A 55,809-nucleotide genomic window follows, 5' to 3' on the forward strand; every position below is an offset into this window, starting at 1 on the left:
ACGGGTCTACTTGGCGCGGCTGTACTGGATGACCATCGAGTTCGGCCTGGTGGACACGCCGGCTGGTCGGCGCATCTACGGCGGCGGGATTCTGTCGTCGCCCAAGGAGACGGTGTACAGCCTGTCCTCCGAGCCCGAGCATCAAGCCTTCGACCCGCTGGAAGCGATGCGCACGCCGTACCGCATCGACATCCTGCAACCGCTGTACTTCGTGCTGCCCGACCTCAAGCGTCTGTTCGAGGTGGCGCAGGAAGACATCATGGGCATGGTCGAGCGTGGCATGCAGCTGGGTCTGCACGCGCCGAAATTCCCGCCCAAACCAAAGGCTGCTTGAACCGTGCCTTTTAAGGCCAGGTGAGTCTGTTCCCTGGCGCCGCGTTGCTTTAGGGTGACGCCACTGACCTTCACTTATTCGAATTCAGGACATTTCCACATGACCACCTTGAACCAAGCCCACTGCGAAGCCTGCCGCGCCGATGCCCCGCAAGTCAGCGATGAAGAACTGCCGGTACTGATAAAGCAGATCCCTGACTGGAACATCGAAGTGCGCGACGGCGTGATGCAGCTGGAAAAGGTTTTCCTGTTCAAGAATTTCAAATTCGCCCTGGCCTTCACCAATGCCGTGGGTGAGATTTCCGAAGCCGAAGGCCATCACCCGGGCCTGCTCACCGAATGGGGCAAAGTCACCGTGACCTGGTGGAGCCACTCCATCAAGGGCCTGCACCGCAACGACTTCATCATGGCCGCGCGCACCGACGAAGTGGCCAAGACCGCCGAGGGCCGCAAGTAATGCATTTCGATGCCATTGGCCGCGTGCCCGGCGACCCGATCCTCGGGTTGATGGACCTGTACGCCCAGGATGCCAACCCGCACAAGTTCGACCTGGGCGTAGGCGTCTACAAGGACGACCAGGGCCTGACGCCAATTCCGCCGTCGGTGAAGCTCGCCGAACAGCGCCTGGTAGACCAGCAAACCACCAAGACTTACATCGGCGGTCATGGCGACGCCGCGTTCGGCCAGCTGATCAGCGAACTGGTGCTGGGCGCCGACTCCGCGCTGTTGCACGGGCGTCGTGCCGGCGCCACCCAGACCCCGGGCGGGACCGGCGCGCTGCGCTTGAGCGCCGATTTTATCGCCGCCAACCTGCCAGGCCGTGGTGTCTGGCTGAGCAACCCGACCTGGCCGATCCACGAAACCATCTTCGCCAAGGCCGGGCTCAAGGTCAGCCATTATCCCTACGTGGGCGACGATAACCGCCTGGATGTGGCGGCGATGCTGGCTACCCTCGCCACCGTGCCGGAAGGCGATGTGGTGTTGCTGCATGCCTGCTGTCATAACCCGACCGGCTTCGATCTGTCCCACGACGATTGGCGCCAGGTGCTGCAGATCGTGCGCGAACGCCACCTGCTGCCGCTGATCGACTTCGCCTACCAGGGCTTCGGCGATGGCCTGGAACAGGACGCCTGGGCCGCACGCCTGTTTGCCGCCGAATTGCCGGAAGTACTGATCACCAGTTCGTGCTCGAAGAACTTCGGCTTGTACCGCGACCGCGTCGGCGCATTGATCGTGTGTGCGGCGGATGCCGAGAAGCTGACGGATGTGCGCAGCCAATTGGCGAATATCGCCCGCAACCTGTGGTCGACCCCGCCGGATCACGGCGCGGCCGTGGTGGCGACCATCCTCGGCGATGCCCAGCTCAAACAGCAGTGGAGCGCAGAAGTCGAAGCCATGCGTGGGCGCATCGCGCAGTTGCGTTCCGGGCTGGTGGAGGCCCTGGCGCCCCATGGCTTATCCGAGCGATTCGCACACATTGGCGTGCAACGTGGGATGTTCTCCTACACCGGCCTGAGTGCCGAGCAGGTCAAGCAACTGCGCGAGAAGCACAGTGTGTATATGGTCAGTTCGGGGCGGGCGAATGTGGCGGGGATTGATGCGACACGCTTGGCGTTGCTGGCCGAGGCTATTGCCGACGTCTGCAACTGAACACTGCGCATCTAAGTCAGTCACCGGTTGACTGATACACCGCTATCGGGGGCAAGCCCCCTCCCACATTTGGTCGCATTCCAATGTGGGAGAGGGCTTGCCCCCGATGGCGATCTGAAGTTACAGAAGGTGCGCCTGAGCCACCTCAGCCTTCAGTTGCGCTTCTTTGGCCTGGGCATCCGCCAGCCGATACAACTCGATACTGCCATCCCAGTGCTCGATCAGCGCCGTGCAAGACTCCACCCAGTCCCCGCAGTTGAGGTAATCCACCTCGCCCACTTTGCGAATCTCCGCATGGTGAATATGCCCGCACACCACCCCATGCAATTCACGCCGGGTCACTTCGTGGGCGATCGCTTCTTCGAAATCGCTGATAAAACTGACCGCCGTCTTGACCTTGTGCTTGAGGTACGCCGACAGCGACCAGTAACCATAGCCATAGCGCGCACGCCAGTGGTTCAACCAGCGGTTCAAGGTCAGAGTGAATTCGTAGGCCGAGTCGCCGAGAAACGCCAGCCAGCGATGATAACGGGTAATCACGTCAAACTGATCACCGTGGATCACCAGCAGGTGGCGACCATCGGCGGTCACATGCACGGCTTCGTCGACCAACTGGATATTGCCCAAGATCAGCTTGGAATAACGGCGCAGGAATTCATCGTGGTTGCCGGTGACATAGATCACCTCGGTGCCGCGCTTGGCCATGGTCAACAGGCGGCGGATCACGTTGGTGTGCGCCTGGGGCCAGTACATGCCGCCGCGCATTTTCCAGCCGTCGATAATGTCGCCCACCAGGTAGACCTTATCGGCGTGATAGCCCTTGAGGAACTGCGAAAGATGGTCGGCCTGGCAATCCCGGGTGCCCAGGTGCACGTCGGAAATCCACAGGGTACGCACCCGTTGTTTACGGCTGGGCTTGGCGAACTCGGCACTGGTCATGGGCATCCCTCGACGGTGTTTTCGCGAGCTTGCGCCATGGCGGTTAATGGCCCATGACAAGTGTGGGTCAGTCTGATGACAGCGACCGGCGCCCACGATGCGTTGTAGACTGGCGCCTCGCCGCCCAGGAGACCGTGATGAGACCGTCCCTTACCCTACGCCACTACCTCGAAGCGCCCATCGCCCACAGCCATGCGCATGCGCAGTTGGTGTTCGGCCTGTCCGGGCATCTGGATCTGGAGGTCGATGGCCGTGGCAGCCAAGTGCGCGAAAGCAGCGTGATGGTACTGCCCTTCTCTGCCCATCACGCCTGCGGCAGTCGCGATGGCAGCCGCTGCCTGGTGCTGGACGTACCCACCGAACATTGGCTGCTGCAGTCCCTGGGCGAACATGCGGACGCGAGCCGACGCCTGCTCGACCAACCCGCGCGCCTGGCCCTGGATGCACGTCAGCACCAGTTGGTGCAGTGGCTGGCCCACAGCCCAGTGGACGACCCGCTGATCGTGCAGCAAGGTTCGGTGTTGCTGCTGGCCAGCCTCAATTCTGCGCAACCCCAGCCCGTGCCAGGTCGACGCTTGCCCTATCCGGCCTTCAATGCCCATATCGAACGGCACGTGGCGCACCCCCTGCAAGTGGCCGATCTGGCGCGCATCGCCGGGCTGTCGGTGGCGCGCCTGCACGTGCGGTTCGTCGCCGAGTGCGGGCAGACGCCGATGGACTACATCCGCAGCCGACGCCTGCATAAAGCCCTGAGTCTGCTGCGCGATACCGCGCTGCCCATCGGTGAAGTCGCCGAGCGGGTCGGCTATAGCTCCCAGAGCGCGTTTGCCGCCGCTATGTCCCGTGAGTTCGGCGCGTCTCCCGGCGCGTTGCGGCGCTCGCCTTAGGGCGAGTCCTGCGCTAAAACGCGCGAGCCTCACGACAGACGCCAGCCATCCCAAGCCACTAGACTGCGAGCCTGTCACTCTCGTGGTTTGAAGGAACGCAATGACTCCCCGCACAGCCCTCGGCGCCCTGCATATCGGCGCACTGATGTTTGGCCTTACCGGCGTATTCGGCAAACTGGCGGCCGCTTCGCCGGCCATCATCGTGTTTGGTCGCGCCGTGTTTGCCGTGCTCGCCCTGGCGGTGTTCGCCCGGTTCGCCAGCCGCGCTCCGTGGAAGCACCTGGAGCGGCGCGACTGGCGTCGGCTGCTGGTCAGCGGCGTGTTGCTGGCGGCGCACTGGGTGACATTTTTTCTTGCGGTCAAGGTGGCCGGTGTGGCGGTCGCGACTCTGGGGTTCACAGCGTTCCCGGCGTTTACGGTCATTCTGGAAGGGCTGATATTCCGCGAGCGTATTCGCGCCAACGAAGTACTGCTGGTGGTACTGGTCACGATCGGCCTGGTGCTGGTGACCCCCGACTTCAACCTGGCCAGTGAAGCCACCGGCGGCCTGCTCTGGGGCATCCTTTCCGGCTTGTTGTTTTCCCTGTTGTCGCTGAACAACCGCGCCGGCTCCGGGCGCATTCCGGCGGTGCAGGCGGCGCTGTGCCAGAACTTGGTAGTCGCGGCGTGCCTGTTGCCGGTGGCCGCACCGGGCCTGGCGCATGTGCGAGCGCTGGACTGGTTGTGGATCGGCCTGCTCGGCGTGTTCTGCACCGGCCTGGCCCACAGCCTGTTTGTCGCCAGCCTGGCGGTGATCAAGGCGCGTACGGCGTCGGTGGTGTTTGCCATGGAGCCGGTCTACGGCATCACCATGGCGTGGCTGCTGTTTGCCGAAACGCCGACCCTGCGCATGCTGCTGGGGGGCGCCTTGATCATCGTCGCCATCGTGATTTCCGGCCTGATGAGCAGCGCCGGCCCGGCCAAACAACCGACCGCAACGGCCTGATCTATACTCCGGGCATCCGCAACAGTCTGTCGTCGTTCAACGGATAACGGCTCCTCGACGACAGCCAGGGCATTTTCCGCAGTTGCTGCAAGCGAGTGGTCACTCCCTTAACGCTATGCAGGACTTGATCATGGAAATGCTCATTAACGTGTTGGTTCAAATCGTCAGCGGCGCTGTTGGCGGAAACATCGCCGGCATGACCAAACAAAGCCTGGGTACCGGGCTTAACACGATGTTGGGCGGTGTCGGCGGGCTGGTTCTGGGTCAGCTTGTCTCGGCATTGACCGGTACTCCAGGCGGCGAAGCGCTGGATGTGGCGGCCGTTGGCGGCAATATCCTCGGCGGCGGCGTGGGCGGTGCGGTGTTGACCTGGGTTGTCGGATTCATCAAACAGAAGTTGGACGCCAGATAGCGCTCAGTTCACCGCCCCTTGCACGGGGCGGTGACGTCATTGGGGGCGGTCGTTGTGGCCCAGATCGCGCGCCGGGTCGATCTGGTCGCGCACCCGCTGCTTGAGCACCTTGGCCTCGGGGAAACCGCCGTCGGCCTTGCGCTCCCAAATCTGCACACCGTCACAGGTGATATGGAACGTGCCACCGGTAGCCGGCACCAGTGAGACCTTACCCAGGTCATCGGCAAATGTACTCAGCAGTTCCTGGGCCAGCCACGCGGCACGCAGCAGCCACTGGCATTGGGTGCAATAGGTGATGACGACCTCGGGTTTAATCGACGACATAATTTGACAGGTTCCTGGCATAACGGGCGCGGAGGATCGGGTGGCTATAATAGCGGCCTTTATCGTCCAGCTCCGAGATTCAAGATGCGCCGCCTGCTGTCCTGCCTGTTTTTGTGCCTGCTCCCCCTCCTTGCCCATGCCGTGGACGCTCCGCGCCCGAAGGTCGGCCTGGTGCTGTCTGGCGGCGCCGCCCGAGGCCTGGCCCATATCGGGGTGCTCAAGGCGCTGGAAGAGCAAGGCATCCAGATCGATGCGATCGCCGGCACCAGCATGGGCGCGGTGATTGGTGGGCTGTATGCCTCCGGATACAAGATCGACGAGTTGGAAAAACTCGCATTGAACATCGATTGGCAACAGGCGCTCTCCGACGCACCGCCGCGCGAAGACGTGCCGTTTCGCCGCAAGCAGGATGACCGGGACTTCCTGGTCAAGCAGAAGCTCAGTTTCCGCGATGACGGCAGCCTCGGCCTGCCGCTGGGGGTAATCCAGGGCCAGAACCTGGCGCTGCTGCTGGAAAGCATGTTCGCCCACAGCAGCAACACCCGCGATTTCGACAAACTGCCGATCCCTTTCCGCGCGGTGGCCACCGATATCACCACCGGTGAAAAAGTCGTCTTCGGCAAGGGCCACTTGCCCAAGGTGATCCGCGCGAGTATGTCGATCCCAGCCGTGTTCGCCCCGGTGGAGCTAGACGGCCGGCTGCTAGTGGACGGCGGCATGACCGATAACATCCCGCTGGATGTCGCGCGGGAGATGGGCGTGGATATCGCCATCGTGGTGGACATCGGCACCCCGCTACGCTCGCGCAAGCAACTGGCCACGGTGGTGGACGTACTCAACCAGTCCATCACCCTGATGACCCGGCGCAATTCCGAAGAGCAACTCAAAGCCCTGCAACCCAGGGATGTGCTGATCCAGCCGCCGCTGGCAGCCTATGGCGTGACCGATTTCGGCCGCGCCAAGGACATGATCGACGCCGGCTACCGCGCCACCCGCGCCCTCGACGTGCGCCTGGCGCACCTGCGTCCGGCTGCGCCGATCGACCCGCAGCTGGTGGCCGCGCGCACGCCGGGCGAGCGCACCCCGGTCATCACCGCCATCACCGTGGAGAACGACTCGAAAGTCAGCGACGACGTGATCCGCTACTACATCCGCCAACCCTTGGGCGAACCGCTCAATCTGGGTCGCCTGCAAACCGACATGGGCACCTTGTATGGCCTGGATTACTTCGATCAGGTGCAATACCGCGTGATCAAGAAAGGCCAGGACAACACCCTTGTAATCAGCGCCCACGGCAAACGCAGCGGCACCGACTACCTGCGCCTGGGGCTGAACCTGTCGGATGACATGCGCGGCGACAGTGCCTTCAACCTGGGCGCCAGCTACCGCATCAACGGCATCAACCGCCTTGGCGCGGAATGGCTGACGCGCGTGCAGATCGGCGACCGCCAAGAGCTGTACAGCGAGTTCTACCAACCGATGGACGCCGGTTCGCGTTACTTCGTCGCGCCCTATATCAGCGCCCAGGCACAGAACGTCGAGCTGATCCTGGATAACGACCCCATCTCCGAATATCGCCTGGAACGTTACGGCTTCGGCCTGAATGTGGGGCGGCAGATCGGTAACAGCGGTGAGATTCGCTTCGGTGTCGGCGAAGCCTGGGGCCAGGCGGACGTACGCATCGGCGACCGCGACCTGCCGAGCGTGAGCTTCAGCGAAGGCTTCTATGAGCTGAAATACTCCTTCGACTCTCTGGACAACGTGTACTTCCCCCACTCCGGTGAAGACATCGGCCTGGCTTATCGCGAATTCGAACCGGGGTTAGGCTCGGATCAACGCTACCGTCAATGGGAGTTCAAACTCGACAAAGCCATGAGCCACGGCCCGGACACTTTGGTGCTGGGCGGACGTTACGGGCGCACCCTGGACGATTCGGACGTGGTGATTTCCAGCTTCCTGCTCGGCGGTGCCAGACAGCTGTCAGGCTTTCGCCAGGACGCGATCTCGGGGCAAAACATCAGCCTGATGCGCGCCGTGTACTACCGCCGGCTGACGCCGCGTTCGTACTTGCCGCTGGATTTCCCGCTGTACCTGGGCGCGTCTCTGGAACGTGGGCGGGCGTGGAACAACGACAATGAATTCGACAGCGGCTATATCAACGCCGCGAGTGTTTTCCTCGGGTTCGACACGCCACTGGGGCCACTGAATTTCAGTTATGGCTTCAACGATGATAACCAGAAGGCGGTGTACCTGAACCTGGGGCAGACTTTCTAGGGAGCCTGCGCGCATAGGGTCAATGCGGCAGGTTTTTAAGATGGGGTGAGCCTGCTCATCACAACAGGCTCAGCCATCTGCGCAGCTCAGGACTTTTCCAGATTCGCCAGAATATGCGCATGCACCCGCATGCACACACGCAGGTCCGCCTCGTTTACGCCGGCAAACAGCTCGTGACGCAACTCGGTGGCAATGGTTTCAATTTGATCGATCAGAGGACGGGCGCTGTCGCACAGCAGGATGCGCTTTGCGCGACGGTCTTCGAGCACCGCCTGGCGTTGCACCAGGCCCTGGCCTTCAAGGCTGTCGAGCAGCCTTGCAAGGGTCGGCCCCTCTACCCCGACGCTCTGGGCCAGCTCACGCTGAGTAGGAGCTTCTTCGAAACGGGCCAGGTGCAACAGCACCAGCCAACGCGCCTGGGACAGGCCCAGCCCCGCCAAACGGCGGTCCAGCTCGGCGCGCCAACCTCGGGACATTTGCGCCAGCTGCATGCCAAAACGGTGTTGATCGGTTAACGGCATAAAAAACTCATGTTTTAGACTGAAAATAAAATGTGGCTAATTATTAGTCAGCTAAGCATGAGCCTTGCCCTTAGGCAAGCGCCGCTCAGTACTGATCTGTGACATTGTCGTAATTGACACATTAAATTTCGAATTCTGACTGCAAAGCGGCTCGCACGCAGTACAGAACCCCCTCCGGCACACGCCCGGTAAACAACGGTGCGATCTCCGCGACAGCTGGCAATTCGCCTTCGCCGTCAAGGAAAGCGTCCTGGATCTCACCCAGCAAATCTTCCGGTAAATCCAGTGCTTGCTCCAACGACAACTGTTGCTTGCCGATGGATTCGGCGAGCAAGGTGTAGACGTTTTTTTCCGAGCATTGCAGTTGGCCGGCGATCTGGATCGGGGTCATTCCGGCGCGGGCCAGGCTGATCAATTCGTGGCGAATGTCGGCCACTTCCTTGGGCGCCTCGGCCTGACCACCGAGCACTTCGAGAAAGGCCTGGCCATAGCGCTCCAGCTTGCGCGCGCCCACGCCGCTGACGCGGGCCATTTCCGCCAGGGAGGCGGGTTGCTCGCGCAACATTTCCAGCAAGGTGGAGTCCGGAAAGATAACGTACGGCGGCACACTGTGTTCCTGTGCGAGTTTGCGCCGCAGGGCGCGCAAGGCTTCCCACTGCTCGCGCTCTTCCCCGCGCACCAGTTGGCTGGCCTGGCTGGTGCTGCTTTTGGCGGTGGTCTGCGGCTTGAGATCGCGGCGCAGTTCCAGGCTCACTTCACCCTTGAGCAGTGGCCGGCAACTGTCGTTAAGGCGCAGCCCGCCGTACCCTTCAAGGTCGATGTCCACCAGGCCGCGGGCCACCATTTGCCGGAACAACGAGCGCCACTCGCCTTCGGCGCGGGCCTTGCCGACGCCGTAAACCGAGAGTTTTTCGTGGCCAAAGCTGCGAACTTTTTCGTTGTCCTTGCCCAGCAACACATCCACCAGATGGCCCACGCCGTAACGCTGACCGGTTCGGTAGATCGCCGACAACCCCTGGCGCGCCGGTTCGGTGGCGTCCCAGGTCTGCACGCCGTCCACGCAGTTGTCGCAATGCCCGCAGGGCTCGGGCATGTCTTCGTCGAAATAAGCCAGCAGCGTCTGACGGCGGCAACGGGTCTCTTCGCACAGCGAGAGCATGGCATCGAGCTTGTGCTGTTCCAGGCGCTTGTGGCGCTCATCGCCTTCGGAGTTCTGCAGCATTTGCTTGAGCATCACCACGTCTTGCAGGCCGTAGACCATCCACGCATCCGCCGGCAGACCATCACGGCCGGCACGTCCGGTTTCCTGGTAATAAGCTTCCAACGACTTGGGCAGGTCCATGTGGGCGACAAAGCGCACGTTGGATTTGTCGATGCCCATACCAAACGCAATGGTCGCCACCATGATCAAGCCTTCCTCGTTGAGGAAACGCTTCTGATGATAGGCGCGCAGGTCGTTCGGCAGGCCGGCGTGGTAAGGCAAGGCTGGGTAACCCTGTTCACACAGAAACGCGGCCACTTCGTCGACTTTCTTGCGCGACAGGCAATAGACAATACCCGCATCGCTGCGCCGCTCGGACAGGAACGCCAACAGCTGCTTGCGCGGCTGCTCCTTGGGCACGATGCGGTAGAAAATGTTCGGCCGGTCGAAGCTCGACAGGAAGCGCTCGGCGTTCTGCAAATGCAGGCGTTCGACGATTTCTTCGCGGGTACGTTTGTCGGCCGTGGCGGTCAGCGCAATGCGCGGCACGTCGGGGAACAGTTCCGCCAGTTGGCCCAGTTGCAGGTATTCGCGCCGGAAATCGTGGCCCCATTGCGAGACGCAGTGCGCCTCATCAATCGCGAACAGGGCAATTTCCAGCCCCTGCAGGAACGCCAGCATGCGCGGCTGCACCAGCCGCTCCGGGGCGAGGTAGAGCATTTTGACTTCACCGCGTTTGATCCGCGCGGCCAGGTCGCGTTGTTGCTCGGCGCTGAGGGTAGAGTTCAGGGAAGCAGCGGCCACGCCGAGTTCCTCAAGGGTTGCCACTTGGTCGTCCATCAAAGCGATCAACGGCGATACCACCACCGCCAACCCGTTGCGCAACAGCGCCGGCACCTGGAAGCACAACGACTTGCCGCCGCCGGTAGGCATCAGCACCAGGGCATCGCCGCCACTGGCCACGCGCTCAATGATCGCACCCTGACGGCCACGAAAACTGTCGTAGCCGAAGATGTCCTTGAGGACGCGTTGAGCCTGCTCGAGCATGTAGAACTCCAAAAAAGTGCCGAAACCCTCCGTATAGGCTGGCCGAAAAAAAACGCGGCCTCGGAAAATAATCCGTAAGCGAAGTTTTCTCGGGCGGGCTCCTGGCCGGTAGGGGCATCACAAAACGCGGCAGTATACCCGAGCGTCATCCGGCAAAGGGCGCCACTGACGAATTGCAGCCCGTCTTTAAAACCGGGCAAATGTGCATGGCGGCTGGCCTGTGGGCGCAAGAACGCCTAGAATTCAGCATCGTTTATCCCCAAGGTAGTCCTTCATGTCCTTCGCTGAGCAACTAACCCGCCTGCAAGCCTTCCTCGACGCCGATGAGCTGCATGAGGAGGCGCTGGACTATGTGGCCGCCCACGGCTACCTGACCGCCCTGTCCATCTGCTCCGAGGTCGTGCCCGACCGCGAATGGATCGACGCGCTGTTCGCCGAAGAACCCCACTACGCCGACGCCGCCCAGCGCGAAGAAATCGAGTCCACCCTGGTGGCCCTGAAGGCCCATATCGGTCGCCAACTGGCATCCGACGAGGAATTCGAGCTGCCGTGCGAGCTGGACTTGGGCGATGACCCGGACGACTCCGACCTGCGCGGCTGGTGCATCGGTTTCATGGAAGGCGTGTTCCTGCGTGAAGCGGCCTGGTTCGAAACCGCCGAGGAAGAGGTCAGCGAGATGCTGCTGCCGATCATGGTCGGTTCGGGCCTGTTCGAAGAAGAGGCGGAATTTTCCGACATCGCTTCCGACGCCAACCTGATGGACGACATGATCGTACAGATCCCGGAAGCCCTGACCGCCCTGTACCTGCTGTGCAACGCCCCTGATGAAAAACCGGCGATCCTCAAGCCACGTCACCACTGAGTCGCTCGCCCGTGACACCCATGGGCAAGCGTTCGCCGCTGCTGCGCTACGCACTGCTGGCCATCGGCTGGCTGAGCGTGGCCCTGGGCGTGATCGGTATTTTCCTACCGGTCCTGCCCACTACCCCCTTCCTCTTGCTCGCCGCCGCCTGCTTCGCGCGAAGCTCCCCGCGGTTCTACCAGTGGCTGGTGGAACACCCGCGCCTGGGCCCGTGGATTCGTGACTATCTGGATGGCAATGGCATCCCGCTCAAGGGCAAGGTCTACGCCATCGGCCTGATGTGGCTGAGCATCGGTATTTCCTGCTATCTGGTGCCACTACCTTGGGCACGCGGGTTCATGCTGACCAGCGCCGTGCTGGTGACTGTCTATATCCTGCGCCAGAAAACCCTGCCGCCGCGCTGAACGCCGTGTGCGACATAAGATCCCACACGACCTTGGTCGACACTGACTAACCCCGAGCATCATGCGAGACTGTCCCACCGGGCCTGGAATGCCTGGGTGTTCTTTTGTTCGGAGTTCCCATGACGCTGTCCAGTGGGCTGATCGCCACCGTCGCCCTGGCCTATATGGCCATTATGTTTGCCATCGCTTTCTACGGCGACCGTCGCCATGCGCCACTGCCGCCGCGCATGCGTGCCTGGGTGTACAGCCTTTCGCTGGCAGTTTACTGCACCAGTTGGACCTTCTTCGGCGCTGTCGGCCAGGCTGCCGAACAGTTGTGGGCATTTATACCGATCTACCTGGGACCGGTGCTGTTGCTGGTATTGGCACCTTGGGTCCTGCAAAAAATGGTGCTGATCAGCAAGCAGGAAAACATCACTTCCATCGCCGACTTTATCGCGGCGCGGTATGGCAAATCCCAATCCCTGGCGGTGGTGGTGGCGTTGATCTGCCTGGTGGGCGTGCTGCCGTATATCGCCCTGCAGCTCAAAGGCATTGTGCTGGGGGTCAACCTGTTGATCGGCGCCGGGGCCGACACCACCGGCACGCGCGCTCAGGACACCGCGCTGATCGTGTCGCTGGTACTGGCGTTGTTCACCATCGTGTTTGGTACGCGCAACCTCGATGCCACCGAACACCATCGCGGCATGGTGTTGGCCATTGCGTTTGAGTCCCTGGTCAAGCTGTTCGCTTTTCTCGCGGTGGGTGCGTTCGTGACCTACGGCCTGTACGACGGCTTCGGCGACCTGCTCGACCAGGCGATGCTCACCCCTCGCCTGGAGGAATACTGGCAAGAGACCGTTAACTGGCCATCCATGGTGGTGCAGACCGGGGTGGCCATGATGGCGATCATCTGCCTGCCCCGGCAGTTTCATGTGACCGTGGTGGAAAATATCGAGCCTCAGGACCTGCGCCTGGCCAAGTGGGTGTTTCCGGCCTATCTGGTGCTGGCCGCGCTGTTTGTGATCCCCATTGCCCTCGGCGGCAAGATGCTGCTGCCGGCCTCGGTACTGCCGGACTCTTACGTGATCAGCCTGCCCATGGCCGAAGCCCACCCGGCGCTGGCAGTACTGGCGTTTATCGGTGGCGCGTCGGCGGCTACCGGCATGGTGATCGTGGCGAGCATCGCGTTATCCACCATGGTGTCCAACGACATGTTGCTGCCCTGGCTGTTGCGCCGCTCCAGCGCCGAGCGGCCGTTCGAGGTGTTCCGCCACTGGATGCTGTCGGTGCGTCGGGTGAGCATCGTCATCATCCTGTTGCTGGCGTACGTCAGTTACCGCCTGCTGGGCTCCACGGCGAGCCTGGCGACCATCGGCCAGATCGCCTTCGCCGCCGTGACCCAATTGGCGCCGGCGATGCTCGGCGCGCTGTATTGGAAGCAAGCAAACCGGCGCGGAGTGTTTGCCGGTCTCGCCGCAGGCACGTTCCTGTGGTTCTACACCTTGGTCCTACCGGTTACCGCGAAAAGTCTGGGATGGTCGCTAAGCCTGTTCCCAGGGCTGACGTGGATGCATTCCCACCCGCTGGGGCTGTCCGTGACTTCGCTGACCCTGGGCACGGTGTTCTCCCTGGCGGGCAACTTCACGCTGTTCGTGTGGGTGTCGATGCTGTCGCGCACGCGGGTGTCCGAGCACTGGCAGGCCGGGCGCTTTATCGGCCAGGAAATCAGCCAGCGTGCCAGCGCCCGTTCGATGCTGTCGGTGCAGATCAGCGACCTGCTCAGCCTGGCCGCGCGTTTCGTGGGTGAAGAGCGCGCGCAGCAAAGCTTTATCCGTTTTGCCTATCGCCAAGGCAAAGGCTTCAACCCCAACCAGAATGCCGACAACGACTGGATCGCCCACACCGAACGCCTGCTGGCCGGTGTGCTCGGCGCTTCTTCGACGCGCGCGGTGGTAAAAGCCGCGATTGAAGGTCGGGACATGCAACTGGAGGACGTAGTACGCATCGCCGACGAAGCCTCGGAAGTGCTGCAGTTCAACCGTGCCCTGCTGCAAGGCGCCATCGAGAACATCACCCAGGGCATCAGCGTGGTGGACCAGTCTCTCAAACTGGTGGCCTGGAACCGGCGTTATCTGGAGTTGTTCAATTACCCGGAGGGGCTGATCAGCGTAGGCAGGCCGATTGCCGACATCATCCGGTACAACGCCGAGCGTGGCCTGTGCGGGCCGGGCGAAGCCGAGGTGCATGTGGCGCGGCGTCTGCACTGGATGCGCCAGGGCCGTGCGCACACGTCCGAGCGCTTGTTTCCCAATGGCCGCGTGATCGAACTGATCGGCAACCCGATGCCTGGCGGTGGCTTTGTCATGAGCTTCACTGATATCACCGCGTTCCGTGAAGCCGAACAGGCCCTGACCGAGGCCAACGAGGGCCTGGAACAACGGGTTACCGAACGCACCCATGAACTGTCGCAGCTTAACCTGGCCCTCACCGACGCCAAGAGCGTGGCCGAAACCGCCAGCCAGTCGAAAACCCGCTTTCTGGCGGCGGTCAGCCATGACTTGATGCAGCCGTTGAACGCCGCGCGCCTGTTCTCCGCCGCCCTCTCCCACCAAAGCGACGGACTCTCCGACGAGGCACGGCAATTGGTGCAGCATCTGGACAGTTCGCTGCGCTCGGCCGAAGACCTGATCAGCGATCTGCTGGATATCTCGCGCCTGGAAAACGGCAAGATCAACCCGCAACGCCAGCCGTTCGTTCTCAACGAGCTGTTCGACACCCTGGGCGCCGAATTCAAGGCGTTGGCCCAGGAGCAAGGTTTGCGGTTCCGCCTGCGCGGCAGCCGTTTACGGGTGGACAGCGACATCAAGTTGCTGAGGCGCATCCTGCAGAATTTTCTCACCAATGCCTTCCGTTATGCCGACGGCCCGGTGCTGCTCGGCGTAAGGCGTCGCGAAGGCGAACTCTGCCTGGAAGTGTGGGACCGCGGCCCCGGTATCCCGCCGGATAAGCAAAAGGTGATCTTCGAAGAGTTCAAACGCCTGGACAGCCACCAGACCCGCGCGGAAAAGGGGCTGGGCCTGGGCTTGGCGATTGCCGACGGCCTGTGCCGCGTGCTGGGTCACCGCCTGAGCGTGCGCTCATGGCCCGGCAAGGGCAGCGTGTTCAGCGTGAGTGTGCCGCTGGCGCGCAACCAGGCCAGCCCGCTACCCAAGCCAGCACAGGAAAACGGCTTGCCCCTCAGCGGCGCGCAGGTGCTGTGCGTGGATAACGAAGAGAGCATCCTGATCGGCATGCGCAGCCTATTGACCCGTTGGGGTTGCGAAGTGTGGACGGCCAGGGATCAGGCTGAATGCGCGGCGCTGCTGGCCGAGGGGGTACGCCCACAACTGGCGCTGGTGGATTACCACCTGGACCATGGCGAAACCGGCACGGAATTGATGGGCTGGCTGCGCACGCAGTTGGCCGAACCGATTCCCGGCGTAGTCATCAGCGCCGACGGGCGCCCGGAGAGCGTGGCCGAAGTGCATGCGGCGGGCTTGGATTATTTGGCCAAACCCGTCAAGCCGGCGGCGTTGCGGGCGCTGTTGAGTCGGCATCTGCCGTTGTAGGGCAAGTGTGTGCGGGGCGATTATTCAGGCAGATGCGCCACGCCGTCCGCATCGGTCATCGCCCGCTCCAACAGATCCGCCGGCAGGCTTTTGCTGGCACGCGCCCCGAGCAATCTGAGCTGCTCGGTGCGGCTGACCAGGTTGCCGCGTCCATCTGTCAGCTTGTTTCGCGCGGCGCTGTAAGCTTTATCCAATTGCTGTAGACGGTTGCCCACTTCATCCAGGTCTTGGATAAACAGCACGAACTTGTCGTACAGCCAGCCGGCGCGTTCGGCGATCTCACGGGCGTTCTGGCTTTGGCGCTCCTGCTTCCACAGGCTGTCGATCACCCGCAGCGTGGCCAATAACGTGGTGGGGCTGACGATGACGATATGCCGGTCGAAGGCCTCCTGAAACAGGTTCGGCTCAGCCTGCAGCGCGGCGGAAAAAGCCGCTTCGATCGGCACGAACAACAACACGAAATCCAGACTGTGCAGACCTTCCAGGCGCTTGTAGTCTTTGCTGGCCAAGCCTTTGACGTGATTGCGCAGGGACAGTACATGCTGTTTCAACGCCGCCTGGCCGATCACCTGATCTTCGGCCGCGACGAACTGCTGGTACGCGGTCAGGCTGACCTTGGAATCCACCACCACTTGCTTGTCACCGGGCAGCATGATCAGCACATCCGGCTGGAAGCGCTCGCCGTCCGGGCCTTTGAGGCTGACCTGGGTCTGGTACTCGCGGCCTTTCTCCAGGCCCGCGTGCTCCAGCACCCGCTCAAGAATCAGTTCGCCCCAGTTGCCCTGGGTTTTCTGGCCCTTCAGCGCACGGGTCAGGTTGGTGGCTTCGTCCGATAGACGTAGGTTCAGTTGCTGCAGGCGTTCAAGCTCCTTGGCCAAAGAGAAACGCTCGCGCGCTTCGTTCTGATAGCTTTCTTCCACACGTTTTTCGAAGGACTGAATGCGCTCTTTCAGCGGATCGAGCAACTGGCCCAGGCGTTCCTGGCTGGTCTCGGCGAAACGCTGCTCACGCTCATCGAAGATCTTGCCGGCCAACTCGGCGAACTGCGCACGCAACTCATCGCGCGAGCCTTGCAGATCGGCCAAGCGTTGCTGATGGCTGTCCTGTTGCTCGCGCAGTTCAGCGCTCAGCGCGGCCGCCAACGCATCGAGACGACGCAATTCGGCCTCCTTGGCGCTGCGGTCGAGGTTCCAGGCGTGGGCGGCATCGCGGGCATTGTCGCGGTCGATCTGCAACAGTTCGACTTCGCGGCGCAGCGCCGCCAGATCGGCCTGCTTGGCGGTGTTGGCCTGGCTCAGGTCGCTGATTTCATCGCGACTGGCATCCAGTTGCGCGGCGAGACCTTCCTGGGCCAACTGCGCGTTGGCCAAGCGTTCTTCGAGCACTTCCCAGCCGGCCATACGCGCGCTCAGTCGCCGCTGAAGCTGCCAGCACACTGCCAACAGCGGCACTGCGGCGCCTGCAAGGCCCAGGGCAATACTGGTCCAGTCAAAAGCCATCGCCATGTCTGCCATCACCGAAAAAGAGCAAGGTTAACCAAGCACAGGGTCAGAGGACAGCTCAGTCTTCGACCTGGCGCAATTCGCGCTGGGCCCGCACGTCGCCGGCACGGGCCGCCTGGCGCAGCAGATCATGGCCGATGCGACGGTCGCGGGCACTGCCGCACTCGCGGCACATCAACTGACCCAGACGGCTCTGAGCAGCGACTACACCTTCCCGGGCAGGCTGCTTGAGCAAGCGCCCGGCGAAATGTTTGACATTGGCGCTATGCCCCAGGCGTGGGCTGTCGAGCAGCCACAGCGCGACTTTCAAGGAAAAACGCTTGGGTGCGGTAACAGTTTGGAGGGTATCGGTAACGGCAGGTGATACTGAGCGAAACTTCATAAAGCACTGTGGGACAGAACGGAAGGCGCGCCACTCTACTCTTTTTTTCGCACAGGTAAAGCTGAAAAAACCGTGCACGCCCGTGCTAGAGCAAGCGCTTGGGACAATCCACAGAAGCTGTGGATAACTCAGTGGACAACCCGCCCTCAACTGGCGCAAAGCCCCATGGAACGGGGCTCGCAGTCAAACTGACGATTTTTTCACCAATAAAAAAAAGCCAGATTTTTCATTGACTTAAATTTCCAATGCAGGCAAATGGCGCGCTTTTCCAGAAGTTGACGGCTTGGTTACATACGCTGCAACTAATGTGCACAAGTACCATGCGCCGGTTATATCGCCGCGATTTTTTAAGCGACACGCGTCAGAATTGTTACCGCCCTATCCCATTAAGGACTTTTCAGATCCTCCCAGGCTGTCCACACTGCCGGACCTGCAATGCAAGGCTGGGTGGGTCGATGAAGGGAATGCTGTTGTTCGCCGTGTTGTTACTGGCCATCTGCGCCATCTCCCTGGGAATCAATGCCGCGTTACCTTCTCCAGACGGAGCCTTGTTTGCCATCGCAATTCTGCTGTCTGCCACGTTCACTGCGGTTAGTTTGTGCATTGAGCTGGGAGAAGGACGCATCAACGACATGAGCGGCCTGATTACAGTGGTAGAAACCGGTCAATCCTTGCGTCTGACCCTGGCCGCCTACGCGTTGGGCTGCTCATTGGCGGCTGCCGCGACGGTGCTGGTCTATCGCGGCCTGCTCACAGGCTGACTGGTTTTTTGGCGAACACACTTCCCTTACCTGTTTCAATCCGTTACTATCCGCGGCGTTAGTACCAAGCTGAAAGTCAATTCTGGTCGAACAAATCCCCTGAACAACACGGGATCGACCACCTCGATGGTTTCCAGGTATCACTTGCGTCGACACTGCCTTTGAACAAGCAAAGGGTGCCGCGAAGTTTCAATACTCTGACCGAACCAACCTGCAAATTGATCAGGATCTTCACCCCGGGCCCAGAACCTTTGCCCTTGTCGTGTTGCCTGCCCTCCTAAGTACCTACCTGCCAGCCCAAGCGCGCCTTATTGAACAGCGCTTCAAACTGGCTGCTTTGTTCCAGTCGGGTTCTTCGTTTGATCAATGGTGATCAACGTCACTGGAACGTTTTAACGTTGCACGGTTCTTAACCGTGTCATTTGTAGGAACACCAATAATATGTCCACTCAAATCCATACTCAGGATGCCATTCGCACCCTTACCAACGCTTTTGCTCCAATGAACTGCCTGATCATGGCCGCTCGCAAAGGCTGCTTCAGCTTCACCCTGGTCAACGAGCATGGCATCGCCCGTCATAGCGAACGCCTGTACCCCGATCAATACTCCAGCGCAGAACCGCTGCAGGCCGTGATCGAGCGTACCCGCCAGGCACNNGAATAAGATGTTTTAAAAACAGGCCTTTACATCACAAATATGACACTACACTTCAACTCAAGCGGCATGATCCGCTTCCGGCGAGCCTGAGATCCGATCCACCGCTGCCAAGCCCTTACTGTCTCAGGCCTCGCCTACCCCTTTTATGGATTGAGACGTTTATGGGTATCGCTGCCAGCGAATTGTGTCGATATGTGATCCGGCCGACCTTGATGTACCTCGGCCGTCACGACCCGAACGCGGAATCCCTGCTGCTGGGTATCGCCGCCAGCCAATCCGAATTGGGCTCGGCGCTGCATGATCGGCGTGGTCACGGCCTGTACAGCATTACCGAGCCGTGCCATCGCGCGTTGTGGGACACCTATTTGGCGCTGGACCCGGACCGGGCCAGCCTGGTGCGCGGCTTGGCCAGCCAGCACGCGTTTCTCAGCGCTCCTCAGCTTGAACTCACCGTCAACCTGCGTTACGCCACCGCCATCGCTTGGCTTTTGGTGGAACAACATGCCGCCGCCCTGCCACCGCCCGGCGATGTTTTAGGCATGGCGCGTATCTGGAAAGAAATTTTTCACCCTCAAGGGAGACTGCGAGATTTCACCCAAGCCTGGCAAACCTGTGTTTCGCCCAAGAAACACATGGCCTGTTGACCGGGCAATTTGCAAGATTCGGCAAAAAACGCGAATTTTGGTCGGATTGTCCTACAAAACCGCTCTATCTCCAGTATTACAGCCTGTAGCGCGTTGTGTATTTTATTGATACTTTCCGCAGCGGTGATCACCACGGAGTTCTAATAATGAAAAAAGTAATGCTCAAGACCACACTTAGCCTCGCCGTTGCCATGGCCTCCTCCCAACTGTTCGCAAGTGGTTTCGCACTCAACGAACAGAGTGTCAGTGGGATGGGTACGGGTTTCGCAGGTCGTTCATCCACTGCCGATGATGCAAGCACTGTTTACGGTAACCCAGCCGGTATGGCTCGCCTGAATGGCCAGCAAATCACTGGCGGCGTAGCAGCCATTGATGCCTCCACCGATATCAGCGACGTCAGCGGCCGCTCCCGCGGCAGCAACAAAGGCGATATGGTGCCTTTCACTGCCGTGCCTTTCGGTTTCTACACCAACAAACTCAACGATCAGTGGGCTGTCGGTTTTGGCGTGTACGCACCGTTTGGCCTGGTGACCGACTACGAAAAAGGCTTCCAGGGCCGCAGCTTCGGCAGCAACAGCGAAGTGAAAGTCATCACTTTCCAACCGACTGTCAGCTACGCCTTCAATGATCGCGTTTCGGTCGGTTTCGGCCCGACCATCAACCGCATCGCCGGTACCCTGGAATCGGACCTGTCGTTCAACCCAGCGGCGCCAGACACCAACATCAAGATCAAAGGTGATGACACCGCGCTGGGCTTCAACGTCGGCGTACTGGTACAAGCCACCGATACCACTCGCGTGGGCCTGACCTACCACTCCAAAGTCAGCTATAAGCTGGACGGCCACACCGAGGTGAGCGCACCGACTGCTACTTCGGGCCTGTTGCGTAGCAACCGCTACGACGCGTCCCTGAAGATCGATACCCCTGAGTCCTACGACCTGTCGGTGACTCAAGACCTGACCGACGCCTGGAAACTCTATGCCGGTGCCACATGGACCCGCTGGAGCCGCCTGAAAGACATCACAGTCAAGAACGAAGGCGTCGTGGGTGGCGCAACGGGCGGCGCGCTGGCCCCCGCTCTGGTCGGCACCATCAAGGAAGAACAGAACTGGCACGATACCTGGGCCTACGCCCTGGGCACGTCGTATCAGTTGACCAAGCAGGTGGTACTGCGTACCGGCCTGACGTTCGACCAGTCGCCTACCAACAACACTGACCGTTCGCCGCGTATTCCTACCGGTGACCGCACCATCTTCAGCCTGGGCCTGGGTTACGAGGTCATGCCAAACATGACGGTCGACGTGGCCTACTCCTACCTGAAGGAAGAAGACGTCAAGATTGCGCGCTCCAACCAATTGGCCAGCTACAACGCCAAGTACGAAAACAGCGCCAATGGTTTCGGGCTTGGCATGACCTATCGCTTCTGATTTCACCGAGGCGTAAAAAAGCCCCGCTCTCCTGCAAAGGAGGCGGGGCTTTTCAATGGGTGTCGATCAGGGTTTGGAGGCCAGTGCCTGCTCCACCGCCTCGATCAGATCCGGACTGTCCGGCTTGGTCAGGCTGGAAAAATCGGCGATGACTTTGCCCTCGCGGTCGATCACGTATTTGTAGAAATTCCATTTCGGCGCATTGCTCTGCTGCGCCAGCACTTTGAACAAATGCACCGCGTCCGGGCCTTTAACCTTCTGCGGCTCGGTCATGGTGAAGGTCACGCCGTAGTTGACGTAGCAGACCTTGGCCGTCTCTTCGCCGGTCTTGGCTTCCTGCTTGAAATCATCGGAAGGCACGCCGATCACTTCCAAGCCCTGGTCCTTGTAGCGTTGGTACAGTGCCTCAAGACCTTTGAACTGCGGGGCGAAACCACAGAAGCTCGCGGTATTGACGATCACCAGCGGCTTGCCGGCAAAGCGCTGGCACAGATCGATGGTCTCCTTGGCGCGCAACTTCGGCAATTGCCCCTCCAGCAAGGGTGGGCAGTCGGCGGCCATCGCCACACCGCCAAAGGCCGCCATCAGCACGGGTACTGCAAGCCAGCGCATCTGCATGGGGAAATATCCTTTTAAGAATTCAGGGATCGAACTTAACAGATCGACATGCCCAGTTGCATCAACGCCAGACCGCCGCGCTGCCAGCCCCACCAGGCCAGCGCCAGCAACAGCGCCACGACTGCTGCGCCGCCGAGCCAATACCAGGTCGAACTCATGCCACCTCCATTTGCGCCTGCAAACGCGCCACCGGCCGCTCGCGCACCGGCCAATTCAGGGCCGCGGCGAGCAGGCTCAACAGAATTGCCACCTGCCAGATCAAATCGTAGTTGCCGGTTCGATCATAGACCAACCCGCCCAACCACCCACCGAGGAATGAACCGAGTTGGTGGAACAGAAACACGATGCCACCGAGCATGGACAGGTTGCGTACACCAAACAGCGTCGCGACGGTGCCGTTGGTCAGCGGCACGGTGGACAGCCACAAGAAACCCATGGCCATGCCGAACAGGTAGGCCGACATCTCTGTGACCGGCGCCCACAGAAACAGCACGATCACCACCGCCCGCAGCAGGTACAAAGCCGTCAGCAGGCGCGGCTTGGACATGCGCCCGCCGAGCCAACCAGCGGTATAGGTGCCGAAAATATTGAACAGACCAATCAGCGCCAGCACCGTGGTGCCGACGGTTGCCGGCAGATGCTGGTCCACCAGATAGGCCGGCAGGTGCACACCGATAAACACCACTTGGAAACCGCACACAAAAAACCCAAAGGCCAGCAACCAGAACCCGGAGTGAGCGCAGGCTTCCTTGAGCGCTTCACCCAGGGTCTGCTGACCGGCCATGACCGGCAGCGGCCGATCCTTGAGCATGCTGACCAGCGGCAGAATCAACGCCACCATCAAGCCCAGCGCCAACAATGCGGCGGACCAGCCCAGCCAACCGATCAGGCCTAAGGTGCCCGGAACCATGGCGAACTGGCCGAACGACCCGGCCGCGCTGGCGATGCCCATGGCCATGCTGCGTTTTTCCGGAGCCACGGCGCGGCCCACCACCCCCAGGATCACCGAGAACGAAGTGCCCGACAGGCCGATTCCGATCAGCAAGCCCGCACTTAACGACAGCGACCACGCTGAATCGGACATGCCCATCAGCACCAGGCCCGCCGCGTATAAAACACCGCCAACAAACACCGCTTTGGTGGCGCCGAAGCGGTCCGCCAACGCGCCGGTGAACGGCTGCGCCAGGCCCCAGATCAGGTTCTGCAAGGCGATGGCAAAGGCGAAGGTTTCACGGCCCCAGCCGAATTCGGTACTCATCGGCGCGAGAAACAGGCCGAACCCGTGCCGCACGCCCAACGATAACGCCAGGATCAGCGCACTCCCCAAAAGAACCCAGCCACTGGTGCGCCACATCGAGGTCATTTCTTATTCTCCGTTCGCGGGTATATACCCGCTTATTATCGAACAAACCCGCGTTCAGGCGAGTTCATCCAGCAAGGCCAACAGGGTTTCGCGTTTTTGCGCGCCCAATTTATCGATCAGTTTCTGCTGTGCCGCTTCCCAGGCCGGCAACGCGGCAGCCAGGCGTGCTTCACCGGCCGCGGTGAGCTGCACCAGGCGATTGCGCAAATCATCGCCTTCCACCAGTTGCACCAGCCCTTCACCTTCCAGCACCCGCAGGTTGCGGCCCAGGGTACTGCGATCCAGCCCCATCGCATCGGCTAGGCTGGAGATACTCGGTTGATCCAGGCGTTGCAGGTTGCTCAACAAAGAATACTGGGCAACGTTGATCCCGAAGCCGTCGAGGGCGCCGTCGTAATGCCTGCTGACGCCACGGGCGGCACGTCGCAGGTTGGTGCATAAACATTGGGAGGCAAGCATGGAACGTGTATATACCCGCGATTGAGCAAATGCAAGAAAGTGTTACAGCGCCAAGCCGACCAATACCACGACTTCCAGCAGCTCCAGCAGCGCACCGGCAGTGTCGCCGGTAGTGCCACCGAGGCGATTGATCATCAATTGGCGCAGGCCTACAAAGGCGATAGCCGCCAACAGCACTGCCACCCCGCCGCTGAACCCACCGATCAGCAGGCACGCCAGACCGCTGAGGATAAGCACCTGCTGCCCCACAGCCCTTGGTAAATGCTCCGACAATGCCTGACCCAAGCCGCCGGCACGCACATAACGCGTACTCAGGAACAACGCGAGCATCGACGCCCGGCCAATCAACGGCGCGAGGATCAATGCCGCAGTGTTGTGCTGTTCGATCAAGGCGACCAACGCGCTGAACTTGAGCAGCAACACCAGGCCCAACGTCACCACGGCAATCGGCCCGCTGCGCGGATCTTTCATGATAGTGAGGGTGCGCTCGCGATCACCGAAGCCACCCAGCCAGGCGTCAGCGCTGTCCGCCAGACCGTCCAGGTGCAAGCCGCCGCTGAGCAAGACCCAGGCAGTCAGCAGCAGCGCCGCGTGCAGCAGCAATGGCGCGCCCGTCAATGCGATACTCAGCCCCCACAACAGCACACCGAACACCCCACCGACCACCGGGTAAAACAGCAACGAGCGTCCCATTTCCTGGGGCTGCGGCATGCCTGGCAGGCGAATCGGCAGGCTGCTCAGAAATTGCAAGGCGATCCAGAACGGCAACATCGTCAGCTTCCTTCCCACAACGCGCCATCGGCGGCGACACGCAGGCTGAACAACCCACCGTGGCCGACTTCGACATTCAATAAGTGCTCACGAGGCAGCCCCCTCGCGCGGGCCAGCAACAGACGCATCACCCCGCCATGACTGATCAACAGGACACGCTCACCGGCATACGCCTGATGCAAACGTGCGACAGCACCCAGAACCCGCTGGGAAAAATCTTCAACCGGCTCGCCCTCGGGCGGCGTGAACCGGTAGGGATCGGCCCAGAAGCGCCCCAACCCCTCGGCATCGGTTTGCATCAGCGCCGCTGCGCTCTGCCCTTCCCACGCGCCGAAGTGCAATTCCTGCAAATCTTTTTCCAGACTCACCGGCACGTTGAGCTGGGCGCCCAGTTCATCGGCAAACCGCGCGCAGCGTTGCAGGGGCGAACTGATCAGCCGGTCCCACGGGCCTTGTTGCGCCACGGCGGCGCGCATCTGCGCCCAACCGTTGGCGGTAAGCGCGTCGTCCAGGCTGCCGCGCAGGCCGCCGCCCAGCTCGGTTTCACCGTGGCGCAGCAGGTCCAGGTGCAAGGTCATGCCGGGCGATCCGCCACGGCAGCTTCGGCGAAGGTCGCCATCTGCCCGTGCAGCGCACAGGCCAAGCGCAGCAACGGCACCGCCAGCGCCGCGCCGCTGCCTTCGCCCAGGCGCAGGCCCATGTCCAGCAACGGTTGCGCATCCAGGTGTTGCAGCACATGACGGTGGCCCGGCTCGGCGCCGCGATGGCCAAACAGCAGCCACGGGCGACAGGCCGCATTCAAACGCGTGGCCACCAGTGCGGCGACGCTGCAGATAAACCCGTCCACCAGCACCACGATGCCGGCCTGGGCGCAGGCGAGGTAGGCGCCCACCAACGCGGCGATTTCAAAGCCGCCCAGGTTGAACAGCGTCTGCAACACATCGCCGCGCTGGGCAGCATGCCGTGCCAATGCACGCTCAATCACTGCCACCTTGTGACTAACACCCTGGGCATTCAAGCCGGTGCCCGGACCGGTGAGGTCGCTGACTCGGCAATCGAGCAAGGCACAGGCCAGCGCGCTCGCCGCCGTGGTGTTGCCGATGCCCATTTCGCCGCCGATAAACAGCTGCGTGCCATGTTCCAATGCGCGCTGTGCGCTGTCACGTCCGGCCTGCAACGCCAACCGCCCCTGAGCGACGCTCATCGCCGGGCTGTCGACGAAATTGGCCGTACCCGCGCCGATATTCAGGTGACGCACACCCGGCAGGTCCAGGGACGGTGTCACCGTGCCCAGGTCGACCACTTCCAGACACGCCTCCAATTGCCGCGCCAGCACGCTGATGGCGGCCCCGCCACTGACAAAGTTGTGCAGCATCTGCCCGGTCACCGCCTGGGGAAACGCCGACACCCCTTCGGCCACCACGCCGTGATCGCCGGCGAAGATCGCGATCCACAGCTGATCCACCGCAGGCTTGATTCGCCCCTGCAAGCCGGCCAGTTGCACCGCCAACGCTTCCAGCTGGCCGAGGGAGCCAGCGGGTTTGGTCAATTGCTGCTGGCGTGCCAAGGCGTTTTCGTACGCCTCGGTGTCGACAGGCTTACAGGGGTTGAGCCACCAGGTGTCAGTCATAACGCAGTACCTTTCAATGTCAGGGGCAGTCCGGCGACCGTCAGCACCACGCGCTGACACCGCTCGGCCAAGGCTTGATGCAGCCAACCGGCTTCATCCACATAGCGGCGAGTCAATTCGCCCAGCGGCACGACACCCAGACCGGTCTCGTTGCTGACAAAAATAATCTCCCCCGGCAGCGTGGCCAGGGTCTCCAGCAAGTGGTCGCGCTCCAGCGCCAGGCGCTGCGGATCTTCGAGCATCAGCAGGTTGGTCAGCCACAGGGTCAGACAATCCACCAGCAGGCAGCGGTCGGCGGCGGCGTGTTCACGCAGCACCCGCGCCAGCTCGATCGGTTCTTCGATCAAACCCCAGTGCGCCGGACGACGCTGGCGATGCAAGGCCACCCGTGCGTTCATCTCGCCGTCCTGGGGTTGGCTGGTGGCGACATAAATGACCGGCAACGCCGTGTCGACCGCAAGTGTTTCCGCCAGTCGACTCTTGCCGGAGCGGGCGCCGCCGAGGATCAGTTGGTGCATGGGGCCACTCCACACAGGCTGCGCAATAAATCGGTATCCAAATGCTGCTCCACCAGATCCGCCAAACGCTCGATATCGCGCTCGCGCAGGGCGTGATAATCCACCTCCTGCACATTCGCCAGCCCCGCCCAGCGCAGCAGCGCGCTACATGCGGCCGGCGTTTCGAACAGGCCGTGCAGGTAGGTGCCGAGGATCTGCCCGTCGGCACTGCGCGCGCCGTCATGGCGGCCGTCGTCCAGGCGCACGGCTGGGCTCGCCAGAGCCCGGCCGGACGTTACCCCCGCATGGATTTCATAACCGCTGACCTCGACGTCTTCCAGCAGCAAACGGCCGCGCACATTGCGCAATTGCTTCTCTTCTTCCAGGGTCGTGCTGAAGGCCAGCAGCCCCAGGCCATCGCTGGAACCGGAAGGTCCTTCCAGACCCAGGGGGTCGTGCACCTGCTCACCGAGCATCTGCAGGCCGCCGCAAATACCCAGCACCTTGCCGCCGTAGCGCAAGTGCCGCGCCACGGCACTGTCCCAGCCATTGCCGCGCAGGTAGGCGAGGTCGCTGCGCACGCTTTTAGAGCCCGGCAGGATAATCAGGTCGGCGGCCGGGATCGCTTGGCCCGGGCCGATAAATTGCAAGTCCACCTGGGGGTGCAGGCGCAACGGGTCGAAATCCGTATGGTTGCTGATGCGCGGCAGCACCGGCACCACCACCTTGAGGACCTGGGCGGCTTTGTCGATCTGGCGCCGGTCGATGCCGTCCTCGGCCTCCAGGTGCAAATCCATCACATAGGGCAGAACCCCCACCACCGGCTTGCCTGTGCGCGCCTCCAGCCAATCCAGGCCTGGCTGCAACAGCGCAATATCGCCGCGAAAGCGGTTGATGATGAAGCCCTTGACCCGCGCCTGCTCGCTGGGCGAGAGCAATTCCAGAGTGCCCACCAAGTGAGCGAACACACCGCCGCGATTGATATCGGCGATCAGCAACACTGGGCAGTCCACCGCTTCGGCGAAGCCCATGTTGGCGATGTCGTTGGCGCGCAGGTTGATCTCCGCCGGGGAGCCCGCCCCTTCGACCATGACCACTGGGTAGGCCGCGCTCAGTCGCGCATGGGAGGCCAGCACGGCCTGCATGGCGATGGCTTTGTAATCGTGATAGGCCACGGCGTTCATGCTGGTCACGGCGCGGCCATGGATGATCACCTGGGAGCCGGTGTCGCTGTTGGGTTTGAGCAGCACCGGGTTCATGTCGGTGTGGGGCGCCAGCCGCGCGGCCTGGGCCTGCACGGCCTGGGCGCGGCCGATCTCGCCGCCTTCGGCGGTCACGGCGCTGTTGAGCGCCATGTTCTGCGGTTTGAACGGTGCAACGGCAACGCCCTGACGAATCAGCCAACGGCACAGCGCGGTTACCAGAGTACTTTTGCCGGCGTCGGAGGTGGTGCCTTGCACCATCAGCGTACTCATGTGGCGTCCTTATAGGCGACCAGGGCTTCGTCGAGGCGCAGCCAATCGGCCTCGGTGTCCGGCAGGCCGAAGCGCAGGCTGCTGTTGTGGACGAACAAGCGCAGCAGGATGCCGCGCTGGGCCATGAACTCATGCATGCGTTCGGCATGCGGCGTGATCAGCCATTGGAACAGCGCGCAGCCGCCTTGCGGCTGGAACCCCCGCTGTTCAAGCAACGCATACAAACGCGCACCGGCCTCCAGGCAACGCGCACGCTGGCGTGCCTGCCCTTCGGCATCGCGCAGGCAGACTTGGCCCAACACCCGCGTCGGCCCGCTGACTGCCCATGGCCCGACCTGATCGGCGAGCAGCTTGAGCAACTTACGGTCGGCCAGGACAAAGCCCAAGCGCACTCCAGCCAGGCCGAAAAACTTGCCGAACGAACGCAATACGATCAAGCCGACGAGATGGGCCTGACCCGCCAGGCTCAAATGCGGCGTGACATCCATAAAGGCTTCGTCCACCACCAGCCAGCCGCCCCGCTGGGCCAGGCGCGCGTGCCAGTCCAATAAGCGTTGGGGGCTCAAGCTCAGACCGGTGGGGTTGTTGGGGTTGACCACCACCAGCACGTCGAGGCCGTCGAGGTAAAAGTCCACTTCCTGCTCCTGGACCTCGCGCACCACGTAACCGGCGCGGCGCCAGGCTTCGGCATGTTCGGCGTAGCACGGCGACACCACGCCGACCTTGCCGGCGCGGCGCAGGCGCGGCAGCAACTGGATCGCGGCCTGGGAGCCGGGCACCGGCAACAAGTGGGGCGCGCCGTAATACTCGCTGGCGGCCTGCTCCAGGCCGTCGTCGGTTTCCGGCAGGCGTGCCCAGGCCCGCAGCGGGATTTCGGGGATCGGCCAAGGCCAGGGCGCGAGGCCGCTGGACAGGTCCAGCCAATTGGCTTCGGCGATCCCATATTGAATGGATGCCTTACGCAGTCGCCCGCCATGTTCAAGCATAGAATTGCGCCCCCGCGCACAGGATCAGCAGCCACAACCATACGCCGCGCTGCACCAGTTGCCAGCCCCGCTCGATGGCATCCGCATCCGCCGCCGGGCCTTCGCCCAGTGGCGGACGTTGGTGCAGTTCACCGTGATAGATCGCTGCACCGCCCAACTCAACGCCCAAGGCGCCGGCACCGGACGCCATGACCGGGCCGGCGTTGGGGCTGTCCCAAGTCGGGCCCTGGGTGCGCCAGCATTTGAGGGCCAGGCCGGCTTTGCCGAGTACGGCGTAGGTCAACGCCACCAGACGCGCGGGAATGTAGTTGAGTACATCGTCGATTTTTGCCGCCGCCCAGCCGAACCGTTCGAAGCGTTCGTTGCGATAACCCCACATGGCGTCCAGGGTATTGCTGAGGCGGTACAGCACCACACCGGGCACACCGGCGATCACAAACCAGAACAGCGCGGCAAACACCGCGTCGCTGCCGTTTTCCAGGACCGATTCGGTGGCGGCGCGGGCGACTTCGGTGCGGTCCAAGTCGCTGGTCTGGCGACTCACCAGATAACTCACGCGTTTGCGCGCCTCATCAAGGTCATCCCCGCGCAATGCCTGGGCCACCGGCAACACATGCTCGCCGAGGCTGCGCATACCGAGGGCGCAGTACAGCGCGAGAATCTCCAGCACCCAACCGATATAGGGCGCCCACGATAAAGCGGTGGCCAGCAGCGTCAGCGGCACCACCGCGATAAACCAGGCGGTGACGCCATGGCTGCGCCAGCCGCGCCCGCCGCTGTTGAAACGCTGCTCGATGCGCCCGGCGAAATTGCCGAACGCCACCAGCGGATGCCAACGCTTGGGCTCGCCCAGCAGCGCATCCAGCGCCACTGCGGCGACACACAGCAAGGCCACACTCATCGACTCACTCCCCACACATTTTCATACAGCATGTCACTCAGCGGCCGAGGTTCGGCCCAGCCTTCGAGTTGCAACATCGGTGCCGGGTAAAACTCGGCCACCGGGCCCAGGCATAACACCGCCAGCGGCTTGGCACCGGCAGGCAGCCCCAACAAATCGGCCAGGGCCTGGGGTTCGAACAACGAGACCCAGCCCATGCCCAGCCCCTCGACGCGGGCGGCCAGCCACAGGTTCTGGATCGCACAGGACAGCGACGCCATGTCCATCTCCGGCAACGTACGGCGCCCGAAAATATGCCGCTCGCGATCGTCCATCAGCGCCGCCACCAGGACTTCGGCGCAGTCGTTAATACCTTCGACCTTAAGTTTCATAAACTCGTCAGAGCGCTCGCCCAGCGCCTCAGCGGTGCGCACTCGCTCCTCTTCCACCAGTTGTTGAATCTGCCCACGCAATACGCGGTCGCTGATGCGGATAAAGCGCCACGGCTGCATCAGGCCGACACTCGGCGCCTGATGCGCAGCCTGGAGCAGGCGCTGCAACACCTCGCAAGCGACGCTGCCGCCGCTGAAGTGGCGCATATCGCGGCGTTCGGCGATGGCGCGGTAGACGGCGTCGCGGTCGGCCTGGGGGAAAGCGTTGTCGGTCATGGCCCTATCGGGGGCAAGCCCCCTCCCACAGTGGAGGGGGTTTCAGCTCGGCTCGGGGCAAACAAAGCGGCGACCGCCGGCGGATTCGATGGGAAATAGAAGTGTACGTAAGAGGCGGTCATCCGCCCCTGTCGGAAAACTGCCTCGGCACCGCGCCCACCATTCGGGCTTTGGCCACGGGCAATCGGCTGCCACTCGGTACTGGTCAGGGAATGATGGTAGGTATGGCCACGCAGTACGCCTTCGGGCAATTCGACGCTTTGCAGGGCCAGGGCGGCGAGTTTCTTCTGCATCACCGCATCGCCCTGCAACAGGCCCACCAGTTCGGCACGGTTGCCGTCGACATCGGTGAGCGAGTCCAGCAGGTAGAGCATGCCGCCGCACTCGGCGAGCATCGGTTTGCCGGCCGCGTGATGGGCGCGGATGGCGGCCAGCATCGTAGTGTTTTGCGCCAGGGCCTGGTGATGCAGCTCCGGATAGCCGCCGGGCAAGTAGAGGCTGTCGACGTCGGGCAGTTCGCGGTCGTGGATCGGTGAGAAGAAGTGCAATTCGGCGCCCATAGCCCGTAGGAGGTCGAGGCTGGCGCCGTAGGTAAACGCGAAGGCTTCGTCGCGGGCCACCGCGATGCGCACACCGGCCAGCAGCGGTTCGGCTTCGATGATCGTCGGCGCGGCGAACGTGACCGGCGGCGGCACCGCCACTTCGCAACTACTGCCCAAGGCTTGGGCGGCGGCGTCCAGGCGCAGGTCGAGGTCATTCAGCTCACTGGCCTGCACCAGGCCCAGGTGGCGGCTGGGCAACTCGATCCCGGTTTCGCGGGACAGCGCGCCATACCAGCGCAGACCCTCGGTGAGGCTGCCTTCGAGCAGTTGCGCATGACGCAGCGTACCGACACGGTTGGCCAGCACCCCGGCGAACGGCAGGTCCGGCTGGTAACGCGCCAGGCCCAAGGCCAGGGCACCGAAGGTTTGGGCCATGGCGGTGCCGTCGATCACGCCCAGCACCGGCACGCCGAAATGCCGCGCCAGGTCGGCGCTGGAAGGCGTGCCGTCGAACAGGCCCATTACGCCTTCGATCAGAATCAGATCGGCCTCGCCGGCGGCCTCCCACAATAGACGGCGACTTTCCTGCTCGCCCACCATCCACATGTCCAGTTGATACACCGGCGCACCGCTGGCGCGCTCGTGGATCATCGGGTCCAGAAAGTCCGGGCCGCATTTGAACACCCGCACCTTGCGCCCCAGGTTGCGATGCAAGCGGGCCAGCGCGGCGGTGACGGTGGTTTTGCCCTGGCCGGACGCCGGTGCGGCGATCAGGACGGCCGGGCAATGACGAGGCTGATTCAAAGTTCGACGCCTTTCTGTGCCTTGATACCGGCCTGGAAAGCGTGCTTGAGCATGCCCATTTCGGTGACGGTGTCGCCCATCTCGATCATTTCGGGCTTGGCGCCACGGCCGGTGACCACCACATGCTGCATCGGTGGGCGGGCTTGCAGGTCGCTGAGCACTTGATCCAGATCGAGGTAGCCGTGCTTGAGGGCGATATTCAGTTCGTCCAGCACCACCAAGCCGATGGTCGGGTCTTGCAGCATCGCGCGGGACACAGCCCAGGCGGCTTCAGCGGCGGCGATATCGCGTTGGCGGTCCTGGGTTTCCCAGGTGAAGCCTTCGCCCATGACATGAAAGCGCACTTGTTCGGGGAAGCGCCGGAAGAACAGCTCTTCGCCGGTGCTGTGGCGGCCCTTGATGAACTGCACAACACCGCACTGCATCCCGTGGCCCATGGCCCGGGCCAGCATGCCGAAGGCCGAGCTGCTCTTGCCTTTGCCGTTGCCGGTCAGCACCAGCAGCAAACCGCACTCATTGGGGGAATTGGCGATGCGCTCGTCGATCACGGCTTTTTTGCGCAGCATGCGCGCCAGGTGGCGTTCGTCGCGGTCGGGGGAATCGGTCATGGCAGCTCTCCGTTGGGGCTGGACAAAAACGGCGGGCAGGGAAAAACACAATCAGACAGCCAAGCATCGCCCACCGTGATGCTGTTGAATGATCCAGGCCGGTCTCCGGGCTCATAAGTGGGCCGCTCCCGGCGAACCAGGAACAGACCGACGCTGCGCCTTCCCGTATCGCTGGGATACAGTGGCCAAAGGCAGCGTCTTGACTCATTTACCGTTGCGGGGGCAGCGCCGGGATCGCGGCCACACTGTGTACAAGTGCGCTCACTCACCGGCTTCCCTGTTTCACTCCGTCGACCCGTGGGTCACAGAGCACCTGAAACAAGCCGCGAAGGTTAGTGGGTTGGGGGTGGAGCGTCAATTAAAGCCGGCCTTGTTCTTGAACCATCGCACCCGCGCCCTCCTCTATCCCTACAGGTATCAAGGAGAACACCATGCATAAAACCAGACTCACCTTACTGATCATGCTCGCCGGCAGCCTCGCCGCCTGCGGTGAAAGCTCCACGTTGCAGATCAGCGACGGCACGGGGCCATCGCCGCGCTTACCGCAACCGAACAAGACCCTGATCCCCACCGTCAACATCGCCCCGGCCATCGGCTGGCCCGACGGCGCCAAGCCCACGGCAGCGCCGGGCTTGCAGGTGAGCGCTTTTGCCGAAGGCCTGGATCACCCGCGCTGGCTGTACGTTTTGCCCAATGGCGATGTGCTGGTGGCGGAAACCAACGCGCCGCCCAAGCCGGATGACGCCAAAGGCATTCGTGGTTGGGTAATGGAAAAGGTCATGGACCGCGCCGGCGCCGGCGTACCCAGCCCGAACCGCATCACCCTGTTGCGCGATGCCGACCACGACGGTGTGGCGGAAACCCGCACGGTGTTCCTGGAAAATCTCAACTCGCCGTTCGGCATGACACTGATGGGCAACGACCTCTATGTCGCCGATTCGGACAAGCTGCTGCGCTTTGCCTATCAACCGGGCGCCACTGCAATCAAGACCGCTGGCACCACGGTGGTCGAGCTGCCGGGCGGACCGCTGAACCACCACTGGACCAAAAACGTGATCGCCAGCCCGGACGGCAGCAAGCTGTACGTGAGCGTCGGCTCCAACAGCAACGTCGGTGAAAATGGCCTGGAGGCCGAACAAGGCCGCGCTGCGATCTGGGAAGTGGACCGCGCCAGCGGCCAGCACCGCATCTTCGCCTCAGGCTTGCGCAACCCCAACGGTATGGCCTGGGAACCCCAGAGCGGCAAACTGTGGACCGCAGTGAACGAACGCGACGAGATCGGCAGCGATTTGGTGCCGGATTACATCACGTCGGTCAAAGACGGCGCTTTCTACGGGTGGCCCTTCAGCTACTACGGCCAGCATGTGGATGAACGCGTCACGCCGCAGAATCCGGACCTGGTGGCCAAAGCCATTGCCCCGGACTATGCAGTGGGGCCACATACCGCTTCACTGGGCCTGACGTTTGCGCTAGGGAGCAAATTGCCAACCGCCTTCAGCAACGGCGCGTTTATCGGCCAGCACGGCTCGTGGAACCGCAAGCCACACAGTGGCTACAAAGTGATCTTCGTACCGTTCGAGGGTGGCCAGCCGAAAGGGCAACCGATGGATGTGCTGACCGGATTCCTCGATCAAGATGAAAAAGCCATGGGCCGGCCGGTGGGCGTGGTGATTGATCAGCAAGGCGATTTGCTGGTGGCCGATGATGTGGGAAACAAGGTGTGGCGGGTGTCGGCCGCTAAATAAACACCGCAAAAACCATGTGGGAGGGAATTGCTCCCTCCCACATTGGATTAAGGATTGCGCGCCAAATGCTCGGCCGGCAACACGCGCTTGGCGCTCAGGTAGGCATTCTGCCAATAGGCTTTGGACAAGGTGTCCAGTTTCACCGTACCGCCGGTTTGCGGTGCGTGTACAAAGCGGCCTTCACCCACGTAGATGCCAGCGTGACTGACTTGAGAGCCGCCGCCGGTGGCGAAGAACAACAGGTCGCCGGTCTGCAGGTTCTGCTCGCTCACATCTTGGGCACGCATCACGATCAGCTCACGGGTGGTGCGCGGCAACGAAATGCCGGCGGCATCGCGGAACACAAACCCGATCAGGCCACTGCAATCAAACCCAGAGTCCGGGGTGTTGCCGCCCCAGCGATAAGGCGTGCCGACCAGGCCGAGCGCGCGAAACAGCACGTCTTCGGCGGCAGGCGAGAAACTTTGCGTGGAATAGTTGAACACCGGCTTGGGCTTGACCGCGACGGGCGCGGGCGGTGGCCGGCTGGCGCAGGCGCTGATAAGCGCGGCGCAGAGGATAAGAATCAGGCGGGCCGAGGTCGACATGTGCAGAACAATCCTGGTCTGGATGCGGCTTTCGCTGCCGAACGCTGAAAACCAGAACGCGCAAGCAAAGCTCGCGCGTACCGATTACAACAATGTCCAGGGATTCTAGCGCTTACACGTCAAACTTCAAGTATCACTTTAACTTTACTTGCTGGCGGTAACGGTAGTCGGAGCCATCGCCAAGGCACGCTTGGCTTCGATGAAGGTTTTGCTCCAGTAGCTGTCGCCCAGATTGTCGACTCGAACACCGCCGCTGCGACGGCTGCTGGAGTGGATAAACTGGTTATCGCCCAAATAGATACCGGCGTGGCTGACGCGCCCACGACCACTGGTACTGAAGAAAAGCAGATCGCCGGGCTTGAGGTTGTTGCGCGCGACCAGCGGTGCATTAACGTTGATCATTTCGCGCGTCGAACGCGGCAGGTTCATGCCGGCCTCTTCACGGAACAGATAACCGATAAAGCCGCTGCAATCGAAGCCGGCCTCGGAGGTACCGCCGAAACGGTAACGGGTACCGATCAGGGACATGCCGCGCTCAAGAATGCTGTCGGCCAGAACTGGGAGTTGATAAGGCTTGCTGCCGGAAAAGTCGGCCAGCTCTTTTTCGGTCGCCACTTCTTCCTCATAAACAGTGGAAGATTGCGCCGCGACGAATTTTGCCTGGTTTTGAACCTGTGGTTTTTGCTGTTCTGCCACCTGTTGAGGGTGGGACGCGCAACCAAACAACAGGGTGACGAGTGCGAGAGGCACGAGGGGTGCGAAGCGATTTAGCATGGGCACGACCGTGGCTGATAGATTTAGAAGCCGCGACTATGCCCTCTATCACATCGATTTGCAAATTCAATCGTGCCTTTTGTGACTTCCCGATTCGACCCTGACATCTAAGCCGTAATTCCATTTATCGACAAAAATGCGTAGCTCGCCGGGCTCATACGCAGGTTTTCTGGCGCCTGAAAAGTGCCGAAACATTGAAAATCAAGGCGTTACCAGCCCAATGTCTCTTTGAGAAAAGGGATCGTCAATTTTCTTTGCGCCTGCAAGGAAGCTTGATCGAGCTGTTCAAGCAGATCGAACAATGCGCTCATGCTGCGAGTGCCACGGGTCAGGATGAAATGCCCGACCTCATCGGTGAGATGCAGGCCGCGCCGCGAGGCTCGTAACTGAAGGGCGCGCAATTTGTCCTCGTCGGACAAGGGGCGCATCTGGAAGATCAACGCCAGGGTCAGGCGCGATTTAAGGTCCGCCAGCTTGACCGGCAATTCCCGCGGCGAGGTGGAGGCCGCAATCAACAGGCGTCGGCCACTGTCACGCAGGCGGTTGAACAGATGGAACAGCGCTTCTTCCCAGTCAGCCTTGCCGGCTATGGCCTGCAGGTCGTCGAGGCAGACCAGCTCGTATTGCTCAAGGTGGTCGAAAATGCCGACGCCGCGATCCATCAACTCAGCCAACGGCAGGTACACCGCCGGTTCGCCCATCTGTTCGAAGCGCAGGCACGCGGCCTGCAACAGGTGGGTACGCCCCACGCCATGCTTGCCCCACAGATAGATCAGGCTTTCAGTCCACCCGGCGTCGGCTTCGCAGAGCCGCTCGACATAGCCGAGTGCAGCGGCGTTGGCGCCTGGGTAGTAATTGATGAAGGTGGCGTCGTCACGCAGACGCACACCCAAGGGCAGCTGAATCGGTTTCATGCTGACTGAACGGCTCCCATCGAACCGTTAGTGGCCTCTGTGAAAAGTTTGCGAAGTTTATACCCGTGACGTCGGGCGCACAATGCAGCAGACCTCAAGCAAAATCAAAGGTTTGCGTTAACTTGTTGGTTTTACGCGAATTGTTTGACGCCACGCCTGAATAAACAACAAACCCGGCGTTGCGCCGGGCTTGTGACACTGCGATTACAGGTCGGGGTCTTCGACCCCTGTGTACACATCCGAATCCTTGTACAGATCATGCACATGGCGCACCAGCACCATGATCACCGCAGCCACCGGTAGGGCCAGCAGGATGCCGGTAAAACCGAACAACTCCCCGCCCGCCAGGATCGCAAAGATCACGGCCACCGGGTGCAGACCGATGCGATCCCCCACCAACAGCGGCGTGAGCACCATGCCTTCCAGCGCCTGGCCGACCATAAACACTGCAACGATACCCAGCATCGGGTAAAGATCGCCGCCGAACTGAAACAGACCCGCCACCAACGCCGCGCCGATCCCGATCACAAACCCCATGTACGGCACGATCGCAGCCAAACCGGCAATCAGCCCGATCAACAGGCCCAGCTCCAGGCCGATGGCCATCAACCCGGCGGCATAGATAACGCCCAAGGCGAGCATCACCAGCAACTGACCACGCACGAATGCGCCCAGCACTTCATGGCACTCTTCGGCCAGGGACACAATGCGCTCTTCGCGGTCACGCGGCAGCAGGCTGCGGATCTTGGCCATCATGATGTCCCAGTCGCGAAGCAGGTAAAACGCCACCACCGGGATCAGCACCAAGTTGGTCAACCAACCGATCAGCGCGAGCCCGGAAGCGGTGGCCTGGCTAAGCACCACACCGACGATATCGGTGGTCTGGCCCATGTGCTCACTGATGGCCGCCTTAACTTTGTCGAACTTCCAGAAGCCATCCGACAGCCCCAGCTTGGATTGAGCCCACGGCATCGCCGTGTGCTGCAGCCAGTCGAGCATTTGCGGCGCCAGCTCATACAATCGATACAGCTGCTTGACCAGCATCGGCACCAGCACCAGGACCAGGGCCGTGACGATCAAGGTGAACAGCGCGAACACCGTTACCACGCCCAAGGTTCGCGAAAGTCCGGCCTTTTCCAGACGATCCACCACGGGATCGAATAGGTAGGCCAACAGCAACGCGACAAGGAACGGCGTCAGGATCGAATGCAGCAAGAACACAAAAACGCACAGCAGGACAATCCCGCCTAGCCACACCCAACGACGCGTATCCGCCATAAACCACTCCATCTGTTTGCTTCTATCTATATAAGGAAGAACGTTTACCAGCGAAAACGCAGTTGCGCCTGGGGTTCGGGGGCAGCGGCCAGTGGCGTTCCGTCGGTCACCGGCTGGGCTTCAGCCGCTGGAACCTCCTGCAACTTGGCCAGGTTCAACTGGGTACGCAATTGCTCGGCGCTGCCGTTCACGCGATACACAATGCGGTCGCCATCGACCAGCAGCGGTTGACCGCCAAACGGCTCAAGCAGATGCCCAAGCGTTGCGTAGCGCTCCAGATTCATGCCCTGCACTTCCAGCAACTGCTCGGTGCTGACGCCCGGCTTGACCGCAAAACGCGGCGCCAGCTTCTGGCTGACGGCCAACATCACCGCATCCGCCAGCGCTGCGGTGTCTGCGCCCTCGGCGGTGCCTTGATCAGCCTTGTCGCCCAACCACAGCCGCCATTTGGCCTGCCACTGATTACCTTCTTGACGCGCATGCACCGCCAGCAACGCATCGGCACCGTAGCGTTCGGACGCAGCCCGCAGCGGCGTGGCATCGGCGCTCTCCAGATTCGGCGCGGTGGCCACTACTTGCTCTTCCAGATCGCCCAATGGCAGACGCAGCGGCAAGCCACGGTGTTGCGCCGCACGACGCAGCGCTTGGGCGGCGGACTGGCCGTCGCCCACCAGGCTGCTGCCCTCGGTGGAATCATTCAGCCACCAGCCCAGGATCGAGGGCCGATTGCTGCCCCAGATAGATAACCCGGCGTCACGCAATGCGCGATCGGTGCTCACCGGGTCGAAATCCACTTGCAGGCTTTCCGGCGGGCCGGCGTCGTAGCCGTACTGGCTGATGATCTGCTGCGGGTCTTTGCGTACCGCCGCCAGGCCCGGGCCTTCGGCGGCCTTGGCATCGCCAGTCAGGCGGATCACCAGGGTCTGCACCGCGCGCTGGGTTGCTTGGTCGCGCTCCTGGGGCGACTGGCTGCTGACCGGTTCAAGTACTTGATAAAGGCCGTTGAGGGTTTCGGCATGACTCGCAAGGCTGACCAACGACAAACAGCCCACAAAAAACACATTACACAGACGCATGAAAGATTCCCGAACGACAGATTTAGCGGCTGGAACAGACCGCGCGAACTCGGTTTCGCCTGGGCTGGGACCACGGCGACCGGTAAAACATTCACGGGGTCTCGGTAAGTTTTCGTACTGTCACAGTACTAGCGGGTTCAAGGCTATACCTTAATAGGCGCTGAAGCCGAGTCGATTAGCATTTTTTTAATCGCCTTTTTTAGCCGATATGGCCCTGCCCGTCGGCCCGAGGATGGCCGCTGCCCCTCAAGCCTGATAAAATCGCGCGCCTTCGCAGACCGTCAACGGCTGGGCCTCTTTACAAAAGCCCCCGCCCGCTCGGTCGTTACCCAGAAATCCCCCCTAAAGGCCTGGATCATGAGCAAGCAACCCTCCCTGAGCTACAAGGACGCCGGTGTAGACATCGACGCCGGTGAAGCATTGGTCGAACGCATCAAGAGCGTCGCCAAGCGCACTGCGCGCCCCGAAGTCATGGGCGGCCTGGGCGGTTTTGGCGCCCTCTGCGAGATCCCGGCCGGCTACAAGCAGCCAGTCCTGGTGTCCGGCACCGACGGCGTGGGCACCAAGCTGCGCCTGGCCCTGAACCTGAACAAGCACGACAGCATCGGCATCGACCTGGTGGCCATGTGCGTCAACGACCTGGTGGTATGTGGCGCCGAGCCGCTGTTCTTCCTCGACTACTACGCCACCGGCAAGCTGAACGTGGACACCGCCGCCCAAGTGGTCACCGGTATCGGCGCTGGCTGCGAACTGTCGGGTTGCTCCCTGGTAGGCGGCGAAACCGCTGAAATGCCCGGCATGTACGAAGGCGAAGACTACGACCTGGCCGGCTTCTGCGTCGGCGTTGTAGAAAAAGCCGAAATCATCGACGGCTCCAAAGTGGCCGCTGGTGACGCCCTGCTCGCCCTGCCATCCTCCGGTCCGCACTCCAACGGCTACTCGCTGATCCGCAAGATCATCGAAGTGTCGGGTGCCGACATCGAAAACACCCAGCTCGACGGCAAGCCACTGACCGACCTGCTGATGGCGCCGACCCGCATCTACGTCAAGCCGTTGCTCAAGCTGATCAAGGACACCGGCGCCGTGAAGGCCATGGCCCACATCACCGGTGGCGGCCTGCTGGACAACATCCCGCGCGTCCTGCCAAAAGGCGCTCAGGCTATTGTCGACGTCGCCAGCTGGCAGCGTCCTGCGGTGTTCGATTGGTTGCAGGAAAAAGGCAACGTCAACGAAACCGAAATGCACCGTGTGCTGAACTGCGGCGTGGGCATGGTCATCTGCGTAGCGCAGGAACATGTGGAAACCGCGCTGAACGTATTGCGCGAAGCCGGCGAGCAGCCTTGGGTCATCGGCCAGATCGCCACTGCTCCGGAAGGCGCGGCCCAGGTTGAACTGAAGAACCTTAAGGCGCACTGATGCCGGCAACCTGTGATGTCGTGGTGCTGCTCTCCGGCACCGGCAGTAACTTGCAGGCCCTGATCGACAGCACGCGCACCGGCGACAGCCCGGTGCGCATCGCTGCGGTGATCTCCAACCGTAGCGACGCCTATGGGCTGCAACGCGCCAGGGACGCGGGAATCGAAACCCGCTCCCTGGATCACAAGGCGTTCGACGGCCGCGAGGCTTTTGATCGCGCCCTGGTGGAACTGATCGACGCCTTCGATCCCAAGCTCGTGGTACTGGCCGGTTTCATGCGCATCCTCAGCGCTGACTTCGTGCGCCATTACGCCGGGCGCCTGCTGAATATCCACCCTTCCCTGCTGCCCAAATACAAGGGCATGCACACGCACCAACGTGCCATTGATGCCGGTGACCGCGAGCATGGCTGCAGCGTGCACTTCGTCACCGAGGAACTCGATGGCGGGCCTCTGGTCGTACAGGCAGTGGTTCCGGTAGAGTCGGATGACTCGGCGCAGACGCTTGCGCAACGGGTTCACACCCAGGAACACAGGATTTACCCGCTGGCGGTTCGCTGGTTTGCCGAGGGGCGGTTGATTCTCGGTGACCAGGGTGCATTATTGGACGGCCAGTTACTCGCGGCCAGCGGCCACTTGATTCGAACCTAGGAGATTTTATGCGTCGTGCCTTGCTCTTCGCTTTTGCGCTGTTCGCCTTGCCTGCGGTGCAAGCGGCAGACCTTCATCCCTTCTCCGTAAGCTACACCGCCGACTGGAAACAGTTGCCCATGAGTGGTTCGGCCGAACGCAGCCTGGCCAAGAATAGCGACGGCACGTGGACCTTGAACTTCAAGGCTTCCATGATGATTGCCAGCCTGACTGAAACTAGCGTGATCCTGTTTGACAAGGACAGCCTGCAACCGAAGAGCTACACCTTCGAACGCGGCGGCCTGGGCAAAGCCAAGAAAATCAACCTGGACTTCGATCAGGCAGCCAAGAAAGTCACCGGCTTCGAAAACAAAGACGCCGTGAATGTGCCTCTGCAAAGCGGCATGCTCGATAAGTCGACCTACCAGTTGGCCTTGCAGCGCGATGTCGCGGCCGGCAAAAAGAGCATGAGCTACAACGTGGTGGAAGGCACTGATGTCGACACCTACGACTTCCGCGTGATCGGCCCGGAAAAGGTCCAGACCAAGGTCGGCTCCATCGACGCCATCAAGGTCGAGCGGGTACGTGATCCGACGCAAAGCAAGCGCATCACCCAGATGTGGTTTGCCAAGGACCAGGGCGGCATTCTGGTAGCCCTGCGCCAGGTTGAGACCGACGGTAAGGAATACAACATCATGCTGCAGGACGGCACCGTTGACGGTAAAGCGGTCAAAGGCAGCTGATCGATCGATAAGACTGAAAGCCTCGCGAATGCGGGGCTTTTTTTCGCCTGTTTTCTCGCTCGCACAGGGGTGCGGCAAGCCCTTTCACATGAAACTTTTGTCATCAAACCCACGGCTCTGCGGCGCAATGTCGCGGTTTACGGGGCCTGCAGCATTGTTGCGTTTCATGCAATGAATTGTTGCAGGCAAAACCGGTTTACTTAGCAAGCTAACAAAACATATAACAAAGGCCTGCGACGACTTGCCGCAGATCCACCAGAGATTGGAGCAAGCAGATGACTGTAAAAGTAACTGAACGCGACGATGCACATATGTCCCATGAAGCGTTGGGCCATGGGATTCACATCTGGGATGTACACCAACAAGACCTGCTGGTCGGCATGTTTCATAACGAAAGCGACGCTCAGAACTATAAGAACGAGCTTGAAATGCTTGAGATGAGACGCCAGGCAGAAAGCGCCTGAAACCCGAAATCGTGTAGAGGGTTGTGGTGAGCAGGCTTGTCCTGGGCTGGGCTGCGGAGCAGCCCTGAGCACGGCTAACGCATTCCGTCAGACAGAATCTCAACCAGGTTTTGGGGCTGCTTTGCAGCCCAACGCGGGGCAAGCCCGCTCACCACAACAAGCCGGCTCTTTACCACATCAGATCGTCAGGGATCTGGTAAGCCGCGTATGGATCATCCTCGTCCGGCACCTGGCTCTCGGTGAGGATATTGAGCTGCACGATGCGCTCGGGTGCGCGCTCCTGGATCTTCAACGCGGCCTCCCGTGGGATCACTTCATAACCGCCGCCGTGATGCACGATCGCCAGGGAGCCGTTGCTCAGTTTGTTGCGCATCAACGTGTTGACCGAGAGGCGCTTGACCTTCTTGTCATCCACGAAGTTGTAGTAGTCCTCGGTGGTCAGCTTGGGCAGGCGCGAGGTTTCGATCAGTTGCTTGACCTGGGCCGCACGGGCCTTGGCCTCGGCTTTTTCCTGCTGCTGGCGGTTCAGTTCCTGGTCGCGCTTGATCTTTTCGGCCTTGGCCTCAAGGGCCAGGCGCGCCTGGGTGTCATCGGCTTCGGCCTGGCCTTTGTGGACCAGACGTTGCTGCTTCTGTTTCTCTTTGCCGACCTGCTTGGCCTGCTTTTGATTGACCAGACCTGCTTTGAGCAACTGGTCGCGAAGGGAAAGGCTCATGGTGCTTACTCACTTAGGCAACTGCTCAACCGCAGCTGGACACGTTCTTTTCCTGACGTTTGGCTTCGCCCCATAGGGCGTCCAACTCTTCGAGGGTGCAATCTTCCATGGGACGCTGGGTCTCGCGCAATGCCTGTTCGATAAATCGGAAGCGTCGTTCGAACTTGGCATTGGCGCCACGCAGCGCGGTTTCGGGGTCGACCTTGAGGTGACGGGCCAGGTTGACCGCCGCGAATAGCAGGTCGCCGACTTCATCGGCAATGGCCGCCGGGTCGTTATCGGCCATGGCTTCGAGGACTTCATCCAACTCTTCGCGCACGTTGTCCACCACCGGCAAGGCCGATGGCCAGTCGAAACCGACCTGGCTGGCGCGTTTCTGCAACTTGGCGGCACGGGACAGGGACGGCAAGGCGCTGGGCACATCGTCGAGCAGTGAAAGCTGCTGCGGAGCGTCGGATTTTTCCGCGCGCTCCTCGGCCTTTATCTGCTCCCAGCGTTCCTTGACGTGTTCTTCGCTGAGTCGCGGGACATCCAGCGGCGCATACAGATCGCCGGTGGGGAACACATGGGGGTGACGCCGAATCAGCTTGCGAGTAATGCTGTCGACCACCCCGGCAAATTCAAAGCGCCCTTCTTCCCGCGCCAGCTGGCTGTAATACACCACCTGAAAGAGCAAATCGCCTAGCTCGCCCTGCAAGTGATCGAAGTCGCCACGCTCGATGGCATCGGCCACCTCGTAGGCTTCTTCGAGGGTGTGCGGGACGATACTCGCGTAGGTTTGCTTGATGTCCCACGGGCACCCGTATTGCGGGTCCCGCAGGCGATTCATCAGGTGCAGCAGGTCTTCGAGGCTGTACATCGGGCTACTCATGATGGCGTGCGATTACGCCGCGTCTCGATGATGTTCGGCAACTGGGAAATCCGCCCCAGCAACCGCCCCAGCGCATCCAGCCCGGGAATCTCGATGGTCAGTGACATCAACGCGGTGTTGTCCTCTTTATTCGAGCGGGTGTTGACCGCCAACACGTTGATCCGCTCGTTGAGCAACACTTGCGAGACGTCGCGCAGCAACCCCGAACGGTCGTAGGCGCGGATGATGATGTCCACCGGATAGGTGAGCACCGGTACCGGCCCCCAACTGACCTGAATGATGCGCTCCGGCTCACGCCCGGCCAGCTGCAACACCGAAGCGCAGTCCTGACGGTGAATGCTCACGCCACGACCCTGGGTGATGTAGCCGACGATGGCATCGCCCGGCAGCGGCTGGCAGCAACCGGCCATCTGCGTCATCAGGTTGCCCACGCCCTGGATCTGAATATCGCCGCGCTTGCCAGGTTTGTAGCCGGTGGCTTTGCGTGGGATCAGCTCCAGTTGTTCGTTGCCGCGCTCCGGCTCCACCAGTTGCTGGGCCAGGTTGACCAACTGCGCAAGGCGCAGGTCGCCGGCACCGAGGGCGGCGAACATGTCTTCGGCAATCTTCATATTGGCCTTTTCGGCCAGCTTGTCGAAGTCCACCTGGGGCAGCCCCAGGCGCGCCAGTTCGCGTTCGATCAGGGTCTTGCCGGCGGCGACGTTCTGGTCGCGGGCCTGCAGTTTGAACCAATGGACGATCTTGGCCCGCGCCCGCGATGTAGTGATGTAACCCAGGTTCGGGTTCAGCCAGTCGCGGCTGGGGGTGCCGTGTTTGCTGGTGATGATCTCGACCTGTTCGCCGGTCTGCAGGCTGTAGTTGAGCGGCACGATGCGCCCGTTGATCTTGGCGCCCCGGCAGTTATGGCCGATCTCGGTGTGCACGCGGTAGGCGAAGTCCAACGGCGTGGCGCCCTTGGGCAAGTCGATGGCGTGGCCGTCCGGGGTAAAGATGTAGACCCGGTCCGGTTCGATATCGACCCGCAGTTGTTCGGCCAGGCCGCCGATGTCGCCGAGTTCTTCGTGCCATTCCAACACTTGGCGCAGCCAGGAGATTTTCTCCTCGTACTGATTGGAGCCGGCCTTGACGTCGGTGCCCTTGTAGCGCCAGTGCGCACACACCCCCAGCTCTGCCTCTTCGTGCATGGCATGGGTGCGGATCTGCACTTCCAGGACCTTGCCCTCGGGGCCGATCACCGCTGTGTGCAGCGAGCGGTAGCCGTTTTCCTTGGGGTTGGCGATGTAGTCGTCGAATTCCTTGGGAATGTGCCGCCACAGGGTGTGGACGATACCCAGCGCGGTGTAGCAGTCGCGCATTTCCGGCACCAGCACGCGCACGGCACGCACGTCGTAGATCTGGCTGAAAGCCAGGCCCTTGCGCTGCATTTTGCGCCAGATGGAATAGATGTGTTTGGCGCGGCCACTGATGTCAGCCTCGACCCCGGTGGCCTGCAGTTCGGAACGCAGTTGGTTCATCACATCGGTGATGAAGCGCTCGCGATCCAGCCTGCGCTCGTGCAAGAGCGTGGCGATCTGTTTGTATTGATCGGGCTCCAGGTATCGGAAGGACAGGTCCTCCAACTCCCACTTGATATGGCCGATACCCAGGCGGTGCGCCAGGGGCGCGTAGATATCGAAGACCTCGCGGGCGACGCGGTTGCGTTTCTCGTCGTCGGCATTCTTGACCGCACGGATCGCACAGGTGCGTTCGGCCAGCTTGATCAGGGCCACGCGCACGTCGTCGACCATCGCCACCAGCATCTTGCGCAGGTTCTCGACCTGGCCCTGGGTACCCAGCACCATCGACTGGCGCGGGCTGAGGCTGGCGCTGATGGCGGCCATGCGCAGCACGCCGTCGATCAGTTTGGCCACCACCGCACCGAAGCGCTGGCTGACCGTCGGCAACGGAATATGCCCTTCGCGCACGCCGCGATAGAGCACGGCGGCGATCAGCGAATCCTGGTCCAGCTTGAGATCGGCAAGGATCTCGGCGATCTCAAGGCCGGTGCGAAAACTTGAAGTGCCTTCGGCCCACAGGTTCTTCGCCGCGTTGTCCTGTTGCTCAGACTCACGGGCGAACTCGCAGGCGGCCTTCAAGGCTTCACGGTCCAGTGCCGGATCGACACTGACCGCATGATCCAGCCATGCCTCGAGATTGATACTGCCGTCAGTGTTGATCGGCTGGTGTGCTCTCACCTGTACCATCTTGCTTACCTTCCCTACGACGCACCTTCGATGCGTCAAAAATCATCGCCAACCTGCTTTATCACTAAAGCTCACCCTGCAGATTCCCTGGCGGATCACGGCCCTGGAGAATGCAGGCCAGTCGGATTAAACGGGCATCCTAGCCCGCTTCAAATAACGCCATGGCCTCGACATGCGCTGTCTGCGGAAACATATCGAGGATCCCGGCACGTTTTAGCCGGTAGCCTTGCTTGACCAACTCAACCGTGTCCCGCGCCAGCGTCGCCGGGTTGCAGGACACATACACCAGACGCTTGGCCCCCAGGGTGGCGAGCTTGCGCACCACCTCCTGAGCACCATCGCGAGGTGGGTCCAAGAGTACCGCAGAAAAGCCCTGCTTGGCCCATTCTGCGTCAGTCAAAGGCTGAGACAAATCGGCCTGAAAAAACCGCGCATTATGCAAATTGTTGCTGACGGCGTTGAGCGCCGCCCGGTCCACCATGGTCTGCACACCTTCTACCGCGACCACTTCACGCACCTGGCGCGCCAATGGCAAGGCGAAGTTGCCCAGACCGCAAAACAGATCCAGCACCCGCTCGTCGGGTTGCGGCGCCAGCCATTCCAGGGCCTGGGCCACCATCGCCTCATTGACCCCGGCGTTGACCTGAACAAAATCCCCTGGCCGATACGCCAGCTCCAGATCCCAGGCTTCCAGGCCAAATCCCAGGGTCAGATCGGGCTCCACCGGTGCCGGTTGCCCCTCACCCTGGAGCCACAATTGAGCGTTATGGAACGCGCAGAATTCTTTCAACACCAGCAGGTCCGCTTCGGACAACGGCGCCATATGCCGCAACAACACAGCGATGGACGACCCGCTGAACAACTCCACATGCCCCAGGGCTTGAGGTTTGCTCAAGCGGCGCAGCATGTTCGGCAGGCGCTGCATGATCGGCTGCAAGGCCTGTACCAGCACCGGGCATTCATCGATGGCAACAATGTCCTGGCTGGCCACCGCGCGAAAACCCACTTCAAGGGTCTTGGCCTTGGCGTCCCAGCGCACGGCCACGCGGGCGCGGCGACGGTAGCCGAATTCCGGGCCACTCAACGGCGCCGCCCATTCCGACGGCTCGATACCGGCCACACGGGACAGTTGCTCGGCGAGCATGCGCTGTTTCAGGGCGAGTTGTTCGTCATGCGCCAGATGCTGCACGCTGCAGCCGCCGCAGCGGCCGAAATGCGCGCAAGGTGCAGGGCGGCGCAGTTCGCTGGCGCTGAACACCCGCTCGGTGCGGGCCTCGACCACTTTGCCGTGGGTGCCCAACACCCGCGCTTCGACCTCTTCACCGGCAAGGGCGCCATTGACGAACCAGGTGCGTCCTTCGAAGAACACGATGCCGCGCCCGTCATTGGCCAGGCGCTCGATGGTCAGGCGTTGTTTCTTGCCCACCGGAATCTGTGGGGCCCGGCTGCCGCCCGTCGGTTGGAAGCGCAAGCCTCTGTCGTGCTTGGCCATCAGTTGGGTTCGTCGAAAATGCCGGTCGACAGGTAACGGTCGCCTCGGTCACAGATGATCGCGACGATCACCGCGTTTTCGACTTCTTTCGACAGCCGCAGCATGCCGGCCACCGCACCGCCGGAGGAAACGCCGCAGAAGATGCCTTCTTCACGGGCCAGGCGGCGGGTGGTGTCTTCGGCTTCGCGCTGGGCCATGTCGATGATGCGATCGACCCGCGAGGCGTTGTAAATCTTCGGCAGATAGGCTTCTGGCCAGCGGCGAATGCCGGGGATAGCCGCGCCTTCCATCGGTTGCAGGCCGACGATCTGGATCGCCGGGTTCTGCTCCTTGAGGTAACGCGAGTTGCCCATGATGGTGCCGGTGGTGCCCATGGAACTGACGAAATGGGTGATGGTGCCCTGGGTCTGGCGCCAGATTTCCGGGCCGGTGCTGGTGTAGTGCGCCTCAGGGTTATCCCCGTTGGCGAACTGGTCGAGCACCAGGCCGCGGCCTGCGGCGGCCATGCGCTCGGCGAGGTCGCGGGCACCTTCCATGCCTTCTTCCTGGGTCACCAGCACCAACTCGGCGCCATAGGCGGTCATTGCCGCCTTGCGCTCGGCGCTGCCGTTGTCGGGCATGATCAGGATCATTTTGTAACCCTTGATCGCGGCGGCCATGGCCAGGGCGATCCCGGTGTTGCCCGAGGTGGCTTCGATCAGGGTGTCACCCGGTTTGATCTGCCCGCGCAACTCGGCGCGAGTGATCATCGACAGCGCCGGGCGGTCTTTTACCGAGCCGGCCGGGTTGTTCCCTTCGAGCTTGAGCAACAGGGTATTGCTGGTTTCACCCGCCATGCGTTGCAAGCGGACCAGGGGCGTGTTGCCGACGCAATCGGCGATAGTGGGGTACTGCAAGGTCATGGCGTATTCGCAATCCAGACTGCGGGGCGCACATCATACCGGGAAAGGTCGGCGGGCCATATCACGCAAAGTGCGGTACTTATGGCTTATGGGAATAAGCGAGGGAAATGGGCAGCTGTGAGGGCCCTATCCGGGGCGAGCCCCCCTCCCACATGCGAGCGCATTTCATGCTGCAACGCCCCCCGCCTATTCCCAATGCCCGCCGCCATGATTTTTCTGAAAAACCGCCTCACCCATCGCCGCAATCTGACCGTCGATCAACGCTTCAAAAGGTTTGAGCAGCGGCTCGAAAGAAGTGGGTGCCTCCAGCACCTGCAATGCCTGCGCAATTGCTTCAACCGTCGACAAGGCTCCCGGCCCGGGCGCCTTGCGCAGCCGATAGCGCGACACACCACCCTCGGCCAACGACACCCGTGGCAACGCCGCCAACAACGGATTCAGGTGCAGCAATTTACGTGCTTTTCGCCAGGTGCCGTCGGGGACCACCAGCAACAGCGGCTGGGCGTCGGGCCCATAAGCGTGCAATGGCTGGGCGTCGTCAGCGGGAAACAACAGCCGTGCCTGATAGCCGGGAGGGTTCAACAAGGTCGGCAGATCATCGAACACCTCGCCCACCACCAGTTGCGCATTGTTCAAACCTAATGCCGCCAGGCGCGCGGTATTGAGCGCATGGTTGACCTCGCTCGGATGCTGCAACAACAACACCCGAGTGCGGCTATCCAGACGGGGAATCAGCGCGCACAAGCAATGGGCGGCGGGCCTGAGGCAACGGGAACATTGGGGTCTGGACATGCTGGTATCAGGCCTGATTGAGCTGAGCTTTAAGTAAGTCGCGGAAAGTCTGGATCAACGGTTCGCGGCTGCGGCCCCGGCGCATGATCATCGAAAACGGTGCCTGATAACCAAAGGTGGCGGGCAACAACACCCGCAGATCGCCTTTGTCGGCCCAGGCCTGGGCGTAGTGTTCCGGCAGGTAACCGATATAGGCGCCGGACAGCACCAGGATCAACTGCGCCTCCATACTTTCCACGGTCGCCGCGCTGTGTTTGAAACCATGGCGCGCCAGTTCCGCCTGGCTCCAGTAGCCGCGTCCAACCATGCGCTGCTGGGTAATCACCTGTTCCGGAATACGCCGCTCGCCGAACAGCGGATGGCGCGAGCTGCAATAGAGCCAGTGCTGCTCGCGGTACAGCGGCATATAGATCAACCCGCTCATGCGATTGGAAAAGGCGCCAATGGCCAGGTCCAGGCGATTGTCCTGGACGCCAAGCTGCAACTCGTAGGGACTCATGACCGACAGATGCAGGTGCACCGCCGGGTGTTCCTGGCTGTAGGCGCCGATCACTTCAGCGAACGGCAGCGCCTTGTCGCTGACCGTGGAGTCCAGCACGCCGAGCTTGAGGGTACCGCGCAATTCCCCTTTGAGCGCGGCGGCGTACTGCTCGAAGCCTTCCAGCTCAGCCAGCAAGCGCAGGGTTTCCTGATGGAACAACTCGCCCTTGCTGGTCAGGCTGAAGCCGCCGCGCCCCCGATGACACAGCACCAGGCCGAGCGCCGATTCCAGCTGGCTCATATAGGTGCTGATAGCCGATGTCGACAGGTTGAGTTCGTGCTGGGCATTGGCGAACCCCTGGTGCCGCACGACGCTGACGAAGATGCGCAGGAGTTTCAGGTCTGGCAAGGCGTTGGCCATGGGCGGCTCCGAGGGTTGAGAGCGGCAGTCTACCTGCCTGCTTTAGTTTAGAAAAATCTGAACTAAGTATTTGCCTCAGCCGATTTGTCCGGCGCCGCGCTTTTCGCAGAATCGGCCCCCAACAACCAAAACAACGATGAGGCACTCCCGTGGACAAGATTTTTCACCAACCACTGGGCGGCAACGAAATGCCGCGCTTTGCCGGCATCGCCACCATGATGCGCCTGCCCCACCTGCCAACGGCCAAGGGCCTGGACGCCGCGTTTATCGGGGTGCCCTTGGACATCGGCACCTCACTGCGCGCCGGCACCCGCTTTGGGCCCCGCGAAATCCGCGCCGAATCGGTAATGATCCGCCCTTACAACATGGCCACCGGCGCCGCACCGTTCGACTCGCTGTCGGTGGCGGACATCGGTGACGTGGCAATCAACACCTTCAACCTGCTGGATGCCGTGCGCATTATCGAAGAGGCGTATCACGAGATCCTCGAACACGACGTGATCCCCTTGACCCTGGGCGGCGACCACACCATCACCCTGCCGATCCTGCGGGCGATCCACAAAAAACACGGCAAGGTCGGACTGGTGCACATCGATGCACACGCCGACGTCAACGACCATATGTTCGGCGAGAAAATCGCCCACGGCACCACGTTCCGCCGCGCGGTGGAAGAAGGCCTGCTCGATTGCGACCGCGTGGTGCAGATCGGTCTGCGCGCCCAGGGCTACACCGCCGAAGACTTCAACTGGAGCCGCAAGCAGGGCTTTCGCGTAGTCCAGGCCGAAGAATGCTGGCACCACTCTCTCGCCCCTCTGATGGCCGAAGTGCGGGAAAAAGTCGGCGGCGGCCCGGTGTACCTGAGCTTCGATATCGACGGCATCGACCCGGCCTGGGCACCTGGCACCGGCACCCCGGAAATCGGCGGGTTGACCACCATTCAGGCGATCGAAATCATCCGCGGTTGCCAGGGCCTGGACTTGGTGGGTTGCGACCTGGTGGAAGTGTCGCCGCCCTACGACACCACCGGAAATACCTCCCTGTTGGGCGCGAATCTGCTGTACGAAATGCTCTGCGTGCTGCCTGGCGTGGCGCACCGTTGATGAGCGCGCACGAGGTGCTGCAAGCGGCCGCCGACCTGGTGGCCGCGTTCGCACGCAATGACCGCGCCGCCTACTTCGACGCATTCACCGCCGATGCCAGCTTTGTGTTTTATACCCTGCCCCAGCCGTTGCTGAGTCGCGACGCGTACCAGACGTTGTGGGACAGCTGGCGCAGGGACGAAGGATTCGAGGTGCTGTCCTGCACGTCGAGTAATGCCCACGTCAGCCTGCACGGGGATGTGGCGATTTTTATGCATGACGTGGCCACCGAGTTGCGCATGCATGGGGAGCACTGCTCCAGCCAGGAACGCGAGACCATTGTGTTTATTCGGCAAGGGTCTGGCACACAACAAAAACAAGGCCTGTGGCTGGCCTGTCACGAACATTTGTCCGCTATGCCGGAAGGGCTGCCGCCCCCTTAGCCAATGTGATCGGAGCTGATCATGAATAATAAAAACAACCAAAAAAGTATTCGCACCATAGAAACCAACGGGGTCGAACAGATCCCGGACCACGAGCGCACCGCCAGCCCCAAGGATCTGTTCCGACTGATCTTCGGCGGTGCCAATACCTTTGCCACCGCCGTGCTGGGCTCCTTCCCCGTACTGTTCGGCCTGTCATTCCAGGCCGGTGTGTGGGCGATTGTGCTGGGCGTGCTGGTGGGCGCGCTGATCCTGGCGCCCATGGGCCTGTTCGGGCCGCTCAACGGCACCAACAACGCGGTGTCGTCCGGCGCGCACTTCGGTGTGCATGGGCGCATTGTCGGCTCGTTTCTGTCATTGCTGACGGCGATTGCCTTCTTCTCCCTGTCGGTGTGGAGTTCGGGGGATGCGCTGGTCGGCGGAGCGAAACGTCTGATCGGCCTGCCGGAAACCGACCTGACCCTTGGCCTGGCCTACGGCATGTTTGCCCTGCTGGTGCTGACGGTGTGCATCTATGGCTTTCGTTTCATGCTGTGGGTCAATCGCATTGCCGTGTGGGCGGCCAGCCTACTGTTCCTACTGGGCATCTTTGCCTTCGCACCGACCTTCGACAGCCATTTCGCCGGCAGCTTGGCCTTAGGCCAGAGCGGCTTCTGGGCGGCCTTTATCGGCGCGGCACTGGTGGCCATGAGCAACCCGATTTCCTTCGGTGCGTTCCTGGGGGACTGGTCGCGCTACATCCCGCGCGAGACGCCGAAACTGCGCATCATGCTGGCGGTGATCGCCGCGCAGATCGCCACGCTGATTCCGTTTCTGTTCGGCCTGGCCACCGCGACCATCGTGGCGGTCAAGGCGCCGGATTACATCGCGGCCAACAACTATGTCGGCGGCCTGCTGGCGGTGGCGCCGACGTGGTTCTTCCTGCCGGTGTGCCTGATCGCGGTGATCGGCGGCATGTCCACCGGCACCACCTCGCTGTATGGCACCGGCTTGGACATGTCCAGCGTATTCCCGCGCGTGCTCTCTCGGGTCAAGGCGACATTGCTGATCGGCGTGATGTCGATTGCCTTCATCTTTATCGGACGCTTCGCCGCCAACCTGGTGCAGAGCGTGTCGACTTTCGCCGTGCTGATCATCACCTGCACCACGCCATGGATGGTGATGATGATCATCGGCCTGATCGTGCGCCGCGGCTTCTATTGCCCGGATGACCTGCAAGTGTTCACCCGCGGCGAGACCGGCGGGCGTTACTGGTTCAGCCACGGCTGGAACTGGCGCGGTTTGGGGGCATGGATTCCCAGCGCGCTGGTGGGGTTGTGCTTCGTCAACCTGCCGGGGCAGTTCGTCGGGCCGCTGGGCAACCTGGCCGACGGCATCGACATCAGCCTGCCGGTGACCCTGGGGCTGGCTTCGGTGGTGTACCTGACGCTGCTGCGGGTGTTCCCGGAGCCGGCGTCGGTGTATGGACCGACCGAGTCGGCCAGGGCTTTGGCCGCAACCCGCGTGCAAACCGCCTAAAACAATAATCGGAGACTCGCCGTCATGGCTTTGGATTTATTCGTCGTACTCATCTACGCCGCCGGCATGCTGGTGCTCGGCTATTACGGCATGCGCCGCGCCAAGACCCACGAAGATTACCTGGTGGCCGGCCGCAACCTGGGCCCGTCGCTGTACATGGGCACCATGGCCGCCACGGTACTGGGTGGCGCGTCTACCGTCGGCACGGTGCGCCTGGGCTATGTGCACGGCATCTCGGGCTTTTGGCTGTGCGCGGCGCTGGGCATGGGGATCATTGCGCTGAATCTGTTTCTGGCCAAGCCGCTGCTCAAGCTGAAGATCTTCACCGTCACTCAGGTGTTGGAAAAACGCTACAACCCCATGGCGCGCCAGGCCAGCGCGGTGATCATGCTGGCGTATGCGTTGATGATCGGCGTCACCTCGATCCTGGCCATCGGCACCGTGCTGCAAGTGCTGTTCGGCGTGCCGTTCTGGGTGTCGGTGCTACTGGGCGGCGGCGTGGTGGTGGTGTATTCGACCATCGGCGGCATGTGGTCGCTGACCCTTACCGACATCGTGCAGTTCGTGATCAAGACCGTCGGCCTGATGTTTATCCTGCTGCCGATCTGCCTGTACCGCGTCGGTGGCTGGGATGAACTGGTGGCCAAGCTGCCGGCGTCGAGTTTCAGCTTCACCGCGATCGGCTGGGACACGATCATTACCTACTTCATGATCTACTTCTTCGGCATCTTGATCGGCCAGGACATCTGGCAGCGGGTGTTCACCGCCCGTGATGAAAAAGTCGCGCAGTACGCCGGAACCTTCGCCGGTTTCTACTGCGTGCTCTACGGGCTGGCCTGTGCATTGATCGGCATGGCGGCCCATGTGCTGATCCCGGACTTGGACAACGTCAACAACGCCTTCGCCGCTATCGTGAAACTGTCGCTGCCAGACGGCATTCGCGGTCTGGTGATCGCCGCAGCGCTGGCAGCGATGATGTCCACCGCCAGCGCCGGCCTACTGGCCGCCTCTACCGTGCTGACCGAAGACCTGCTGCCGCGCCTGCGCGGCGGCAAGCAGTCGAGCCTGAGCCTCAACCGCTTGTTCACCCTGCTGACCGGCGCGACAGTGCTGGGCATTGCGTTGGTGGTCAACGACGTAATCAGCGCTCTGACCCTGGCCTACAACCTGTTGGTGGGCGGTATGTTGATCCCGCTGATCGGCGCGATCTTCTGGAAACGCGCCAGCACACCTGGCGCGATCGCCTCCATGGCCCTGGGCTTTGTGACGGCGCTGGTCTTTATGTTCAAGGATGGCCTGGATGCAAACACACCGATCTACTATAGCCTGGCGGTGGGGCTGGTGAGCTTTGTCGCGGTGAGCCTGCTGTCGCGCAAGCCACAAGGCGTGACAGCTCGGGCGGTGTGAGACAAAGCGGTTTCTTCAGCGGGTGCAACGTCGGAGGTCGCACCCGCTTTTTTTATTGGGCGTTCATGGCCAAAACCATAGGCGCTTTGGCTTGGATGATTTCCTGCACCAGAGAAGCCCACAGCAACCCCTGCGTGGTGCCCGCGGCATAGGTTCCGCCGGCGACCATGCGGTTGTGGGCGCAGCGGTACACGATGGATAGTTCTTCGAGATCATCACCCTCCAAGACCGACACAACGCAGTGCCGCCTACTCAGTGCGGCAGTTTGAGCCGGACTCAACTGCTGGGGCAGAAACCGGACCCCAGAGGCACCCAAGAGCGCCTCAAGTTCATCCCACAACGCAGTGGTCGCCTGCCCGTGTGCGAGTCGTGCCAACGAAGGGTTGTCCGCCAGCAGCTTTTCGAACAGCTCCAGCCCTGCGCGGTGACACTCAACGGGCAAGCAGTGGTCGGGCTCTGGTTCCGCCGTCGGCTGCGTTGTTGACATGGGCCACGTATTGACGTGCTTAAGGCGGGCATCATCGCTGTGTCGTTCGGTTCCGTACACCGTGACCTGATAGTTGGCCAAGCGGAACATCACGGCTTGAAACAGGCTATTGATCCCCCTGCCGACGATCGACACACATGGCGCGGCGGCATCAGTTTGCACGGTCGGGATAGTGAAAGATTTGGCAAGGGACCGCTTGAGCAGGCCGCGCACGGCCATCAGGCTCTGCTGAACGCAGACGGCGTGGTCAAGGTCGCCATGGCAGGCATCGCTGGAGGTGGCTTGAATGGTGAAGGTCACCGGCCTGCGCCAGGTATCGAGACTGCAGCCAAGCAGTTCAGCGCGCGAGCGAAACTCACCCAATGTGACGGACCCGCAGCCCAGCACCAATTGAAGGTGTTCAGCCACTGCCAGGGCCTGGACCGCATCGTCGCTGAACACGTCTGGCTCGACGACGCAAACCAGACGGGCGTGTGGGTGCAGACACTCAATCAACGCCCCATCGATGCGGGGCGTGGTTTCGTCATTCCGGGTCGGGCATAGGGCGACAGCATGGGCCCCCGTCAGCGCTTCGAACCGGTCCACCGCAAATGTCACTCTGCTGTCGGCGGTCTCTTGGGACTGATGCTCACCCAGCACCTTGATTCGCACATGGGGGTCACGCTCAAGCAACAATCTGACAAGCGCCTTGCCCACATTCCCGTAGCCAACTACGCCGACTTCAGAAGGCAAGGCCCCCTCGCCAAGCGTCAGCCAATGCGCCATATACGCCGCCACATGCGGCGCGTTGATGCCCGGGGTATTGATTACTCGAATATCGTTCGCTTCGCACAAGTCCAGTCGTACTTTATCCAGGCTCGTGCCTCTACGAATCAGACACAGGTCGCCAAATGGGTGGGCTGTGCGCCAGCGCTCAATGATTTCGGCGTCGATGACTTGGTCCGCGACAATCAACGCGGACGGCCGCAACAGTGCGATCTGCAACAGCAGTGTCTGCTTGGCCAGGGTGGGGGGAAGAAACACGACGTTGCCGGGGGCGTCGGCCCTCCAGCGTCTAGAGACAGGGGCGATGTGTAAAACCGTGTCGAGGGTGGCGATCAGTGAAGCGGCGACGGGCGGGACACATGAGAGCGTCATGGGCTTATCTCCAGCAGATTCATGTAGGCGCTGGAGATTTTTTCTACGCTGATTTTTCGGATTAACTAAGCCAGGCGAATCTGACAAACAAGT

The 55,809-nt window shown here is 61.7% G+C and carries 56 protein-coding genes and 1 riboswitch (1 of these 57 cut by a window edge); of the genes, 23 read left to right on the top strand and 33 right to left on the bottom strand.

From position 1 onward, the window contains the following. The 3 genes from phhA to YA0848_RS15730 form a co-directional block, all read left to right on the top strand. Positions 1-334: the 3' end of a phenylalanine 4-monooxygenase gene (gene phhA / locus YA0848_RS15720; protein WP_047881316.1), read on the top strand. It extends 458 nt beyond the left edge of the window; 334 of the gene's 792 nt are visible here — the last part of the coding sequence; the start codon falls outside the window, past its left edge; the stop codon is at positions 332-334. Between the two features lie 99 nt (positions 335-433). After that, complete coding sequence (locus YA0848_RS15725) at positions 434-790, top strand: 4a-hydroxytetrahydrobiopterin dehydratase (protein WP_034099530.1); 357 nt, start codon at positions 434-436, stop codon at positions 788-790. Beyond that, positions 790-1,983 (top strand): amino acid aminotransferase, encoded by a 1,194-nt coding sequence (locus YA0848_RS15730; protein WP_047881315.1) that lies wholly within the window; start codon positions 790-792, stop codon positions 1,981-1,983. The genes YA0848_RS15725 and YA0848_RS15730 overlap by 1 nt, the downstream gene beginning before the upstream one ends. 120 nt (positions 1,984-2,103) lie before the next feature. Here YA0848_RS15730 and YA0848_RS15735 read toward each other — a convergent pair whose 3' ends face one another. Next, positions 2,104-2,922 carry a UDP-2,3-diacylglucosamine diphosphatase gene (locus tag YA0848_RS15735; protein WP_034099534.1) on the bottom strand — a complete coding sequence of 273 codons (819 nt, stop codon included), beginning with the start codon at positions 2,920-2,922 and terminating at the stop codon, positions 2,104-2,106. 137 nt (positions 2,923-3,059) lie between these two features. On the opposite strand from YA0848_RS15735, the gene YA0848_RS15740 reads away from it, so the two are divergent. From YA0848_RS15740 to YA0848_RS15750, 3 genes are all read left to right on the top strand, one after another. Continuing rightward, positions 3,060-3,809: a helix-turn-helix transcriptional regulator gene (locus YA0848_RS15740; protein WP_169902460.1), complete on the top strand. Its 750-nt coding sequence runs from the start codon at positions 3,060-3,062 to the stop codon at positions 3,807-3,809. 100 nt (positions 3,810-3,909) lie between these two features. Next, on the top strand, positions 3,910-4,794 hold the full coding sequence (locus YA0848_RS15745) for a DMT family transporter (RefSeq protein ID WP_034099538.1): 885 nt from the start codon (positions 3,910-3,912) through the stop codon (positions 4,792-4,794). Positions 4,795-4,924: 130 nt separating this feature from the next. Continuing rightward, entirely contained in the window at positions 4,925-5,206 is a 282-nt protein-coding gene (locus YA0848_RS15750; RefSeq protein ID WP_040269035.1) for a hypothetical protein, read from the top strand. Positions 5,207-5,242: 36 nt separating this feature from the next. On the opposite strand, the gene YA0848_RS15755 is transcribed toward YA0848_RS15750, so the two are convergent. Beyond that, positions 5,243-5,530, bottom strand: a complete 288-nt coding sequence (locus YA0848_RS15755; RefSeq protein WP_034099542.1) for a SelT/SelW/SelH family protein — start codon at positions 5,528-5,530, stop codon at positions 5,243-5,245. Positions 5,531-5,614: 84 nt separating this feature from the next. Between YA0848_RS15755 and YA0848_RS15760 the strand changes: the two genes are divergently transcribed. After that, complete coding sequence (locus YA0848_RS15760) at positions 5,615-7,804, top strand: patatin-like phospholipase family protein (protein ID WP_099311991.1); 2,190 nt, start codon at positions 5,615-5,617, stop codon at positions 7,802-7,804. 86 nt (positions 7,805-7,890) lie between these two features. On the opposite strand, the gene YA0848_RS15765 is transcribed toward YA0848_RS15760, so the two are convergent. Together YA0848_RS15765 and recQ are read right to left on the bottom strand one after the other, a co-directional pair. Then, positions 7,891-8,325 (bottom strand): MarR family transcriptional regulator, encoded by a 435-nt coding sequence (locus tag YA0848_RS15765; RefSeq protein WP_034099546.1) that lies wholly within the window; start codon positions 8,323-8,325, stop codon positions 7,891-7,893. Between the two features lie 121 nt (positions 8,326-8,446). Continuing rightward, positions 8,447-10,573 carry a DNA helicase RecQ gene (gene recQ, locus YA0848_RS15770; RefSeq protein WP_099311988.1) on the bottom strand — a complete coding sequence of 709 codons (2,127 nt, stop codon included), beginning with the start codon at positions 10,571-10,573 and terminating at the stop codon, positions 8,447-8,449. A 274-nt stretch (positions 10,574-10,847) separates the two neighbouring features. Here recQ and YA0848_RS15775 point away from each other — a divergent pair, with 274 nt between their 5' ends. The 3 genes from YA0848_RS15775 to YA0848_RS15785 all read left to right on the top strand — a co-directional run bounded on the left by YA0848_RS15775 (position 10,848) and on the right by YA0848_RS15785 (position 15,429). Continuing rightward, a complete protein-coding gene (locus YA0848_RS15775) occupies positions 10,848-11,435 on the top strand; it encodes a UPF0149 family protein (RefSeq protein ID WP_034099550.1) in 588 nt (195 codons plus the stop codon). A gap of 20 nt (positions 11,436-11,455) precedes the next feature. Next, positions 11,456-11,839 carry a YbaN family protein gene (locus tag YA0848_RS15780; protein ID WP_034099551.1) on the top strand — a complete coding sequence of 128 codons (384 nt, stop codon included), beginning with the start codon at positions 11,456-11,458 and terminating at the stop codon, positions 11,837-11,839. Positions 11,840-11,958: 119 nt separating this feature from the next. Continuing rightward, a complete protein-coding gene (locus YA0848_RS15785; protein ID WP_047881313.1) occupies positions 11,959-15,429 on the top strand; it encodes a hybrid sensor histidine kinase/response regulator in 3,471 nt (1,156 codons plus the stop codon). Between the two features lie 20 nt (positions 15,430-15,449). On the opposite strand, the gene rmuC is transcribed toward YA0848_RS15785, so the two are convergent. After that, positions 15,450-16,814, bottom strand: coding sequence for a DNA recombination protein RmuC (gene rmuC / locus YA0848_RS15790; RefSeq protein ID WP_169868058.1), 1,365 nt, complete (start codon positions 16,812-16,814; stop codon positions 15,450-15,452). Between the two features lie 175 nt (positions 16,815-16,989). Further along, positions 16,990-17,313 (bottom strand): hypothetical protein, encoded by a 324-nt coding sequence (locus YA0848_RS15795; protein WP_034138870.1) that lies wholly within the window; start codon positions 17,311-17,313, stop codon positions 16,990-16,992. A gap of 455 nt (positions 17,314-17,768) precedes the next feature. On the opposite strand from YA0848_RS15795, the gene YA0848_RS15800 reads away from it, so the two are divergent. The 4 genes from YA0848_RS15800 (at position 17,769) to YA0848_RS15815 (ending at position 20,802) form a co-directional block, all read left to right on the top strand. Next, positions 17,769-18,074 (top strand): hypothetical protein, encoded by a 306-nt coding sequence (locus YA0848_RS15800; RefSeq protein ID WP_034114754.1) that lies wholly within the window; start codon positions 17,769-17,771, stop codon positions 18,072-18,074. 441 nt (positions 18,075-18,515) lie between these two features. Further along, on the top strand, positions 18,516-18,737 hold the full coding sequence (locus YA0848_RS15805; protein ID WP_198731375.1) for a hypothetical protein: 222 nt from the start codon (positions 18,516-18,518) through the stop codon (positions 18,735-18,737). A gap of 155 nt (positions 18,738-18,892) precedes the next feature. After that, on the top strand, positions 18,893-19,375 hold the full coding sequence (locus tag YA0848_RS15810; RefSeq protein ID WP_040269040.1) for a hypothetical protein: 483 nt from the start codon (positions 18,893-18,895) through the stop codon (positions 19,373-19,375). 146 nt (positions 19,376-19,521) lie between these two features. Beyond that, positions 19,522-20,802, top strand: a complete 1,281-nt coding sequence (locus YA0848_RS15815) for an OmpP1/FadL family transporter (RefSeq protein WP_034099563.1) — start codon at positions 19,522-19,524, stop codon at positions 20,800-20,802. Between the two features lie 66 nt (positions 20,803-20,868). On the opposite strand, the gene YA0848_RS15820 is transcribed toward YA0848_RS15815, so the two are convergent. Genes YA0848_RS15820 through cobO form a run of 14 tightly spaced genes read right to left on the bottom strand, consistent with a single transcriptional unit; the run spans position 20,869 to position 32,103 of the window. Then, the gene (locus YA0848_RS15820) at positions 20,869-21,420 is read right to left on the bottom strand and encodes a glutathione peroxidase (protein ID WP_169902461.1); all 552 of its coding nucleotides are present in this window, start codon (positions 21,418-21,420) and stop codon (positions 20,869-20,871) included. A gap of 35 nt (positions 21,421-21,455) precedes the next feature. Then, complete coding sequence (locus tag YA0848_RS36415; RefSeq protein WP_256593230.1) at positions 21,456-21,578, bottom strand: hypothetical protein; 123 nt, start codon at positions 21,576-21,578, stop codon at positions 21,456-21,458. Then, positions 21,575-22,783 carry an MFS transporter gene (locus YA0848_RS15825; protein ID WP_416146524.1) on the bottom strand — a complete coding sequence of 403 codons (1,209 nt, stop codon included), beginning with the start codon at positions 22,781-22,783 and terminating at the stop codon, positions 21,575-21,577. The genes YA0848_RS36415 and YA0848_RS15825 overlap by 4 nt, the downstream gene beginning before the upstream one ends. A gap of 54 nt (positions 22,784-22,837) precedes the next feature. Further along, complete coding sequence (locus YA0848_RS15830; protein ID WP_034099569.1) at positions 22,838-23,242, bottom strand: MarR family winged helix-turn-helix transcriptional regulator; 405 nt, start codon at positions 23,240-23,242, stop codon at positions 22,838-22,840. Positions 23,243-23,284: 42 nt separating this feature from the next. Then, complete coding sequence (locus YA0848_RS15835) at positions 23,285-24,013, bottom strand: adenosylcobinamide-GDP ribazoletransferase (protein WP_169902463.1); 729 nt, start codon at positions 24,011-24,013, stop codon at positions 23,285-23,287. A gap of 2 nt (positions 24,014-24,015) precedes the next feature. Beyond that, the gene (cobC, locus tag YA0848_RS15840) at positions 24,016-24,591 is read right to left on the bottom strand and encodes an alpha-ribazole phosphatase family protein (protein WP_034099572.1); all 576 of its coding nucleotides are present in this window, start codon (positions 24,589-24,591) and stop codon (positions 24,016-24,018) included. Further along, a complete protein-coding gene (gene cobT, locus YA0848_RS15845) occupies positions 24,588-25,643 on the bottom strand; it encodes a nicotinate-nucleotide--dimethylbenzimidazole phosphoribosyltransferase (protein ID WP_047881310.1) in 1,056 nt (351 codons plus the stop codon). The genes cobC and cobT overlap by 4 nt, the downstream gene beginning before the upstream one ends. Continuing rightward, positions 25,640-26,161, bottom strand: coding sequence for a bifunctional adenosylcobinamide kinase/adenosylcobinamide-phosphate guanylyltransferase (cobU, locus tag YA0848_RS15850; protein WP_047881309.1), 522 nt, complete (start codon positions 26,159-26,161; stop codon positions 25,640-25,642). The genes cobT and cobU overlap by 4 nt, the downstream gene beginning before the upstream one ends. Continuing rightward, a complete protein-coding gene (locus YA0848_RS15855; protein ID WP_047881308.1) occupies positions 26,149-27,615 on the bottom strand; it encodes a cobyric acid synthase in 1,467 nt (488 codons plus the stop codon). Before YA0848_RS15855 ends, cobU begins: the two co-directional genes overlap by 13 nt. Next, complete coding sequence (gene cobD / locus YA0848_RS15860; RefSeq protein WP_099311980.1) at positions 27,612-28,601, bottom strand: threonine-phosphate decarboxylase CobD; 990 nt, start codon at positions 28,599-28,601, stop codon at positions 27,612-27,614. The genes YA0848_RS15855 and cobD overlap by 4 nt, the downstream gene beginning before the upstream one ends. Next, on the bottom strand, positions 28,594-29,502 hold the full coding sequence (cbiB, locus tag YA0848_RS15865; RefSeq protein ID WP_169902464.1) for an adenosylcobinamide-phosphate synthase CbiB: 909 nt from the start codon (positions 29,500-29,502) through the stop codon (positions 28,594-28,596). Before cbiB ends, cobD begins: the two co-directional genes overlap by 8 nt. Then, positions 29,499-30,149, bottom strand: coding sequence for a 5,6-dimethylbenzimidazole synthase (gene bluB, locus YA0848_RS15870; protein ID WP_034099583.1), 651 nt, complete (start codon positions 30,147-30,149; stop codon positions 29,499-29,501). Before bluB ends, cbiB begins: the two co-directional genes overlap by 4 nt. Continuing rightward, entirely contained in the window at positions 30,146-31,495 is a 1,350-nt protein-coding gene (locus tag YA0848_RS15875) for a cobyrinate a,c-diamide synthase (protein ID WP_047881305.1), read from the bottom strand. The genes bluB and YA0848_RS15875 overlap by 4 nt, the downstream gene beginning before the upstream one ends. Continuing rightward, complete coding sequence (gene cobO, locus YA0848_RS15880) at positions 31,492-32,103, bottom strand: cob(I)yrinic acid a,c-diamide adenosyltransferase (protein ID WP_034099587.1); 612 nt, start codon at positions 32,101-32,103, stop codon at positions 31,492-31,494. Before cobO ends, YA0848_RS15875 begins: the two co-directional genes overlap by 4 nt. Positions 32,104-32,182: 79 nt before the next feature. Further along, a riboswitch (cobalamin riboswitch) is annotated at positions 32,183-32,435 on the bottom strand. A gap of 99 nt (positions 32,436-32,534) precedes the next feature. On the opposite strand from cobO, the gene YA0848_RS15885 reads away from it, so the two are divergent. Beyond that, a complete protein-coding gene (locus tag YA0848_RS15885) occupies positions 32,535-33,848 on the top strand; it encodes a PQQ-dependent sugar dehydrogenase (RefSeq protein WP_184315795.1) in 1,314 nt (437 codons plus the stop codon). A 47-nt stretch (positions 33,849-33,895) separates the two neighbouring features. Here the strand turns inward: YA0848_RS15885 and YA0848_RS15890 are convergent, their stop codons facing one another. The 5 genes from YA0848_RS15890 to YA0848_RS15910 form a co-directional block, all read right to left on the bottom strand. Continuing rightward, positions 33,896-34,435, bottom strand: a complete 540-nt coding sequence (locus YA0848_RS15890; protein ID WP_034099589.1) for a C40 family peptidase — start codon at positions 34,433-34,435, stop codon at positions 33,896-33,898. A 144-nt stretch (positions 34,436-34,579) separates the two neighbouring features. Continuing rightward, entirely contained in the window at positions 34,580-35,209 is a 630-nt protein-coding gene (locus YA0848_RS15895) for a C40 family peptidase (RefSeq protein ID WP_034099590.1), read from the bottom strand. A gap of 209 nt (positions 35,210-35,418) precedes the next feature. Continuing rightward, the gene (gene hda, locus YA0848_RS15900; protein ID WP_034099591.1) at positions 35,419-36,123 is read right to left on the bottom strand and encodes a DnaA regulatory inactivator Hda; all 705 of its coding nucleotides are present in this window, start codon (positions 36,121-36,123) and stop codon (positions 35,419-35,421) included. A gap of 204 nt (positions 36,124-36,327) precedes the next feature. Next, complete coding sequence (locus YA0848_RS15905; RefSeq protein ID WP_034099592.1) at positions 36,328-37,401, bottom strand: AI-2E family transporter; 1,074 nt, start codon at positions 37,399-37,401, stop codon at positions 36,328-36,330. Between the two features lie 44 nt (positions 37,402-37,445). Further along, positions 37,446-38,477, bottom strand: coding sequence for a DUF2066 domain-containing protein (locus YA0848_RS15910; RefSeq protein WP_169902466.1), 1,032 nt, complete (start codon positions 38,475-38,477; stop codon positions 37,446-37,448). A 357-nt stretch (positions 38,478-38,834) separates the two neighbouring features. Here YA0848_RS15910 and purM point away from each other — a divergent pair, with 357 nt between their 5' ends. The 4 genes from purM to YA0848_RS15930 all read left to right on the top strand — a co-directional run bounded on the left by purM (position 38,835) and on the right by YA0848_RS15930 (position 41,729). Further along, a complete protein-coding gene (purM, locus tag YA0848_RS15915) occupies positions 38,835-39,893 on the top strand; it encodes a phosphoribosylformylglycinamidine cyclo-ligase (RefSeq protein WP_034099596.1) in 1,059 nt (352 codons plus the stop codon). After that, entirely contained in the window at positions 39,893-40,543 is a 651-nt protein-coding gene (gene purN / locus YA0848_RS15920) for a phosphoribosylglycinamide formyltransferase (protein WP_034099598.1), read from the top strand. The genes purM and purN overlap by 1 nt, the downstream gene beginning before the upstream one ends. Positions 40,544-40,551: 8 nt before the next feature. Next, positions 40,552-41,265, top strand: a complete 714-nt coding sequence (locus tag YA0848_RS15925; RefSeq protein WP_198712268.1) for a DUF3108 domain-containing protein — start codon at positions 40,552-40,554, stop codon at positions 41,263-41,265. 275 nt (positions 41,266-41,540) lie between these two features. Continuing rightward, positions 41,541-41,729, top strand: coding sequence for a hypothetical protein (locus YA0848_RS15930; RefSeq protein ID WP_034099600.1), 189 nt, complete (start codon positions 41,541-41,543; stop codon positions 41,727-41,729). A 169-nt stretch (positions 41,730-41,898) separates the two neighbouring features. On the opposite strand, the gene YA0848_RS15935 is transcribed toward YA0848_RS15930, so the two are convergent. The 7 genes from YA0848_RS15935 to YA0848_RS15965 form a co-directional block, all read right to left on the bottom strand. Beyond that, positions 41,899-42,444 carry a DUF2058 domain-containing protein gene (locus YA0848_RS15935; protein ID WP_034099601.1) on the bottom strand — a complete coding sequence of 182 codons (546 nt, stop codon included), beginning with the start codon at positions 42,442-42,444 and terminating at the stop codon, positions 41,899-41,901. Positions 42,445-42,469: 25 nt separating this feature from the next. Next, positions 42,470-43,303 (bottom strand): nucleoside triphosphate pyrophosphohydrolase, encoded by an 834-nt coding sequence (gene mazG, locus YA0848_RS15940; protein WP_034099603.1) that lies wholly within the window; start codon positions 43,301-43,303, stop codon positions 42,470-42,472. 8 nt (positions 43,304-43,311) lie between these two features. Beyond that, a complete protein-coding gene (gene relA / locus YA0848_RS15945) occupies positions 43,312-45,558 on the bottom strand; it encodes a GTP diphosphokinase (RefSeq protein WP_034099604.1) in 2,247 nt (748 codons plus the stop codon). Between the two features lie 139 nt (positions 45,559-45,697). After that, on the bottom strand, positions 45,698-47,050 hold the full coding sequence (gene rlmD / locus YA0848_RS15950) for a 23S rRNA (uracil(1939)-C(5))-methyltransferase RlmD (protein ID WP_047881303.1): 1,353 nt from the start codon (positions 47,048-47,050) through the stop codon (positions 45,698-45,700). Continuing rightward, positions 47,050-47,952: a cysteine synthase CysM gene (cysM, locus tag YA0848_RS15955; RefSeq protein WP_034099607.1), complete on the bottom strand. Its 903-nt coding sequence runs from the start codon at positions 47,950-47,952 to the stop codon at positions 47,050-47,052. The genes rlmD and cysM overlap by 1 nt, the downstream gene beginning before the upstream one ends. A gap of 186 nt (positions 47,953-48,138) precedes the next feature. Next, positions 48,139-48,744 carry a tRNA-uridine aminocarboxypropyltransferase gene (locus YA0848_RS15960; RefSeq protein WP_169902467.1) on the bottom strand — a complete coding sequence of 202 codons (606 nt, stop codon included), beginning with the start codon at positions 48,742-48,744 and terminating at the stop codon, positions 48,139-48,141. Positions 48,745-48,751: 7 nt separating this feature from the next. Further along, positions 48,752-49,645 (bottom strand): LysR family transcriptional regulator, encoded by an 894-nt coding sequence (locus YA0848_RS15965; RefSeq protein ID WP_034099609.1) that lies wholly within the window; start codon positions 49,643-49,645, stop codon positions 48,752-48,754. 149 nt (positions 49,646-49,794) lie between these two features. On the opposite strand from YA0848_RS15965, the gene speB reads away from it, so the two are divergent. Genes speB through YA0848_RS15985 form a run of 4 tightly spaced genes read left to right on the top strand, consistent with a single transcriptional unit; the run spans position 49,795 to position 54,092 of the window. Beyond that, entirely contained in the window at positions 49,795-50,745 is a 951-nt protein-coding gene (gene speB / locus YA0848_RS15970; protein WP_034099610.1) for an agmatinase, read from the top strand. Beyond that, on the top strand, positions 50,745-51,167 hold the full coding sequence (locus YA0848_RS15975; protein WP_034138898.1) for a YybH family protein: 423 nt from the start codon (positions 50,745-50,747) through the stop codon (positions 51,165-51,167). Before speB ends, YA0848_RS15975 begins: the two co-directional genes overlap by 1 nt. A gap of 21 nt (positions 51,168-51,188) precedes the next feature. Beyond that, on the top strand, positions 51,189-52,685 hold the full coding sequence (locus tag YA0848_RS15980) for a purine-cytosine permease family protein (protein WP_034138899.1): 1,497 nt from the start codon (positions 51,189-51,191) through the stop codon (positions 52,683-52,685). A 24-nt stretch (positions 52,686-52,709) separates the two neighbouring features. Continuing rightward, positions 52,710-54,092, top strand: a complete 1,383-nt coding sequence (locus YA0848_RS15985; protein ID WP_184315797.1) for a sodium:solute symporter — start codon at positions 52,710-52,712, stop codon at positions 54,090-54,092. A gap of 52 nt (positions 54,093-54,144) precedes the next feature. On the opposite strand, the gene YA0848_RS15990 is transcribed toward YA0848_RS15985, so the two are convergent. Further along, on the bottom strand, positions 54,145-55,716 hold the full coding sequence (locus YA0848_RS15990; protein WP_169902468.1) for an amino acid dehydrogenase: 1,572 nt from the start codon (positions 55,714-55,716) through the stop codon (positions 54,145-54,147). Positions 55,717-55,809: the final 93 nt, after the last annotated feature.

Origin of the sequence: Pseudomonas sp. S4_EA_1b, assembly GCF_016307435.1 — a bacterium.
Classification (GTDB): Bacteria; Pseudomonadota; Gammaproteobacteria; order Pseudomonadales; family Pseudomonadaceae; genus Aquipseudomonas; species Aquipseudomonas rhodesiae.

Coding starts and splice junctions, on each gene's coding strand:
- YA0848_RS15750 (WP_040269035.1), top strand. CDS start 4,925: ATGGAAATGCTCATTAACGTGTTGGTTCAAATCGTCAGCGGCGCTGTT.
- YA0848_RS15975 (WP_034138898.1), top strand. CDS start 50,745: ATGAGCGCGCACGAGGTGCTGCAAGCGGCCGCCGACCTGGTGGCCGCG.
- YA0848_RS15815 (WP_034099563.1), top strand. CDS start 19,522: ATGAAAAAAGTAATGCTCAAGACCACACTTAGCCTCGCCGTTGCCATG.
- YA0848_RS15760 (WP_099311991.1), top strand. CDS start 5,615: ATGCGCCGCCTGCTGTCCTGCCTGTTTTTGTGCCTGCTCCCCCTCCTT.
- YA0848_RS36415 (WP_256593230.1), bottom strand. CDS start 21,578: ATGAGTTCGACCTGGTATTGGCTCGGCGGCGCAGCAGTCGTGGCGCTG.
- recQ (WP_099311988.1), bottom strand. CDS start 10,573: ATGCTCGAGCAGGCTCAACGCGTCCTCAAGGACATCTTCGGCTACGAC.
- cobU (WP_047881309.1), bottom strand. CDS start 26,161: ATGCACCAACTGATCCTCGGCGGCGCCCGCTCCGGCAAGAGTCGACTG.
- cobO (WP_034099587.1), bottom strand. CDS start 32,103: ATGACCGATTCCCCCGACCGCGACGAACGCCACCTGGCGCGCATGCTG.
- YA0848_RS15780 (WP_034099551.1), top strand. CDS start 11,456: ATGGGCAAGCGTTCGCCGCTGCTGCGCTACGCACTGCTGGCCATCGGC.
- YA0848_RS15725 (WP_034099530.1), top strand. CDS start 434: ATGACCACCTTGAACCAAGCCCACTGCGAAGCCTGCCGCGCCGATGCC.
- YA0848_RS15990 (WP_169902468.1), bottom strand. CDS start 55,716: ATGACGCTCTCATGTGTCCCGCCCGTCGCCGCTTCACTGATCGCCACC.
- YA0848_RS15905 (WP_034099592.1), bottom strand. CDS start 37,401: ATGGCGGATACGCGTCGTTGGGTGTGGCTAGGCGGGATTGTCCTGCTG.
- YA0848_RS15925 (WP_198712268.1), top strand. CDS start 40,552: ATGCGTCGTGCCTTGCTCTTCGCTTTTGCGCTGTTCGCCTTGCCTGCG.
- YA0848_RS15835 (WP_169902463.1), bottom strand. CDS start 24,013: ATGTTGCCGTTCTGGATCGCCTTGCAATTTCTGAGCAGCCTGCCGATT.
- YA0848_RS15890 (WP_034099589.1), bottom strand. CDS start 34,435: ATGTCGACCTCGGCCCGCCTGATTCTTATCCTCTGCGCCGCGCTTATC.
- cysM (WP_034099607.1), bottom strand. CDS start 47,952: ATGACCTTGCAGTACCCCACTATCGCCGATTGCGTCGGCAACACGCCC.
- cobD (WP_099311980.1), bottom strand. CDS start 28,601: ATGCTTGAACATGGCGGGCGACTGCGTAAGGCATCCATTCAATATGGG.
- YA0848_RS15910 (WP_169902466.1), bottom strand. CDS start 38,477: ATGCGTCTGTGTAATGTGTTTTTTGTGGGCTGTTTGTCGTTGGTCAGC.
- YA0848_RS15960 (WP_169902467.1), bottom strand. CDS start 48,744: ATGTCCAGACCCCAATGTTCCCGTTGCCTCAGGCCCGCCGCCCATTGC.
- YA0848_RS15810 (WP_040269040.1), top strand. CDS start 18,893: ATGGGTATCGCTGCCAGCGAATTGTGTCGATATGTGATCCGGCCGACC.
- YA0848_RS15765 (WP_034099546.1), bottom strand. CDS start 8,325: ATGCCGTTAACCGATCAACACCGTTTTGGCATGCAGCTGGCGCAAATG.
- YA0848_RS15755 (WP_034099542.1), bottom strand. CDS start 5,530: ATGTCGTCGATTAAACCCGAGGTCGTCATCACCTATTGCACCCAATGC.
- cobT (WP_047881310.1), bottom strand. CDS start 25,643: ATGACTGACACCTGGTGGCTCAACCCCTGTAAGCCTGTCGACACCGAG.
- YA0848_RS15820 (WP_169902461.1), bottom strand. CDS start 21,420: ATGCAGATGCGCTGGCTTGCAGTACCCGTGCTGATGGCGGCCTTTGGC.
- YA0848_RS15935 (WP_034099601.1), bottom strand. CDS start 42,444: ATGAGCCTTTCCCTTCGCGACCAGTTGCTCAAAGCAGGTCTGGTCAAT.
- YA0848_RS15735 (WP_034099534.1), bottom strand. CDS start 2,922: ATGACCAGTGCCGAGTTCGCCAAGCCCAGCCGTAAACAACGGGTGCGT.
- cobC (WP_034099572.1), bottom strand. CDS start 24,591: ATGACCTTGCACCTGGACCTGCTGCGCCACGGTGAAACCGAGCTGGGC.
- YA0848_RS15800 (WP_034114754.1), top strand. CDS start 17,769: ATGAAGGGAATGCTGTTGTTCGCCGTGTTGTTACTGGCCATCTGCGCC.
- cbiB (WP_169902464.1), bottom strand. CDS start 29,502: ATGAGTGTGGCCTTGCTGTGTGTCGCCGCAGTGGCGCTGGATGCGCTG.
- YA0848_RS15885 (WP_184315795.1), top strand. CDS start 32,535: ATGCATAAAACCAGACTCACCTTACTGATCATGCTCGCCGGCAGCCTC.
- YA0848_RS15795 (WP_034138870.1), bottom strand. CDS start 17,313: ATGAAGTTTCGCTCAGTATCACCTGCCGTTACCGATACCCTCCAAACT.
- purM (WP_034099596.1), top strand. CDS start 38,835: ATGAGCAAGCAACCCTCCCTGAGCTACAAGGACGCCGGTGTAGACATC.
- YA0848_RS15785 (WP_047881313.1), top strand. CDS start 11,959: ATGACGCTGTCCAGTGGGCTGATCGCCACCGTCGCCCTGGCCTATATG.
- purN (WP_034099598.1), top strand. CDS start 39,893: ATGCCGGCAACCTGTGATGTCGTGGTGCTGCTCTCCGGCACCGGCAGT.
- relA (WP_034099604.1), bottom strand. CDS start 45,558: ATGGTACAGGTGAGAGCACACCAGCCGATCAACACTGACGGCAGTATC.
- YA0848_RS15830 (WP_034099569.1), bottom strand. CDS start 23,242: ATGCTTGCCTCCCAATGTTTATGCACCAACCTGCGACGTGCCGCCCGT.
- YA0848_RS15775 (WP_034099550.1), top strand. CDS start 10,848: ATGTCCTTCGCTGAGCAACTAACCCGCCTGCAAGCCTTCCTCGACGCC.
- bluB (WP_034099583.1), bottom strand. CDS start 30,149: ATGACCGACAACGCTTTCCCCCAGGCCGACCGCGACGCCGTCTACCGC.
- YA0848_RS15855 (WP_047881308.1), bottom strand. CDS start 27,615: ATGAGTACGCTGATGGTGCAAGGCACCACCTCCGACGCCGGCAAAAGT.
- hda (WP_034099591.1), bottom strand. CDS start 36,123: ATGAAACCGATTCAGCTGCCCTTGGGTGTGCGTCTGCGTGACGACGCC.
- mazG (WP_034099603.1), bottom strand. CDS start 43,303: ATGTACAGCCTCGAAGACCTGCTGCACCTGATGAATCGCCTGCGGGAC.
- YA0848_RS15730 (WP_047881315.1), top strand. CDS start 790: ATGCATTTCGATGCCATTGGCCGCGTGCCCGGCGACCCGATCCTCGGG.
- YA0848_RS15985 (WP_184315797.1), top strand. CDS start 52,710: ATGGCTTTGGATTTATTCGTCGTACTCATCTACGCCGCCGGCATGCTG.
- YA0848_RS15745 (WP_034099538.1), top strand. CDS start 3,910: ATGACTCCCCGCACAGCCCTCGGCGCCCTGCATATCGGCGCACTGATG.
- YA0848_RS15825 (WP_416146524.1), bottom strand. CDS start 22,783: ATGACCTCGATGTGGCGCACCAGTGGCTGGGTTCTTTTGGGGAGTGCG.
- YA0848_RS15895 (WP_034099590.1), bottom strand. CDS start 35,209: ATGCTAAATCGCTTCGCACCCCTCGTGCCTCTCGCACTCGTCACCCTG.
- YA0848_RS15965 (WP_034099609.1), bottom strand. CDS start 49,645: ATGGCCAACGCCTTGCCAGACCTGAAACTCCTGCGCATCTTCGTCAGC.
- rlmD (WP_047881303.1), bottom strand. CDS start 47,050: ATGGCCAAGCACGACAGAGGCTTGCGCTTCCAACCGACGGGCGGCAGC.
- YA0848_RS15980 (WP_034138899.1), top strand. CDS start 51,189: ATGAATAATAAAAACAACCAAAAAAGTATTCGCACCATAGAAACCAAC.
- YA0848_RS15930 (WP_034099600.1), top strand. CDS start 41,541: ATGACTGTAAAAGTAACTGAACGCGACGATGCACATATGTCCCATGAA.
- YA0848_RS15740 (WP_169902460.1), top strand. CDS start 3,060: ATGAGACCGTCCCTTACCCTACGCCACTACCTCGAAGCGCCCATCGCC.